Below are 57,671 nucleotides of genomic sequence, written 5' to 3' on the forward strand. Positions count from 1 at the left end.
TGCCGTCTTCACCGGTTACACCGGATTTGAGATTCGCAATGAACTTGTCCTGCCAGTCGCTCCAGCCTGCAACCTGCGTATCGAGCGGTTCAAGATAGCCTGCTGCCGCATCCGATTTAATAATAGAAGTATCTTCTGCCACGATATCCGGTGCTGTATCCGGCGATTTCATCTGCAGTACAATCTTCGAGGTATAGTCCCCCTCGCTGGCGAGTACTGGTGCGATGTTGATTTTAATATCCGGGTTTTCCGACTCAAATTTGTCAATCAGTCCGGATTCAAAGTATTTGGTTAAGGTATCTTCGGAGCCGGATGAACGGAACGTAATGGTAACCTCTTCCTTGCCCTCAGCATTAGCCCCAGAGCCGGAATTGCCGCTTGAACATGCTGTTGTCAAGAGAAGCAGTGAAGCCATAGCTGCAGTCATGGTTACTTTCAATTTGTTTGTCTTCATTTGTGTTTGCCCCTTTTTATTTAATTGCTTTACGCTTTCAAAACAGCTTCGAAAAGCACGGCCAAGCCGTCTTTCCGCTCAAGAAAAGTACAAGAGCTATTTCAATACCCGGAAGCCGCAATAATCCATAATCAGTTCGCTGAACAGCATGTTTGACCAGGAGAACCAAGGACGGGTAAACTCTCTGGAATCGTCTGCGGAGAAGCCTTCATGGGTGAGGCCGGTGTCCGCGTCTGTATCCTGGATTAATTGCAGGAGGCGTGCTTTCTCGCTTTGCTCCGGGGAGGTAAGCCCCTGCATCGATAAAGCGATGTGCCAAATATAACCTTCAGGAGTGTGCGGGCTGCCGATTCCTTCTGCAACCTTCCCTTTATAGTAATAAGGATTATCTTCACTTAAGATGAACTTCCGGGTATTTACATAAATCTCATCCTGCTCATCGGTATAGCCCAGATAAGGCAGTGACAGCAGGCTTGGAACGTTAGCATCATCCATAAGATTATAATTGCCTCTGCCGTCGGTCTCATAGGCGTAGATTCTTCCATATACAGGGTGCTCGTAAATCCCATGCTGCTGAATCCCCTGATTAATCTCATCTGCCAGCTTTAAGGCGGCTTCTGCCAGTTCATGATCACCATAGATCTCATCCGCAATTTCCTTCAGGTAGCGCAGTACCACCACTGCGAACATATTGGACGGAACCAGATAGCCGTATTCACAGTTGTCATCGCTCGGGCGGAACCCGGACCAGGTCATCCCGGTAAAAGCAGTTTCACTGCCCTTGCCTTCTCTTGCCAGCGTATCCGTAAGCGGAGCATCCAGACGCTGGAACAAGTACGGCGAATCCGTCTCATGATGCTGCTCCACTCTCCACAGCTTAATGATCTCCAGGGCAGCCCGGCGGAAGCTCTCATCGAACTGTGTAACACAGCCGCTGTTCTTCCATAGCAGGTAGCTCAGCTGAATCGGATAAGCCAGGGAATCAATTTCATATTTGCGCTCCCAGATCCATGGGCTCATCTCAGTAAGATCTTCCTGGTGGCCCTTGCCGTTCGGCTGTTCGTTGAAGGCATTGGCATAAGGATCAAGCAGGATATAATTCATCTGCCGTCTGACCAGACCGGCAATCATCTCTTCCATTTCCGGATCTTCTGCAGCAAGCAGCAGATAGGGGCGGACCTGAGCAGCCGAATCACGCAGCCACATAGCTGGTATATCACCTGTTATAACAAATGTTGTACCATCCGGTTTGCGGGAAATCGTCGTGCCAATTGTATTTATAATGCAGTCCTCAAACATTTTTTTTAGCTTTGGTGAGTCTTTTAACTCTGTTTTCACCTTTTCAATTAGGCCGTATACCGACTTTGGAATTTCATTTTGCAGTTTCAAGGGTGAAAGTGGCACCTCCAGATCGTATTATAGCAACGTCAAACGCTTTCATCATAGTAAAATATTAAATATAATATGTCAATATAATTATTGGTATATTAATTATAAATAATTCGCAAATGATATATTGTTATATGTATATTTGTGCCAATTGAAATATCAAAACAAAAAAAGCCTTCTCTGCGAAGGCTTTGCTTGTTAGTCCTGAATATACAATGTTCTTATGCTTAATGCGCTTTGACTGTTGATGCTGATCTGCCCTTCACCAGCTCAGCCGGTAAAAGAAGCCGGGTAATCGGCTGCTCATTCCCTTGCATATTGAGTACATTCTCAAACGCCTGCTTACCGATTCCGAACTGATTCTGGCGCATATGCGTGATCCGGCAGCCTTCATAGGCTTCCGGGCTGTCAAAGCAAATGACGGATAAGTCCTCCGGTATGCGCAGCCCCAGCTTGCCCGCTGCCTCTTCTACAAGCAGGGCAATATTGTACTCTGCAGCAAACAGTGCAGTAATTTCGGGATATGCCTGCAAATGCTGCACCAGCTTGCTAACATCATCTACACGGGCCTGCGGATCAAATACATTCGGCATCGTGGACGTAATCGTCTCCAGCCAGAGCTCACGGTTCACGGGCAGATTATGCTCCGCGTGGGCTTCAACAATTCCATCAATCCGTTCCTCAATTGCGGTTGTATTCGCCGGCGGCGGTGCCAGAAATCCGATATGCCGGTGGCCTAATTCGAAGAGATAACGCGTCGCCTCCTTGGCCGCCTGAACATTATCAGTGCTGACGGAGGAGGCTGGAATCCCCTTCAGATACCGGTCAATCATCACAAACGGAAACTTCTGTATCACCAGCTTCAATATCTCGGCACTGAAGTATTCCCCCTGCGCAGGGAAGATAATCAGGCCGTCTACCCCAAGCCCAAGCAGCTGCTGGATGGTCTTCTCCTCGAGTTCAGGAATCCCGAAGGAGCGGCGCACAACCAGGAAGCAGTCATTCTCCCGTGAAGCTTCTTCCATTCCGTATATTAGCTCTGTGCCGTACATATCACTGAAGTTAGTAATCACCAGCCCGATAATTCTTTTCTTGCCGGATCCCCGGGCATTCTGCTGGCTGTCATAAGGCTTCATTGATGCAGAATTGAAATCTGCCACAAAGGAGCCCCTGCCCGGCTGGCGGATAATTAATTGCTCATCAGCCAGCATTTGCAGCGCTTTTTTCGAGGTAATCCGGCTGACCCCAAATTCACTGCAAAGCTCTTTCTCCGACGGGACCCGGTCCCCGATCTTATATTCATTCCTTGTTATCCGCTCCCGAAGCGTCTGAAAAATCATCTCATACATCGGTTGCGAGCCTGAGTCATTGGCCATAATCAAGCACCTCCATTGCAGCTCTCTCTAAAAGACATAACCTAATATACCATGTTATATTAGGAATGTGAAGAATGGTTTGGCTCCATTACGGACTTACGGATAATCAGTGTAGGGCGGATATAATGCCGCAGCATTTCCCTGTTAGCACTTTTAAGGGATAACAGCATTTCGGCTGCCGCTTCACACATTTGTTCTTTTTCCACCCGCATGGTGGTCATGCCCGGCCCGCTATCCTCTTCGTAATGAAGATCATCAAAGCCGACAATCGAGATATCGTCCGGAATTCTCAGCCCGCGCTTCCGCAGCTGTCTGGCCAGCAGATAGGCAATCCGGTCATTCCCGCAAAAAAATGCTGTCGGATAGGTGTCCAGCCCATTCAGATAATCCTCAATCTCCTGCTCCGTATCCTGAAAGCCGGCGGAGTATACCATGATCGTACCTGTATCCAGGGGAAGGGATGACTCCTGCATTGCACTCCAGTATCCCAGCCAGCGCTCCTCATGACTGGTTGTAAGATTGGCCGGACCGATAAACCCGATTCTGCGGTGACCGGAACGGATCAGCAGCTTCACTGCCTCGTAGGCTCCTTCCGTATTTGCGGAAGCAACCACCGGACAGGGCAGCTCCCGGTGATAGGAGTCAAACATCACGAGCGGTGTATCCAGCTCCCAGACAAGCCGGGCATAAGCCTTATCGACAATTCCGAACAAGATGATTCCAGCATATGAGACTTCCTTACATGCCTGCGGCAGCTGAAGCTTTGCTTCCATTTCAGCATCAACAGGTGATATTACGGCAGTAAGCCCTCTCTTGCGGATGCTTTTCTCGAGTCCCCAGATCAGATCATGGAAAAATCTGAAGTGATCATTATCCTGATACCCCATAATCCGCTCCGGCATCAGGATCAGAACATTCCCGCCGGCAGATGTGCGCTCTGCAAACTGGCCATACCCCATTTCCTGAGCCACCTGTAAAATCCGGTAGCGCATCTCCTCACTGACGCCCCTTTTATCCTGGAGAGCAAGTGAAACCGCATTTTTTGAAATATGCAGCCGATCGGCAATATCCTGCATCGACACCTTCTTTTTACGGGCCATTGATCTTTTCAATCCCTTCAATACGTGATAAGCTTAAACAAAATTTACTTTACAAATATCACATTTGTCAAGTTTGTCAAGTAAAATGAATATCAGGAGGACTTTGTTGTGAATTATGCAATGGGTATTGATATCGGGGGCACCAAAACAGCCCTGGGCCTTGTCTCCCCGGAAGGACAGGTATTGTCCAAAACCTCTCTTCCTACAGACCTGTCGGTTACACCGCCAGAAATGGTCGATAAGATTGCTGCCGCAGTAACTCAGCTGCTCTCAGATGCAGGTCTGCAGGAGTCTGACCTGAAAGGAATTGGTATCGGGGCTCCCGGCCCGCTGAATACCAGGCTTGGCCAGATTGCGGAGCCGCCCAATCTCCGCAGCTGGTGGAACTTCCCCGTTGTCGCTGCATTCAAGCGGCACTTTCAGGCACCTATTGTACTGGAGAATGATGCGACAGCTGCGGCTCTGGCCGAGAAATGGGTAGGAGCAGCCGCTTCTGCCGAGCATTTCATTTATATTACCATCAGCACCGGTATTGGGGCGGGAATCTACAGCCATGGCAGACTGATTACCGGAGCCACCGGAAATGCCGGTGATATCGGACATATCGTCATTGATCCAGCCGCAGGGCTGTGCAGCTGCGGACAGCACGGATGCTTTGAATATATCGCCTCCGGAACAGCAATTGCAAGGGAAGGCAGCCGGCTGCTGGGCAGACAGGTAACTTCCAAGGAAGTATTTGAGCTGGCCTTCTCCGGCCGGGATACTGCAATCAAAGCATTGGTTGACCGGGTATTCGGCTATATCGCCACCGGCTGCGTCACACTCATCAATACCTTTGACCCGGAATTGCTCGTTATCGGAGGCGGTGTCTCCCAGGTAGGCGAGCCCTTGTTCGGAGCCGTCCGTAATTATATCCAGCGTCATGCCCTGAATCCTTCCGGCCGCGATACCGCCGTTGTTCCTGCCGCCCTTCAGCAGGATGCCGGCCTGATCGGCGCAGCAGCACTTATTCATATTACTTATTAGAGGAGTGTCAGTGAATGAATCAGCCAATCTTTTTACAGCCTGTATACCAGGAACGTATTTGGGGCGGAACCAAGCTGAGAGACTTGTTCGGTTACCCGATTCCAAGTGATTCTACCGGAGAATGCTGGGCCATCTCAGCACATCAGAACGGCCAGAGTACAGTTAAGGGCGGTCCTTACGAGGGGATGGAGCTGGGGCAATTATGGAGCTCTCATCCGGAGCTGTTCCGTTCGGCTTCCCCGGTGTTCCCTCTGCTTATCAAGCTCCTGGATGCGTCAGATGATTTGTCCGTTCAAGTACATCCGGATGACGAATATGCAGGGAAGCATGAGAACGGTGAGCTGGGCAAGACGGAATGCTGGTATATTGTCGATGCAGAGCCGGGGGCGGTAATTATATACGGCCATGAAGCTGCCACGAGAGAGGAATTAGAACAACGGATCGAACAGGGGGAGTGGGATCAGCTGCTCACCAAGGTTCCTGTGAAGCCGGGAGACTTCTTCTATGTGCCAAGTGGAACGATACATGCCCTTGGTAAAGGGATCGTTGTTCTTGAGACCCAGCAAAGCTCCGATACTACCTACCGTGTCTATGATTATGACCGCCGGGACAAGGATGGCAATCTGCGCGAGCTTCATCTGGCGAAAGCCATTGACGTTACAACGATCCCGCAGGCCTACGAGCCCGCAGCTTATAATACCAGCAAGCTCGATGGCTTAACCGCGACCCGCTTTGTCTCGAATTCCTTCTTCACTGTCGAGAAATGGGAAGTATCCGGGACAGCCCCCGTGCCTGCGAATGAGAATTATGTGCTCATAAGCATCATTGAAGGCGAGGGTTCCCTCCTGCACAGGGAGAACCATTATAAGCTGAACAAGGGTGACCATCTCATCCTGCCGGTTCAGTTCGGACCTTATCAGCTACAGGGCGAGCTTCAGGCTATAATATCGCATGAATAGCAGATAAGCGGCGCTACACAGCTGAATGATCAATATAGACAATGGCGGAGCAGGACCTGTAAGTAAAACCTTGTTCCGCCGTTGTTAATAACTTTTGGTTAATTTCATCTTGTCCAATCGCTTGATCGTGTCTTTCATCGCTTCTCTTCCCCGCAGAGACCACTTTAAATCCTATCATTCACTTTCCATACACCATCTACTTTTACTGCGGAATAAATAGTTGAATCTTCTCCTCCATTATCCCAAGAGTGGTGAACCTCCACTTCATATTCATCCGTATTTATTTTGCTCATTTGCTTAATTTCATAGTCTGTTAGACTTGCCCGCTCCTTACTAATTTCAGCATACTGCTGCTTCATTTCGTCGATAGATTTACTTTCAGAAGTATCTCCGGAACACCACATGTACACTCTCGCAATATATTCATCCGATGCATAAACGCTCCACTTATAGATATCATTGAAATGATTCATGTAGCCCACAACCACATTGTTCAGTTCTGGATCATCACTTAGGTTCTGCTGCTTATTACTATTTGCGCAGGAACACAATAACAGTACACAAGAAATTATGAATAATCGTCCCACAGTCTTACTCTGAACAACATCCGGTCTTAGCGGCTTTAAATCAGATTACTTAACAAAATTACATTAGATGTTTTTATCGTTGTTTGCTTAATGTTCAATAATCAATATAATTATAAAGAAATAAACTATATCACACTTTACAAAACAACTTGCTTTTTTAAATATTCTTCGTTACGCAAACACTCGATAGTTGAATAATTTACCAATGCATCATAAACTCCCCTCTCAGCTAAAAACCGATTAAACTTTTGAAGTTTTTCGATGGTAGATTCGAAATCCCAGCCATACTTGTACATATGTGATCGTATAACATTTAGATTAAACTCCAAAGACTTTATAGCACGATCTTTTGCTATTTCGCTTAAAGTTGATTTTGCATTTAAAAACCCTATTTCATTTAATGTTACCATTTGAAAAATATTGCCGTATCTCTCCATGGTCTTTGGCTTCCTCGCAGCTGAGATTCCTCCAATACCATTCCAGATAGGCAACTTGGAGAACTTTTGTCTATATTCTTCTAAAACCGCTCCCTCAATTATTTTAATTTCTTCATCTTTTTTATAGAAGAAGCTACCTGAACTGTGTATAAAGGGGCTTTGTACAAGGATAGAATATCCCAGCTTTTCTTTTGACTTAAAGTAGTCAGTTATTTCTTTATACTTTGTACCAGCAGACTTTTTTACTTTTAATAAGGAGTTATGCTCACCAAATCTACGTTTTAAGTTATTTGAGATCCCAATATACATTATCTCTTTTGTGTAATAATCCCAAAAGAAATATAAACCAAAGCTATCGAAAGAAATTTCATCTTTATTATTGCATACATTATTTAATAAATTTAAAACAGTTGGTGCTTCATGCTTTTCGTAAGAATTAACAATGATCGTTCCAAATAAATTTGTGCCATTAAATAATTGATCTATACCATTTCTAATCTCACCACTACCATTTATTGGAAATGTCTCATTTATTAAACTTCCAAACTCAGGATCGCTTATGAATTGATTAAAATCCTTAGACATTAATATCACCTATAAAATTATATTATTTTAAATATATTTTACTATATAGATTGAACTAAAAAACTTTAGAAAAGAGAGTCGGTGGGAGGGATATGTAGGGGCACTAGCGACCTCCTGAGTTACAGAATGTTCACCATAAACAGCGGCCGGAAGTCCAAAACTCATCTTTAAGCGGAAAATCATGTAAAATGAGCTGACACGCGCAGGTAAATAAGGTGAGTGTGCCCTCCATTAAGAAAAGCAGCCAGCCACGCAATGGGTGTTCAAGTGACGAGCGTAGCGTTACGGACATGAGAGACGTTAAGCCCGAGGAAAGGTACCTGAGTGCCGGACTTGCGGACATGAGCGCCGTTATTTCACCGGAAAAGTGGAGTTTGCCTATGAAAAGCGGCGGATAAGGGCCGTCATGTCCGTAAACCCGCCCAAATGACCTTTTTTGAGCGAATAAAGGCTGTGGCGTCCGTATGGGTCAGCTTGGGATTGGATTTGAACCAGACAGATGACATTGGCCCTCTATAACCAGCTCCACCCTGAATACAACAGAATGAATTCCGGCAGTTCAGCAAGAAGCTCCTTGGGCATTCTTGTATCCTAAATCAACATATAGCTTCCCAGTTCAAGCATATATACAGTAAAAATAAAAAAATATAAAAAAATGTATAGTAAATAAATAATACTATCCTGACGGTTCTATGAAGTTTTAATCCAATAAAATTACAATAATTTCGATACTTGTAAGTACAGTAAGAGAATATATTATTCCTACTCCATAGATTCGCCCCATAACAAACAAAATCTCAGCTGAATTGTACCGTGATTCCCTTCACTTAAACTCTGGAGTAGGACATTACCTCACAACGGCGATTATATTTTGATATTAAAAACACTAAAAAGCGCAGCTCCGGAAATTCCGGAAGGCTGCGCCGTATAACATTTCTCCCAATTGACTATTCCACTTGATTCTCCAGCAGATTCACAATTAAGGTCACCGCTTCTGCCCGCGTTGCAACCTGGTTAGGGGCAAAACGGTTTTGTCCGATTCCGCTGATTAGAGTTCTCTCTACAGCTGCGGCAACGTACGGTACCGCCCACTTAGGGACATCACCTGCATCTGCAAAGTTCAGCTTAGCCTGTGGATCTACTGTCACTCCCAGAGATCTGACGATCATCACCGTTAACTCTGAACGGGTTAGCTTCTGTTCCGGCCGGAAGCTTCCGTCAGCATAACCGCTGACAATTCCGGCTGATGCAGCCTGAGCCGCGTAAGATCTGGCCCAAGCCGGAATATCATTCATATCTTTAAAAGCTCCGGCTCCAGTGTCCGGAAGCTTAAGTGCACGGGCAAGCATCGTGACGAATTCTGCCCGGTTCACTTCACGGTTCGGACGGAAGGTATTATCCGCATACCCGTTGACGAAGCCGGCTGCAACTGCCTTTTGAATAGCTGCTGCTGCCCAGTGACTGTCTGCATCAGACATTACCAGCCCCGCTGCAGGACTGCTTCCGTTGCCAGCCGGTGCAGCTGATGGTGCAGCAGTGGCTGACGGTGCAGGCGCCGGGGTAACAGCAGGCGTTGGCGTTGGCGCCGGAGTAGCTGCTGCTCCAGTCGATCCTCCAGTTACAGGAGGTAATGTCGGTGCTGCCGTTGGTGCTGGTGTTGGTGTTGATGTTGGTGTTGGCGTTGGCGTCTCCGGATCCGGTGTTTCTCCTCCGGATTCCTTCTTCAGAATACCAAACTGTTCAATAATGTAAGGCTCAGCATTGTCCTTATTCTGGTCAATCTCATAGGACACTGCAGTCAGCTTATCTCCATCGACTGTAATGCCAACGAAATTCTGGATCTGGCCGCGCTTTGGACGCGAGCTGTCGCTTGGATCGGGCCCGTAAGGCGCGGCATGGTTTTCTTCAGCCTTTTCGAAGAGATTGTAATACGCATCCCCGAGGGCTTCCTTCTTGTTCTTATAATAGACCTTCGCTCCAGCCGTAGCCGGTATCAGATAGATGGCCCCATCCGGATTCACAGTATACTCTACTGTTGTCCCGTTCAGGGATTCGGTGATTTTGGTTGCAGCTGCAGCAGTTCCATCTGCCTGGATAGGCTTCGTACGCGCATAGATATGGTCATGTCCCTGCAATACGAAATCGATACCCAGCTCAGCCATAAGCGGGGCAATCTTTGCCCTTACCCCGTTCGCACCCATAATATCCTTATCGGTAGCGTGATTAGAGGTTGTGTAAGGTCCTTTATGAATGTTAACAATAATCCAGCCTGCTCCGGCTTCCTTGGCCGATTTCACATCTGCCTTAAGCCATTCTACCTGGTCTGTACTGAAATTGGCATAGGCTTCAGAATCCTCATTGCTGTTCAATACAACAAAATGGGCATTACTGTAATCATACGAATAATATGCTCCAGTTTCTGTTGCCGAGCCTGGTGCCTCCTGAATATTGAAATGCTCATAGAATGCATTAGCTTCATCTTCATGGTTACCAGCGGATGGAACAATTGTGGTATTAAGCAAACTGTCTTGAGAGTGGCCAAGCAGCCAATCCCATTGGGTCTCCTTCGTTCCGGTATCCACAATATCTCCGTTATGAACTACAAACTGTGCATCCGGCACTGTTGTCAGAGCCTTTGCAAGAGTCTCTGAGGACAGAATGGCTTCATCCTCAGTCTTGGCCTGTGTGTCCGCAAGGTCAATGAAAGTAAATGCACCTGACTCAGGCGCTGTACGGAAGGTACCTGCGGCACTCCAGATCCCCAGGGATTGATCCCCCACACGGAAATAATAAGAGGTGTCAGCCTTGAGTCCGGTGGCTTCCGCTTTGTGCACCAATTCTTCCTTGGCATTAGTGGAAGCTGCTGAGCGCCCGCTAAAAGCAGTGGCTTCCGCAAAGTCCGGCGCTGTTTGCGTCCGCTCTACAACCTGCAAGTCATTATTCTTCGCACTTAGCGGTGTATACCAAGTGAACCCCTTGGCACTGCGCGGATCACCATGATAAGTCACAGTCACTTTGCTCACGGCCGGCTGGCTGGCAATAACACCCTCAGACTGATTCCGGCCGCTTACAGCCTTAATTACAAACTGGTAATCCCGTGAAGGATCCGAGTTATCTACAGTATAGCTGTAAGTTGTTGTTCCTGTTTCCGTTGATATTACAGTGTTCCAGTTAGCTCCAAGCAGATCGTTATTCTCATATACCCGGTATCCGGAGACCGGCAGCTCAGTAGCGGGAGCTTCCCAAGTCAATGTCAGCTTGCCGTCTGCACCTGTAATCATTTGAGCATTCTGAACAGCAGGCACAGTTACATCTGACTTATGGATACTGTATCCATCATAGAGATCTGAAGTTCCTCCGGTTGTTGTTGTATACGCCTTGTAGCTCAAGTCATTATCTGTAACGGTGAACCCCGTAAACATTTCTTTACCCGGCTGCTCGTATTTAGCAGCAAACGGGAAGGGGCCGGAAGCAACGTTATATTTCTTGTTGCCTGCAGCATTCGTAATCAGATAAAGCGTTCCCTCAGGATCGGTGACCGTACCGTCTGAATCCGGAACAATATCTGTCAAAGGCTCGTTATTCAGCATTTGATAACTCCGGGTGTACGTATGATCATGTCCGCCGATGACCATATCGACACCAAGCTCATCGAATACTTTCGTCAATTGCGAACGATAGAACAATACATCCTTATCATCGGTATGACTTGCTACCGAATACGGGGATTTATGCAGCAGCACAATCTTCCACTGTTTATCCGTTTTGGCTACTTCACTGCGCAGCCATTCCACTTGCCTGGAATAGATTTCATTATTTTCAGCGCTGGAGCTTTCTCCGTAATACTCTGTGTTAAGAACCATAAAGTGCGCCGGGCCGTAGTCCATAGAATATACTGAACCATCGGGTTTAGCCCCTGTATTCGAAATGTTCGGAAGATTGAAATGTCCAGTGAAATTGCTGTAGTTCTTGCTCTCATGATTACCAACCAGCGGAACCAGCGGGATGTTCTTCAGAATATCCTTCGGCTTGGCGAAGAACCAGCCCCATTGGTCTTCAATGTCACCATGGTCCACCAAATCTCCAGTATTCAGAATAAACTGTACGTCCGGGAATTTCGCTAGACCTTCCTGGAGGGTGTGATTCCAGATGTCAAAATCCTCTTCAGTGGTTCCTTGGGAATCTGTAGTGTAAAGGAACTGATACGCCGGGTTCACCGCTGCTTCGGTCGTGAACGTTCCAATATCACTCCAGTTGCCGTCTTGCCCATCACCTGCGCGGTAGGCATATTTTGTGCCCGGCTTCAAGTTCTCCGCAATGACTTTGTGGCTGGAGATTACAGAAGTAATCCCGGCTGACTTATCTGCTCTGGACTGGTAGATGTTCGCAGTTAGCGAGGTGCCCTCAAAAGTAAGAATTCCTTCTGCCGGAAACTCATTTCCCTGAAGCGCTGCAGCTTCTACCACTTCAAGTGTAGTCCCCGTTACCGTTTCAGGAGCATACCAGGCAAAACCCATGCGTGTCTGAGGATCTCCGTTAAAGGTCAGTGCAAGGGATTCCGGCTTGCCTTGACCAGGCAGCACCGGCTCAGCCGCCGGATAGGCAATCAATTTCATATCCCAATATAGATCTGAGCTGCTTGCACTGGTTTGATGGACCTCAGCCGCAAGCTCATTGATGCCGTCCTTCAGATTTGCCTTCACAACATCAGCCAAGTTTACCTTGGAGATATTGGGATCACTCTTATTGTAAGTACTCTTGGTCAAATAATTAATCGCTCCGGCAGGCATGCCTTCACGATAGATTTCTGTACCGTTTAAATACAAGACGAAGCCGTCATCGAATCCGAATGTCCCTTCGATCTTATCAAAAGCGCTTAATTGCTCTTTATCCATATTGATATTCGTACGGAAGTACGAAGTGATATACTTATTTGATTTATTACCGCCATAGCTAATCTCAGTATTAAGCGGGCCGAATGTTGTAGTACTTACTCCAGTTCCGTCATGCTTGTAGCCCAGGGGGGCCTGTCCAATTTTCCAGTTGGAGTCATCATAGACTGCCTGCCAAACGGTGCCCTGATCACTTCCGTTATCTACATATCTCCAGTTCGAGTTTCCTTCCAGCAATGTAATCGGCTGCTCTGCTTGACTCTGAAGCGCTCCGCCATCATTAACATTCTCCGCCAGCGCCGTCATTCCATTGGTGCCGATTCCCAATACCATGATTAGGATCAGCATCACGGAAAGTGACTTGTTGATAAAATTCTTCAATTCATTGCCTCCTTATTCGTAAAATTTATTATTTGCATACCGGTTCATTCTAACCAGCCATTGTTTTCACAATGTTCACAAATAGGTAGTTTTACGTAAAGCCCATTTTGTATGGGCAGATGCAATATTGTCTGGCTATTGCTGCAAGCCATCAAATCCACGCAAATCTTCAGGTTTCCAGAACAAAATCACCCTAACGGGTAGATCAAAACTTATCCCCAACTTTATACACACCTTATCCACACCAGACGAAAATCATAATTTCCTAAACCATAAAAAAGCCCACCCGTCTCCAGACGAATGGACTTTGTACCTGCTGCCATATAGGTTGAAATATACCGGGCCCTTACAGAGCTGATTGTTAACTTATGAGCTCTTACTCTGTTTTGCTAAACCGGTTATTCTTGCGGAATATCAAGAGTGCCAGCAGCATGATGCCAATCCCCCCGCCCGTCATGATGCCCCGCACAATATCACTCAACGCTGCTCCGGCAGATTGGGCGATTAGCCCTGCAGCGATGAGCACCCAGCCAAAGAATATCAGTAACGCTAATTTCAGCTTCTCCTTTTCCATCCAAGACACTCCTCATAAGGATAATCGTCCAACAGCCTGCTCTGATCAATATCCGGTCTTAACGGCTTTGCTTTTGATATCTTCCATAGACCAGAAGGCTGACCACCATACCCGCAATCCCTATACCCGTTAACAAACCTTGTGAAAAATCGATCAGATTGCTGCCGTTTGATTCAATAATCCGGCTTGCCGTCAGTGCAAGAAAAGAACCTGCAAATAACATTCCCACATTTTGCTGTTGTATATTTTTCATGATTACCCGCTCCTTATATTTTATAAGCTTTCATAGCTTTTCTGATCTCTTTGATACTAGGACGCTTGCCGTACATCAGTACACCGGTGCGGTAGATCTTGGCGGCGAGCCAGCCGAAGATGAAGGTTGTTACCAGCAGAATCGCCAGTGAGACGATGATCTCCCAGGTGGCTACTTGACCGAGACCAATCCGCAGCAGCAGACTGAGTGACGAAGTGAATGGAACATAGCTTGCTACCTTAACCAGCATGGTGTCAGCGTTTGAGATGCTGAACAGCGGAACGTAGAAGCTGACGAAGCCAATCATCATTACCGGCATAATGGCCTGCCCCAGATCCTCTGTCCGGCTGACAATCGAACCTACAGCAGCATACATAAGGGCATACAGGAAGTAACCGAGAATATACAGAATCAATCCGTAGATCAGAATACTTGCATTCAGCTGTCCCAGATCCAGGTCGAAATCAGTCATTACACTGGAGTTATGCGGCAGCATCAGGTTCAGGGCGATACTGGCTGCTATAATTCCGATCTGCAGCAGGCCGACGAGGAAGATCCCGATTACCTTGCCGAACATTTGCGTCAGCGGCGAAGCGCTGGTAATGAGAATTTCCATGATACGCGAGCTTTTCTCTGAAGTAATCTCCGCAGCAATCATGTTACCGGTCATCATCACGGACATGAAGAACAGCATCAGCAGAACATAGACAACAACATAATTGATGACCGGCTTGCTCTCTGCCTGGTCCGTGCCTTCAGCCGTGTCACCGGCAAGCTGCTCGGTTCCGATGGAGACCGGAGCGAAGATTGCGGCCACCTGGCTCTCAGTCAGCTTATCGCCAACGATCAGCCCGGTATTCACCTGCTGTAATGCACCCTGCAGGTACATCTGTACACTGCTGTCAAGCTCCCCGTCCTTGCTGTGATAAGTAACCGGCGGCACCCCTTCACTGCTCTCTGCAGCAAATGTCAGATAACCCTCAATATCCCCTTTATCCAGCCCCTGCTTCAGCGCAGCATCATCTGCAGAAGTGAAGGCTGTGAAAGTGACCGGGTCGGCTGTTTCAGCCGGCGGTGTGTAGGCTACAAGAAGCTCTGCAGGCCGGTAACCCTGCTCGGCAACAACACCGATCTGTGTGCCGCTCTTAGCATTATCGTCTTCACCTTTGAACACTTTAATCAGGTAAGGGATATTCATCCCGATGCTCAGCAGAAGCACCAGAATCAGGGTTGTAATCATGAATGATTTCGTTCTGACTTTATTCCGGAATGTAAAGTTAATAATCGTCCCCATTTTATTCATTGGATTCACCCACCGCTCTGATAAAGATTTGGTTTAGTGTCGGTTCCTTAATTTCGAAATGCTCTACCTCGCCCTGAGCCATTGCCTGCTGAAGGATCCGCTGTGCGGCTCCGATCTCGCTAATGGACAACAGGTATCCCCGCTCCTGCCGCTCCACCTTAGTCACTCCGGCAATCCCAGCAAGCCCGTTCACTTCTCCAGCCGTCCGCAGGACGACTTCCTCACGCGGATACCCTTTCTTGATCTCCCGGATATCCCCCTGGACTACGGTGTTCGAGCGGTCAAGGATGGTAATATTGCGGCACAGCTCCTCTACATGCTCCATCCGGTGGGTGGAGAACAGAATGCTTGTGCCCTGATCCCGCATCTCTCTGACAGTCTCCTTAAGCAGCTCCACATTTACCGGATCGAGGCCGCTGAAGGCTTCATCCAGAATCAGAATCTTCGGCTTATGAACAACAGCGGCGACGAAGCCCATTTTCTGCTGATTGCCCTTGGACAGCTCTTCAATCTTCTTATTGTAGTATTCCGGAACATCGAACCGGTCCAGCCAGTAGCGCAGGCTCTTGTCCGCATCACTTGCTGACATTCCGCGCAGCCGGGCCAGGTAGATAATCTGGTCGCTCACTTTAACCTTAGGGTACAACCCACGCTCCTCCGGCAGATAACCCATCAGATGCTGCAGCTCCGTGCTGTACGGCTTGCCGTTATAAAGAATCCGGCCTTCATCTGGATAGATCAGCCCCAGTACCATACGCATAGTCGTCGTTTTGCCGGCGCCGTTTGCTCCCAGCAGACCGTAAATTTCGCCTTGTTCCACCTTCAGACTGATTCCGTTGACTGCCGTCTTCTCTCCGTACTGCTTCACTACCTGTTCCAAATGCAAAGCTTCCATTCCTTATTCCCCTCTCTTCTGGTCGATCAGAACCGGACGATGTCCCCGGGTCCATAAGCTTAGAATTTCATCCAGCTCCAGGCTGCGGCTCTTCAGTACCTTTACGCCCAAATCCTGAATGCGTTTCTCATATAGATAGATTTGCTGGGTCATAAAGGATGCCACGCCCGGCGTTTCCAGCTTGAGCTCCACCGCCTGCGGCAGCTCTGCCGCCAGCTCCTTCATTTCCTGCTCCCCCTCCACCTGGACCCACATTTCACTCCAGGAGCCGAACAAACTGTCCTTCTCGGTCATGCCGAGCAGCTGCCCCTGATGCATCAGCACGATATAATCTGCAAGTCTGCGCACCTCTTCAATAATATGGGTAGAGATTATAATCGTAGCCTCATGCTGCTCCATATAGTTCTGCAGGGTCTCAATCATAATTTTCCAGGCAAAAGGGTCAAGGCCAGAGGACGGCTCATCCAGCAGCAGCAGCCGGGGCTTCGCGGCCAGCGCCGCAGCGATCTCGAATTTGCGGCGCTCACCCTTGGACATCTTGCCCAGTCTGGCATGGCGCGGCACCTCGAACCTCAGCATCAGCTCCTCATAATAGCTGTGGTCCCAGGATGGATACCAATGGCGGCGGAATTCCGCAGCTTCATCGGCCGTCCAGAAATTCTCCTCATTCTGCGGGAGCTCCGGTACGTAAGCTATATTCTGGCGGAGTGCAAGCGGCAGTCCGTCCTTATAAGCCTCTCCGAACCAGCGGATCTCGCCCTCTCCGGGGAACGCCAGCTGCAGCAGCATGTGCAGCAGGGTGCTTTTACCTGAGCCGTTCTGGCCTACCAGGGCAGTAATATATCCTTGCGGCAGGCCCAGATTCAGCGGCCCTACCGTCTTGCTGCGCCGCTTCTTGCATACATTCCGCAGTTCTACAGCTTGCTGTACCATGAGATCCCCCGTCCTTTAATTCGGCTTCCCGTATTTGTCTTTCACAATCACCATGAACAGCTGTGTAAGCTCTTCTTCGCTGCACTGTACAGACAGGCCGACATCCACTGCACTCTCCAGCGCCTTGCGGATAGCTTCCTGCTTATAACCCGCCATCGCTCCATCTCCAACATGGGAGACGAAGGTGCCTGTTCCCTGCCTCGTCCTCAGCAATCCTTCATTCTCCAGATCCTGATAGACCCTGCGGACTGTAATCACACTGCATTTCAGATCACCGGCGAATTCGCGGATGGAGGGAAGAAGTGTCCCCTCAGTTATTGTCCCGGAGATAATCAGCGATCTCAGCTGGGTCTCGATCTGATGATACAGCGGCTCTGCACTGTTCTCGTTAATTTGTATTGGTATCCACATCATTCACACCCGCCTTCCGAGGCTCCGGCTTCCCGGATGAACGCCCTGCCCCGTCTCATACGAGATCGCGGCTCTTCAACCGGTGAATCGTCCATCTGGAGAACAGCTGCACCGATAATGTACCCAGCAGCAGCGATCCCCACATCAGCGGTGATAACAGCCCCCATTCCTTTGAGACAGCAACACTGGACAATAGCATATTGCCTCCAGCCAGCCTGATCAGTCCCGCAGCACCTATACCCAGAAACATGACAGCGATCATATTTACGAAGTACATTTTGCCGCTGACCGAGAACTCGATAAAAATGAATAATCCGGCAATGATCAGACCGAAGCCGATCCAGGTGAGGGCAAATGCGAGATATGCGGGTACCGGCAGCTCTCTGCGGATACTTGCGCCAATGGCATAGATTAAACTGAAGTACAACGCACCGTTTACGGTGAAGGCGAACAGTGTATTCAGCTGCCTCCGGCAGAGAATGACCGCAGCCGGGACCGGCAGCGTCCGCATATAAGCCAGCAACCGGGTATAGGTATCATCTGCCAGGTACTTCATGTTTCTCCTGGAGAAGGTGACTCCCATTATGCATATAATCGTAACCAGCAGAACATCGCTGATCAGCTTTCCCTCCCCCAGGCTGACTGCATCATCGAATATCATGCCGCCCATTACGGCCATGTACCCCATGAATAAGACGGCGAACAGCAGCGCCCACAGCAGCTTCAGCCGGTCACCGCGGAAATCACTGCGTACGATGACCCATGCATGCTTTAACGTTGTCATAACCTCTAACCTCGCTTTGTTAGTTCTTGAGCGACAGGGCAGCAGATTCACGATGCTTCAGTGTTCATCTCTCTGTGCTTACTGTATATATCTATATACACAGTATATGTCCTTAATTTACCAATGTCAACTCATATCATTCTTATTTTATTTATTTTTTCTTCACGCTCTTCACGACTTCATTCCCGCCTAGCCGATTCATTGATCAAACGATGCTGCATACGAAAAAACCCCCACGGAGGAGGCAGGTTTTGGAGCCGGTTTATTTGCATACAATTTCTTGGACAGGTTAAACGACTTCGCTTGAAACAGGGGTATGTGGGTTGTTATATAAAAAGGGGCTGGAAATAAAGGTTCTGAGTCAAAATGCGGGATAGAGTGGTAATAGTTTCTAAATATTAATCCGCCTGTCTTCAAGCGCAGGCACGCTTTAACAACAGCTAATTTTACCATATTAGGAATTATTATATTATGTATGTCATGGCGTTTTTTGTCGTACAATATCACTTATGCGACGTTTTTCAGCTAAAAATAAGAGGTACACTGCACACTTGCGCATAATAAGCGGCAATGCGTTCATTATAGGTCATTTCCTTACTTCTGTATAGAAACTTTCCCGTTTAACTATACATCTGCATTTTTTGCAAAATATTGTCTTATTGAATAAACATCCGCAGGCTGTCCTCCACAAAATCCGGGGCAGCCTTTTGAATTTGCTGAACCGTGTGGAGATAACGCTGAGTGGTATTAATGTGGGAATGTCCCAGCGATTCCTGGACTTGTTGAAGCGAGGCACCTTGGAGCAGCGCAAGCGTAGCATTAGTGTGGCGCAGCCAATGCGGAGTAAGTTTTTTCTCAATCGAACTCGCTGCTCCGGCACTCTTGATAATTCGCTCCACCTGTCTTGAGGATAGCGGGAACATCCGTAGTTCAGGAGTGAGCCCCTTCTTCTCCGACAGGTTACCCGATAACCGGGAGTAGAGCTGCCAGAGGGTCGGGGGCACCTTAATCTCTCTGCGCTTGCCGCCTTTGGCATTCTCAATTGTCAGCCAGACAGAGGTTTCCAACAGATCCTTGTGGAAATCCCCCCATTTCATCGCCGTCAGCTCCGATACACGCAGCCCCAATACCACCAGCGTTAGCCCGATAAGATAATTACGAATTCCTTGCCTCTCCAGCTCACCCAGCAATTCCCCTACCTCTCTTTTGGTTAAGAAATTTTTCCGGCTGGTAATTGTTATTTTGGGGATACGCACACTCAAGGTCGGATTCACTGTAAAGATACCGATATGCTGGTTACTTCCCCATTTATAGAATGATTTCAACGGAGCCAGGAATGCGGCGATGCTTGCCGGAGCCAATTGCTTTGGATAGCTGTAGCCTCCCTGTGTCAGAAAAATTTTATACGCCTCTATCTCCCTCCAGGTAACCGCCCTCAAGGATGTACCTGCAATAAACTTGCGGAAATCAGCGATTGCCCGCTTATAATTACGGCCTGTATTCGCGTTAGTGCAGCAGGTAGCCACAAACATCTGAACAATTTGATCATCGCTGATATAACCTTCTGCCGAGTAAACCAAGCTTAACGGGGCATTGCCCGATTCGGTCTGTTTCATTGTCATTTCATCGCTCCTCCACAATAAAAAACGTCGCATAAGTGATATTGTACGACATTTTTGCGGTATTTTGTCGCATTATCACACACTGCATTGCTGAAAGACAGAGCAACGCAAGAGCAGCAGAATCATTGAACTCCAAGCAGAAAAGGAAAGGAGGCCATGCAGAATATCCGCTGCAGCACACGCTATTATTTGAGATAACGGAGGTAAAATATGGATTCTGCCGTACAAAGGCAATATGTTGAATTCGGGGTAGATAATGAGCATTACGCCATCCCTATCTCTGATGTCCATGAAATTATAAGAATGCAGGAAATCACAGATATTCCGAACGGCCGCCACTATGTAAAGGGCATTATCAATTTGAGAGGAAGAATTGTACCGGTGCTCAGCCTGAGGGTTCTGTTAGCTATGGACGAAGTATCCAGTACAAAGCATACTCGCATTCTGGTGGTCCATCATCTGGAGGAAGCGATCGGGGTCATAGTCGACAAGGTGAATAAAGTAACTACCTTTAACGATATCCAGCCCGCGCCTGACAGCATCGCCGGAATAAGCGGTTCCTTCTTCAACGGTGTCGGCTTCTCTTCTTCGGAACTGGTCGGAATTCTGAAGCTGGACGAGATACTGCTGCGCAACTAATCAAAGGTTACACGGAGAGAAGGCGAATGATGGTTGATTTATCGGAATACCGCGGGATCTTTCTTGAAGAACTGGAGGATCAGCTGCAACTGATCGAAGATGAGGTGCTCAGGCTTGAGCAGATCGGGGAAACGGAGGCCGGAATACAGCAGTTCTTCCGGGCGGCGCATACCCTGAAGGGCTCCTCGGCATCTATGGGCTACAACAGGCTGAAGGAAGTCACACATCATCTTGAGCATCTGCTCCACCAGATGAGGAACGGGGAACGGAAAGTTTCAAATGAACTGATTGACCTGTTCTTCCAGGCGCTGGACGGAATGCGCGCGCTGCAAAGTGAGATTGCTGCCGCAGACCAGGAGACGACAGATGTAACCGGCTTGGTTCAAAGGCTCAGTACCTTTGGCGCGGACGGGTTACAGGGGGATGAACAGAACTGGGCTGTACATTCAGGCAAAGCTGAAACTTCTCCCCAACTGTTCTGGCTTCATGTCTGGCTCTCTCCCGGCTGTGAAATGAAGCTGCCGCGCCTCCATCTTATTGACGCCAAGCTGCGGAGCCTCGCCGCAATTCTTCAAATGAAGCCGGAGCTGGGAGAGATCCAGGCCCATGACAGCGGGATCGACGGAGCAACCTGGCTGCTATCCCCCAAAATCAATATCCAGGAGCTCCGCCAGGAGGTCTTCTCCATCATGGATGTTGAGAGTATTTACATAGAAGAAGTGACGGATGATTCCTCTCTCCCGGGTGAAATTATGAGACCTGCCTATCCTGCTAAGGAGGGACAGGATTTCCCGGAACCTCCGGATTCCCTGCCGGCTGCTGCTGACAAGAATAAGCCGCAGACGATCCGCGTTCAGGTGGAGCGTCTTGAGAAACTGATGAACCTGGCAGGCGAACTGGTGATTGATCAAACACGGTTCCATCTCCTGAACCGCAAGTTCCACCAGCAATACGGAACGAGTGAACTGGCAGATGAGCTGGATCAGATTAGCGACCATCTGGCACTAATTACAGGTGAGCTGCAGGAGAGCATGATTAAGGTACGGATGCTGCCTATAGAGCAGCTGTTCAACCGGCTTCCCCGCATGGTCAGAGACTTATCAGGTTCCCTGAATAAGCAGATTGAGCTGGTCATTGAAGGCAAGGAGACAGAGCTGGACCGGACACTGATCGAGGAGCTTGGCGATCCGCTTATTCATCTTCTGCGGAATGCTGTCGATCATGGCATAGAAACCCCGGAAATCCGCCGTGCCGCCGGAAAAAGCGAGATAGGCACTGTAAGGGTCGCCGCATCCCATGAGGACAATCAGGTTATTCTGGTCATAGAGGACGATGGAGCCGGAATTGATTCCGGCGCGATTGCCCAGTCCGCCATCAGGAAGGGCATCATTACTGCCGAAGAAGCCGGTAATATGACTGACGACGAGGCGCTCCGTCTTATTTTCAGACCCGGATTCTCAACGGCCGCGCAAATAAGCGATATTTCCGGCCGCGGGGTAGGGATGGATATCGTCCGCAACGACATTGAACGGATTAACGGAATGATAGATATTGAGACCGCCAAAGGGCAAGGCACCCGCTTCCGTATTCGTCTGCCTTTAACGCTCGCAATCATCCGCGGGCTTCTCGCGAGTGTCGGCGCGTCCACTTTTGTTATTCCTATGAGCAGCGTGGCTGAAATTATCCGCATAGCTCCAGAGCAGATCAATTTCATTCAGGGCCAGCCTGTCATCACTGCCCGCAATCAGCTCGTCCCCGTGGTCTGGCTGCAGGACATTCTGGGAATAACCCCGGCAGCAGGCGAAGGCGCAGCAGTCTCATTTCCGCTGATCATTCTGGGCCGCGGAGAGAAGCGGCTGGCACTGGCAGTAGATGCGCTTGTCGGCAATCAGGACGTCGTAATTAAATCTTTAGGCTCATACATGGGCAAGACAGACAACATATCAGGAGCTACTATCCTGGGAAACGGTAAAATTGCACTCATTATCGACACGGCCAGCCTATTCTTCAATAAGGGAGCTTTCGCTTAACAATTTATTTTTACTGGGGGATACAGGTATGAAATGGTTTTATAATTTAAAAACAAGCGTGAAATTAATTTCGTCCTTTCTGATGGTAGCTGTAATATTAATTTTTGTTGGCGTCTATGGGCTGACCAACCTCGGCTCTATTAATGACAGTCTGGATGATATGTATGTGAACAATCTGATCCCCGTCTCTTCACTCCAAAGCTCACAGAACAGCTTCTCCGTTATGCGCGCCATCGTCAGAGATATCTATATTAAAGAGACGCTGGAGGAACGGCAGCAGCGGGTCGAGGATTATAAGAAAGAGAAACAGAATGTACTCGACAGTATCGCTGCCTTCCGTAAGACCAAGCTGAGCCAGGACTCCGTTCAGGCCATCGCGCCGTTCGAAGCTGCATGGAATGAATATTTGACTACTTATGAGTCGCTTGTCAGCCTGGCACTGTCCGGACAGAACGAGAAGATGCTGGAGATGCTGCGCAGCAGCAGTCTTAATAATCAAGGCGATGCGCTGAAGCAAATCCTCAATAGCCTGATTGATATCAATACCAAAGAAGCGGACCAGGCCAGACAAGACGGCGCTTTACTGTTCAGCACTTCACGGAATATTACACTTGTTATCATTTCCGCTGCCGTAATGCTGTGCATCCTGCTGGGCTATTTCATCTCCCGGATCATCTCAAATCCGCTGGCGAAGGTCGTACAGATTCTCTCCAAGGTTGCGGACGGTGATTTGCGCAGCCAGGCAGAGGTCGACACCAAGGATGAAATCGGTGTGCTGGCAGCCAAAGTAAACGAGATGGTCAGCAATCTCCGCCAGACTGTAGGTTCCATCCTGCTGCATTCCCAAAGCCTGTCCGCCGCCGCAGAGGAGATTTCCGCCAGTACGCAAGAGGTGGCAGGCGGCAGCACTGCCACTGCCAATGATGCCGGAACGATTAGCGAATTATTCAAAGAGCTCTCCAGTGCCATTCATTCTGTAGCCCAGAATACTGAGCAGGCTGCAGTAATCTCTGATCAGACCGTGGCAATTGCCGAGAATGGAAACAGCATCATTCAGGAGTCAATGGAGAGCATGCAGGCGGTTAGCGGACAGATGTCACGGCTGGAGGAGGATTCGCAAAAGGTCGGGGAGATCATCGATGTTATCGAAGATATTGCAGATCAGACCAATCTGCTTGCCTTAAATGCGGCCATCGAGGCGGCAAGAGCCGGGGAACAGGGGCGCGGCTTCGCTGTGGTTGCCGATGAGGTGCGGAAGCTTGCCGAACGCAGCGGCGAAGCCACCAAGCAGATCACAAGCATCATCAAGGGGATGCAGGTGAATACCCGCTATAGTGTGAGCGCCGTTCAGGAAAGTGCTGAATTGTCACAGAAAACCGGTGTATCCTTTCATCAAATCGTTACAATGGTGAATAATGCCGGCCAGAAGATTTCTGAAATCGCCGCAGCCAGTGAAGAACAAGCGGCACAGTCAACCAATGTACTCGCCGCAGTCGAGAATATTTCAGCCACTACCCAGCAATCGGCAGCAAGCAGCGAGGAGACTGCCGCTTCCGCCCAGTCGCTGGCCAGTCTGGCTGAAGAGCTCCAGAGCACGGTCTCCTCCTTCCGCCTGTAGTTTATATTCAACTGGAATACCTGAAGCTCCCGTATGGGGCTTCAGGTATTTTTTTCTTGCGGCAGAATTGTTTTATACCAAAAACGATCTGTTAACTGTACTTCGTACAACTAATTGATCTGATGGTCTACCCATAATCGGTTTAGCTGTATTTGGTACAACTATACTGTTACAAGTAGCTTGTTTTATCGTATTTGGATGAAATTAGTTGTACAGGGTGCAGCTATACGATCGAGCAACAACTTTTCGTTCATTTTAATTGCACACAAGAGTCAATTTCATAATTCAAAACCCTTGCTATATCTGGTTTTGTTGAGCATAGAAAAAGGAGTACCTCCCCACATTCTCGAATTTATAGGCGACGAAACCCACCCGAGAACGAAAAGAGGTAATCCCTATCTATTCAATTCGACAAGAAGAACTGTTTTCCTTTAAGGAATTGTTCCAGATGAACCCCGAAGATAAATACAACCATATTTTTGAGCACTTAGATCTCTCCAAGGTGCTGCACACCCTCCGGAAAAAGAGTAACCGTGGCCGACCCGAAAAACTGAATGTACCTGCGATGATCTATTCATTGCTCATCGCCAAAATGGAGAACATCGAGTTTATTTCTTCTCTGGTCTGGCGTCTTTTGCACAGTGAAGAGTTTCGGGCGCAGTGCCGATTTACCGGCTCCGACAATATCCCGAGTGAAGCCTCGTATTCCCGTTTGATTCATGCGCTAGAGCAAACCGGAATGCTCGAGAACCTGCAGGATTCGTTGGTCCTGTCTGCCCTAGAGGAAGGGTTTGTTAGCGGTACACATCTCGCCGTGGATTCCTCTATTGTGGAGGCTTGGGATTGCCAATTCAGCGAAGCTGCGGCGAAACGCCGCGCCGCTCGCCGTCCACCAAAGCCAAGTGAGGCTTCGGTGGCAGAGCCGCAGCTCCAGTTTGAACTCCCGGAGCCGAAGCCCACCGTAGTGAACGGGCCACCGAAGAAACCTGCCTACGCCAAGCGTGGACGTCCATCGCATGCAGAACGAGAATGCCGACGGGAGGAACAAGAAGCTTATGAACAAAGCCTCGGACCGTTTCAGAAAACCATTGAAGCAATGTTGCCTTACACCTATGACGAACTGTTGGCCGCGCTGCCCCGGCATGCCGCACGTTGTGACAAGAAAAATACGAAGGGGCGACTCACCAGTTATTACGGGTTCAAGGCAAATCTGCTGGTTGATACGGACAGTCAATATATTGTTAGTGGCTTATGGAGTTCAGCGAATCCCAATGACCAGCGTATGGCGGTTGTTCTCCTCAAAGGCCTGCTTCTGAAGTTCCCTTCGCTAAACGTAAAGCATATCTTGGGCGACAAAGGGTATGACAGTTCAGCCATTTACCAGTTGATTCATTCCTTAGGCGCTTTTCCTATTATTAAAATGATTCACCACAAAAAACCGCCCGAGGGGATGAACCAGGATTACACCCCTGTGTGCTCGCAGGGACACGCCTACCGTTACGACAGTTTCGATGCCAAATACGAAACGCTGCGTTACACCAGGCCGAACCAGTGTAAAGACTGTCCATTTTCCGAATCCGGCTGCCAAAAAGTGTTTAAGATCCGAATTCAAACCGATTTGCGAAAGCACGCTTACCCAGCAAGAGGGAGCGAGAGCTTTACGCAACTGTATAACAAACGAACGGCTGTAGAACGTGTTTTTGCCTACCTCAAAGAGTATTTTGGGATGAAACGCACACGTCACCGCGGCGTCCGGGCAAGTGTCGATTTCCAGCTCAGCACATTGGCCTACAATTTGAGTAAGTTTGCGCTAGACAAGTTGAACAAGCAGTTGAGTAACTCCCAGCAAGTGGCCTAACTTTTTTTAAAAAACAAACTCAGCTTTTGGCCCAGTCTTGCTATTCAGCAAACTGAATTATGAAATTGACTCCACAATACAACTATTTCCTGAGCTTCCTTTTTGAAATGAAGATATACATTGTTGAATGAACCCACTCCTTTGGTTCTGACGCTTTACTAGTACCTCCGAAGCAGCAATACTACGTATTGCTTTCAGCTATCCGTTACAGCGTGAAATAGAAGAATACGGTATAGTGAACATCATATTAAGTCTTTTATTATTTACCAGTCGGAGGTGCATTTACTTGGATAATTCTTGGTTTACCATAACAGCTGTCGATGAGACCACCTTTGCCATCAGCGAGTACGGACACTGGGAGCAGGTGCATTCCTTTCTGCTGCTTGGCAAGGATAGGGCGGCTCTGATTGATACAGGGCTCGGCATCGGCAATATCCGCAGCATCACGGATCAGTTGACCACTCTGCCCATTCTGGTCCTGACCACCCATGTGCATACCGACCACATCGGCAGCCACGGACAATTCGAGGCGATTTATGTCCATGAAGCCGACCGGGACTGGCTGGTCCACGGCATCCGGGGCTTGTCCCTGGAGCAGATCCGGCGGGATATCGGACGGGACATCACCATCAAGACTCCTGAAGGATTCAATCCGGCAGCCTACACGCCGTTTCAGGGCGAACCGGCCGGGCTGCTGAGAGATGGCGAACAGCTGGATCTGGGCGGCGGCCGGACTGTGACGGTCTATCATACCCCCGGGCATTCGCCGGGTCATCTGTGCTTCTATGACGAGAGCCGCGGCTTCCTGTTCACAGGTGATCTGCTCTACGATATGACACCCGTCTATGCCTTCTACCCTTCGACCGATCCAGCCGCCTTGACTCGCTCTCTTGCCCGGATCGCAGCGATTGCCGGAGTCCGCAGGGTCTACGGCTCACATAATACGCTGGGGCTTGAGCCGGAAATTCTTCGTGAAGCAGGGCGGGCGGCCGTGTATCTGCGGGAGCGGGGGCTGGATCATTTCGGAACAGGGATACACCGGTTCAAAGGGTTTAGTGTGCAGTTCTGATTACAGGACAGGAGGGAAATATGAGTTTAAGATTTGATTTTGATGCGTCCGCATGGGCAGACTCCAGCTTCCAAACTAAAAAAATGGATGAAGATGATTTAAGCTTATTACAAAAATACAATGTCAAAACATGGGATGATAAAGCTTTTACGGACGAGTCCATATTGAAATGGGGGTATTGGACGATCAATGATAATCGGGATAGGATATTGAAGGCTATAGGGGGAGGGTCATTTGAAATTCCTGAAATGTATACTTTTATCTACAACGAATTAAAAATAAAATTAGAATGCGGCGGCAGCGGAGAACCTGCAAACACCTACAAACGCCATGAAGATCATAGTTACGACCAGCAGATTAATATAAGCAGACTGATTGTCCCCCAAGAACTGAGTGCATCCATCGATGATATTGCCGCAAGCATTGCAGAGGCTTTAGCTGTTGCGAGCTTTAAATCGGCTAATTTGAACAAAATATCAGTTGTATTCCCGAAGCGTTAAAGACAGCATTTATCAATCCGCTGCCCAGGCCAAAAAAGCCCGTACCCCTTCCCCGCATTTGCGGGGCGCAGCAGTACAGGCTTTTTGTGATTTCAGGACAATTCAGACTAGCCGCCCATGATAACCTTCCAGACCGGCAGGGTATGCCCGCCCGGGTAGAATATGTACAGCAGCACATAGACAGCTACACCCGTAATTGCAGTAACAAACCAGATAACAGCGGTGATCCGCCCCCACTTGCGGTGTTTGGCATATTTGGCCTTGAAGCCCAGCGTCAGCGTAGTGATGCCGAATACAGCCGCAACCGTGGCCAGCACAATGTGGAAGATTAAGAAGATATGGTACAGCGTCGACAGTTCATCCGGTCCGCCCCAGGTTGTATTCCCTACGAATACCGTTCTTGAGGAGTAGACGAGAAAAAAGAGAATTGCCGCTACAGCAGCTGCAATCATTGTCTTCTTGTGCGCTTCGCGCTTGCCTTGAATAATTTGTCTCCAGCCGATAGCTACCAGCACCGCACTAATGACGATGAACGATGTACTGATCGTTGGAAACAAGGTGAAAATATCCATGATTATCCCCCTCGGTACTTACCAGCTCTTATAGTTCAGGACCCTCCTCTGCAAGTTCAGAGGCAGGTGCAGACGACTCCGCGTCGTCTTGTCCGTTCTCTTTTTTATACCAATGATAGAACACATAAGCAAGCATGGAGGCAAAAATAAATTCCTGGATGAATTTCATCACGATGCCGCCGACCTGCTGGTCTACCTTGGGAGAGAGGGATCCGAAGAAGCCGGGACCGCCAAAAGCCTGCAGCAGCGCCGCCGGACTCTGCGGTACACAATAGCCCATCGCCATTGCCCAGGTGTTAGGGTCACTATATGTCGCATACAGGGGGGTGCCCGCAAAAATAATCAGCCCGCAGGCCGGTGTCAGCAGGACCATATTCAAAAAGATGAAGCCGACCTGCCCCAGGCCGCCAAGCGCCCGGTATTCCGGCAGCGGATTGATCAGATTCCACCACATCAGCCCGGAGGTCAGGAACAGCACAGCATAATACAACCGGTGGACCGTGAAATGCAGCATGACATAATCATGGATTACCGGGATATGGTAGAGCGAGAAGAGCCCGTTAAAGAGCAGAGCCGCAACTACAGGCTTCGCGAGAAAAGCAAACCCGCGCAGCGGATTCACCCGCAGCAGGGCGCGCCAGCACCACCCCGGAATCCCCAGCATAATCAGCGGGACGGCGACAAGATAAGACAAGGCCATACTGACCATATGAAAGGAGAACAGAATATGCCCGAGCAGACTGATGGGGCCTCCCTGCGCCAGATAGAGGGCTGCCATTCCGCATAAGAACAGCCCCCTCCGCCAGAAGGGGACTGCATAACTGCCTGCAAAACGCGGGGACAGCGGTCCAATCAGTACAAAGTAACCGGCGGTCAGCAGAAGCATCAGCGCCAGAAACAGCGGGCTCCATAATTCATTGAAGCTGAAATATTGTAATCCCGGCATGACCCCCGAGCCTCCCCCGGCAGATTTAGTCCCACCATACCCAGTACAGCGCCATGATAATGCAGGTTCCTGCAATGAAAAACCCGCCGAGCATGAAGATAATCGGCATCATATGCCCTTTGTCCTTCAGATGCATCCAGAAGCCCATCTGCAGAATAACCTGCAGCACGGCCATCACCAGCAGCAGTATAACGGCAAAGGCGGCGTTCACCCCGCCGGCGGCCACTGCGGCGAAGGCGATCAGTGTCAGGACCACGGAGAAGATGAAGACGACAATATGCCGCTGCGGCCCTTCCGGGCGGTGTCTGTGCTTCACCGGACCACCGGCCGCAGCATCAGAGGAATGCTGTTTCGCTGCCATATCTTCATCCCACCTTCCCGAGGAGGTATACAACCGTGAAGATAAAGACCCACACCACATCAATGAAATGCCAGTACATGGCTGATACATAGATTTTCGGTGCTGTTACCACCGTTAGTCCCTTATACATTAATTGTCCGATCAGCACCGAAATCCACAGGATCCCGAAGGCGACATGGGCACCGTGGAAGCCGACGAGCGTATAAAAGGCCGAGCTGAACGCACTCGTAGTCATCCCGAATTCCTCATGCCTGATATACACGCTGAACTCATAGATCTCCAGAATCAGGAAGCTTAAGCCGAGCACCACTGTGATCAGCAGCCAGTTTCTTAGCCGGGTGGCGTTACCCCGGTGCATAGCCTGGATAGCGAACACGCTGGTCAGGCTGCTGGCCAGCAGAAGGAAGGTGGCCGCTGCGACCAGCGGAAGGTGAAACAGTTCATTCGCGGACGGCCCCTCATTCGTCTGATTGCGCAGCGCGAGGAAGGTGGCGAACAGCGTGCCGAAGAGCACGGCCTCCCCGCCAAGGAACAGCCAGAAGGCCAGCACCTTGTTACGTCCTTCAAGCGTTGCCTTCTCCGGCTCATGCGGCAGTGTCCCGTCAACAGATCCGGCATGTGCTGTAGTCATATCCGCTCACCTTCCTTCCAGCTCTTCAGGCTCAATATGCCAGCCGTGATCATCGATTAACGACCGCAGCAGCATCGAACCGAAGGTAATCAAGAGACCCAGTGCCGTAACGATATAGTTGTTGAAAAGAAAGCTCATAATGTCGCTGCCGAACTCGTCACGGCTGAACATGAAGCCCAGTCCCGCAATGAAGATGCCGACTGACATCAGGAAAGGCAGGATGGTCGCCGACGGCATATGAATCGGCCCTACCGGCTCAGAAGGAGTCATCCCCTTGTGGCCGGCCATCTTTTCCTTCCAGAAGGCATCCAGCCCCCGGACCAGCGGTGTCTGCTTGAAGTTATACTCCGGCGGCGGCGAAGGAATTGTCCATTCCAGCGTCCGCCCGTCTTCCCACGGGTCATCAGCCGCGTCTAGAGGCCGGCGTGAAGTGAGGAAGATATTCGCCAGGAAGATGATCATGCCAACACCCATCAGCATCGCACCTACAGTACTGACCAGATTCAGCGTATCGAACTGCTGATTCGGCAGGTACGTGAACACGCGGCGCTGCATGCCCATCAGCCCGAGGAAATGCTGCACGAAGAATGTCAGATGGAAGCCGATAATAAAGGTCCAGAAGGTCCACTTGCCCAGCCGCTCGCTCAGCATCCGCCCGAACATCTTAGGCCACCAGTAATGCAGGCCGGCGAACAGCCCGAGCACCAGGCCGCCGACAATGACGTAGTGGAAATGCGCTACCACGAAATACGTATCATGGAACTGGAAATCGGCAGGTGCGGAAGCCAGCATGACCCCCGTTACACCGCCCATTGTGAAGGTGGGAATGAACCCCGCTGCGAACAGGTTAGGGGTGGTGAAGCGCACCTGTCCGCCCCACATCGTGAACAGCCAGTTGAAAATCTTGATCCCCGTCGGAATTGCAATCAGCATGGTAGAGACCGAGAATAGCGCATTGGCTACCGGTCCGAGGCCCGTAGTGAACATATGATGCGCCCAGACCATGAAGCCGAGGAAGGCGATCAGAATGGTCGCAAAGACCATCGAGCTGTAGCCGAACAATCTTTTGCGTGAAAAGGTTGGAATGACCTCGGAGATAACCCCGAAGGCCGGGAGAATCAGAATATACACCTCGGGATGGCCGAAGATCCAGAAGATATGCTGCCAGAGCACCGGATTACCGCCGCCGGCCACGTCAAAGAATTTAGCTTCCAGAATCCGGTCGAAGGTTAGCAGGACAAGCCCTACAGTAATTGCGGGGAACGCAAACAGAATAATAGCTGAGGTGATAAAAGTAGCCCAGGCAAACATCGGCATCCGCATGAATGACATGCCCGGGGCGCGCATGGTGATGATCGTAGCCAGGAAATTAATCCCGCCAATCAGGGTGCCAAGACCGGCAATCTGCAGCCCGATGGTATAAAAATCTACTCCGTGGGTGGCGCTGTAGCTGGTGCTTGAGAGCGGGGTGTAAGCAGTCCAGCCTGCATCGGGCGCACCGCCCATCACCCAGCTGAGGTTAAGGAGAATGCCGCCGAACAGGAAGGTCCAGAAGCCGAGCGCATTCAGAAAAGGAAAGGCAACATCGCGCGCACCGATCTGCAGCGGAATGACCGCATTCATCAGGGCAAAAATAACCGGCATGACACCAAGAAAGATCATCGTCGTGCCGTGCATCGTGATCAGCTCGTTGAAGGTCTGGGCATCCAGAAAGGTATTCATCGGCTTGATCAGCTGAATCCGGATCAGAATCGCTTCTAAGCCCCCGATGCCGAAGAAGATGCCGCCGGCCCAGAGATACAGTATGGCAATCTTTTTGTGATCGACGGTGGTAATCCAGTCCATAATCCCGGTGTGCCGCTTCACGCTGTGGCCGGACTTCAAGGGCTGGGAGGGATGCAAGGATTGCGCTGCTTGAGCCAAGGTACGTACCCCCTTTTCAAATATGCTGCTTCCGCTTCAGGCTATAGGCTATCCGGCTTCAGTCCAGTGTGTAGCCGGCCAGATACTCGGCAATACCGTCGATTTCTTCATCGGTCAGCCCCAGATCCTTGGGATTCGGCATGGTATTGCCGGGCTTGACGCTTTGCGGATCATGCAGCCAGGTCTTCAGATTCTCCTCTACAGGCGCACCGTCCACACGGGTATCATCATTGAGCAGAATACCGGCAACGGATTCACGGGAGCCAATCCCCGTCAGATTGGGAGCAACCGAGGAGGCAGGCATGCTGCCCACCGCATGGCAGGTCAGACACTGCGATTTGAACTTCTCGGCAAGCACCGGGTCCTCCGGCAGCACCGACTCTGGAGCCTTCATCGAAGCGAGCCAGTCTTCAAAGGCAGCTTCACTGACGGACTTCACCTTGAACTCCATGAACCCGTGGGACGGCCCGCACAGCTCTGCGCATTTGCCGCGGTAAACGCCTTCATTCGGCGCGCTGAAGCTGAAGCGGTTCACTGTCCCGTCAGGGTTGGTATCCATTTTGCCGGAGAGGGAGGGTACCCAGAAGGAATGCAGCACATCCTTGGTGCTCAGCTCAAAGGCTATATCCTTGCCTGCCGGAATCACCAGATCCTGCGCGGTTGTCACCCCGTAATCGGTATATTCAAACTCCCACCAGTACTGATGGCCGGTTACCTTAACTTGAATGGCATCCTTGTCATCTGAATGGTCATTCCCTGCAGCAAAGACCGCCTTCACTGTGGGAACCGCCAGTATAATTACGAGAATAAGCGGGATAACCGTCCACAGCACCTCCAGCTTGAAGCTGCCTTCCACCTGCTTCGGAATCTCCTGCTGGCCCGGCTTGCGGCGGAAGCGTATCCACACATACGCCGAAATGGAGAAAACGATGAGGAGCACCACGATCATGATTGTGATCGACAGCTTCATCAGAGCAAACGAGCTTTCCGCTGCGGGCCCCTGCGGTCTGAGTACCGACAAGTCCTCCCGCCCGCATCCGGCAAGAATGAGTCCAAGCGCTGCTGTCATGAGAAGAAGCCGCCTTCCAGCCTGCCACGTTTTCATCATTGATCTACCCCGCTTTTCCCGAATTCGTAGATTAGAGTATTTTCCTGTCAATTATAACAATCACTATTAATATAAGTTCGCTCCATCATTTTGTCAATCGTTCACAACAATTTCACAAAATCATTTTGAAAACAGAAAAAGCTTGTCAATACTGATTTTAAAAGCGCTTTCAAATTTTACTTAAGTTGTGTTAAAATCAATTAAAGCGCATTCAATTTAATTTGTGTCCAAAAGTTCATTTGACTGAATTGCCCTCTTTGGAAACACTAATCGGGCCCTGACATACAAAATAACCCCACAAAGTGGAGCTTTGGCTTCGAGGTCAACTCAGGTACTTTGCGGGGACCCCGGAATATATAACAAAAAAAACCGCTTCCTGCAGCAGTAGGCTGCCCGGGCACGGTTTATGAGAATCCTCATGGATGTTATTGCACAAAATGTGTTGTCACCAGAAAGTAAAAGCCGAACAATCCTATCTGTCGTTTAGGAAACGGATGAATTCATTCTTACCAGCTCATGCTCCACAACCATGGTTAGCTCTTCTTCATAGCCTCCCGTGATCCGATACTTCCGGACGTACTCCTTCACAAATTTCTTGGGATCTTTGGGCCGGAAAATGCGTGTCATTTCCCGTAGACTTTCCTTGACTTCGTTATGACCTTTACTTGCCATGATCAGTTCCCTCCCAAAACATTGAAAATGAATGCTCCGTTGTAGAGAATGCATGATGAAAAGTCCGCCGTAACTTCGAAATGCAAGTTAAGAAACCATTACACATACGTGGCTTGCATTATCCGCCTTGACTGCCCTCCGGTATTACTAGAAAGCACTCCTGATGGTGAAGCAGGTTCGTCGTGATTTGGGCTGAGAGTAAGGTTGTCTCAGAGTATAGACACCTTGACACTTTAGTTACCCGAAGAGCCACTTGCTGAATCACTCCTTTCGGGCCTTATCGCTTTATTGTATCATATTCCAGTCCAAGTTCCACCTTTCCATGTAAAATATGCGAATGGAAATTTTTTATACACCCTTAATCCTTTGGCTAAATTATAGCGTATGCTTTCTGTCAGCCCGAAGAACCTGTTATTAGTCTACCCAGTGCTGCAGAGATTACCCTGAGCGGACCCTGCCGAAGCTCATACTTTGCCGGTCAGCTTCATAGGCTCATAGTGAAGAAGGCAGATGAGCCATGCCTTTCTTCTCCAATCCAAGGAGAGTGAGCCTATTGTCCCCATTCCGATCATCCACCGGACTGCCTGATCATTTTGCCGCCGCCCTATGCTATATCTTCCCGTTTATTGGTGCCATCCTATTCCTCGCGCTGGAGAAACGGAGCCGCTTCGTGCTCTTCCATTCCCTGCAGTCCCTTATCACCTTCGGGGCACTGATGATTATCCATGTATTAAGCGGATTCATTCCGCTGCTCGGTCCGCTGCTGGGAGCTGTAGTCTCTCTGTGCAGCTTCGCAGTCTGGCTACTCATGATCTACCATGCGCTGGGCGGAAGATGGTTCAAGCTGCCCTGGGCGGGTTCCATTGCCGAAAGCCAGCTCCGGCAGCTGTAGCCCGGCGAAAAAGATTCCCTTTTGCCTGTCCTCTCCGTACAATGGAATCAGGACATACAGGAATCTACAGGCTGGAGGAACATCCATGTATTTATTGATCATAAACTCCCGTTCCGGCGGGGGAGCGGGTCTGCGGACCTGGCACACCGTGGAAGTCCTGCTGCAGGCACGGGGCGTTCCCTATGAGCCCTTGTTCACGCAAAGCGCAGACAGCGCCGAGAGCCAGGTGCTCCACGCCCTGGCCCGCCGCGAGGACTGGCGCGCCGCCATCGTGATCGGCGGGGACGGCACGATCCACAGCGTGCTCGGTGCGCTGCGGCGCCGGGGGGTACCGCTGGCGGTGATTCCCGCCGGCTCCGGCAATGACACCGCGCGGGGCTTCAGCATCCCGCTGACACCTGAGGCCGCTCTGGACAATGCGCTGCAGGACCGCTGCCTCGAAGCCGATCTGCTCTCGAATGCAGGCGGACTCACCCTGACCGCCGTAGCCAGCGGCTTCGACGCCCAGGTGGCCGTCAACGTGAATACCAGCCGGTATAAGCGGCTGTGTAATGCCGTCGGCGCCGGCCGGCTGGCTTATATCATCGGCATTCTGCATACGCTAATCACCTTCAAGCCCTGCCGCGTAAGCGTAACCTGCGACGGCAAGGAGCAGGCCTTCGACCGGGCGTGGCTGGTCTCGGTCTGCAACCTGCCGAGCTACGGCGGCGGACTGCTGATCTGCCCGCAGGCGGAATCAGGCGACGGCCTGCTTGACGTCTGCGTGGTCCACGGGGTAAGCCGCGGGCAATTGCTGCGGCTGTTCCCGACGGTGGTGAAGGGCAAGCATGTGGCGCTGCCCTATGTCACCATGCTGCGCGGACGCAGCGTAGCCGTCCACTTCGCGCAGCCGCGCCATGCCATCGGCGACGGCGAGGCCCTCGGCACCGCGCCGCTGGCCGTGCGCTGCGAGCCGGGGGCGCTGCGCGTGCTGTCGCCGCTGGCGGCTGCAGCGGGCGCTGCTGGCGCAGCCGGCGGGTCCTGCCACGCCAGCGGCTAGGAAGGGCCTGGCGGCATGCCGGGCGCCCGCGGGCTAGGCGCGGCCAGGCCTTGAGAGGCCAGGCCTGCGCCGGAGCCGCACCAGCGGCTTTCCGGCATTCCAGCCACGGGTGTGCCCCCTTGCGGACTGAGAGGACCTTATCCTCCCCGGCAAGGGGGTTTTTGATGTGCTTGCGGACTGAGGTTCCGTTATCTTCCGCAAACCGGCTAATTTGATGCCCTAATTTGACAAATAGGCGCACTGGAGTCCGCTTCGCAGGCTAAGCACGCATAATCTGCAAAATAAGCACATTTCAGTCCGCGTGATACATCCTGCATATTCTCCCTCTCCTAACACCGTGACTGCAACCGTAACTGCCACCGCCGCAGCATACTACTCAATATTTACTGCCGCAGCTCTTCCTCACATCACAACCTCAGTATTCCCGCATTCCAGCCTCTTACCCGCTTACCCCGGTGCACCCCTGGTTACTCACAAGCTAAAGCTAAACAGCGCAATCCCCCAGCATCAGCACAACATCTGTGCCCGCCAGTTCCATTTCCGCACCGCCTATCCCATGCCCCTTCCCTAACTTCATCGCCCTGCTTCCTATCCGCCTGCCCGCCTGCTCAGTTCGCCCCGGTTACCTGCAGACCGGCTTGCACACCCTCCCCTTGCTCCATAAACAGAAGACCCCCGGATCATTCTCCGGGGGCCTCCTGTTCACTCTATGTCCGGCCTGCAATACGGCCCATACGCCTGTTATGTGTTCGTTCCTGCAGCTTCCTAGTCTTCAGCGAAAGTTACAATCCCATTCTCGAGCGAAGCGATCCGCACCAGCGACTCCACACGGTATCCGGCTTCCTTCAGGAGCCGGCCTCCAGGCTGGAACGCTTTTTCGATCACAATGCCGATACCGGCCACACTGCCGCCTGCCTGCTCAACAATCCGGGCCAGCCCGAAGGCCGCTTCGCCGTTCGCCAGGAAGTCATCAATGATCAGCACCCGCTCGCCGGGAGCAATGAACTTTCTGGCGACGGTAATCTCGTTGGTCTCTTTCTTCGTGAAGGAATAGACCTTCTCCACATAAATATCCTCCGTCAGCGTCAGCGACTTCTGCTTGCGGGCAAAAATCAGCGGAACCTCAAGCGCAAGCGCCGTCATGATGCCGGGGGCAATCCCGGAGGATTCGATGGTCAGCACCTTGGTGACCGCCTCCCCGGCAAAACGGCGGGTGAACTCGTGGCCCACCTCCCGCATCAGAAACGGGTCCATCTGGTGATTCAGAAAGGAATCGACCTTGAGCACACCGGGGCCGAGAACAATCCCTTCGTTCATAACCTTTTGTCTCAATAACTCCATCCGCGCTCCTCCTCTTCCTTCAAATGGTCCCTACCCGCCTCAAAGCTACAGGCCGGCAGGCTTCTGCGGCAGCAGATTGCCTACGATCGACTTCAGCTCGTTATCCTGCTTGCTGTTCTTCTTCCCGCCGTCGAAGCTGGTAATGCGGATCTCCGAATACTTTTCCCCGGGTGCCAGCGGCTTAAAGATCAGTTTCTCCCGGTCCTCAAGCCGTACATTAAACTTCATGTCCTTGAACATATCCACCAGCTCCTGCTCTCCAGGGGTCTGGCCTTCTTCCAGAAACAGCAGCCCGCGCAGGGACTTAACGCCCTCCGTATGCTGTACATCAAAATGAACAATACACTCCATGCTTGTCACCTCCCTAGCTTAGTATCAGCTGTAGCTCCGGGAGCTAATCCGCCCCCTCTTCTCCTGCCTCTTCCGGCTCCTGCCATACATATTTGCTGTGAATCCGGCTATAGCGCTCCCCGTACCGCTTCTGCAGCTCAGGACCCATATCCTCTTCAAGCTCGAACAAGACCATTTCCTGTGTGAAATGGTTCAGCAGCAGCTCTACAAGCACAGGATGCTCCGTAACCACCGCCTGTGCGTTGCCGTCCTCATAACGCATGCCGAGCATGCACCATGAACGGTCGATGACAAAAGAGAACTTCCGTCCTCCGCTGCGCGGCGGCTTGCCCGGAAGCGGGGGCCAGACCGGATAAGCGGCCGGAGCGGCATTGCCGCCGTCAAACGCCCAGAGAAGCTTCACTCCGCGCAGCTCAGCCTGTTCCAGCTCGCTGCGCAGCAGCGAGGCCTCCTCCCGCCATACATCAACTACAATCTCTTGGGCGGCGAGATTCAGCTGGCGGGTCAGCTCCCCGATCACGTTGCGTTCACCCTCCACATTGTAGAACGAAGGGCTGATCGGGCCGCCGCGCGGCATTTCACTTTCCATATAGGCCAGCGAAGCTTGCACCTTGCCGGAGATCATCGTCGCCAGCTCTTCAGGGTCCAGTACGCTATAACGTGCAGGCTCGCCTTCCCCGCAGCGGACATACCCCTGCTGGGTCAGGCGCTGCAGCGCCGCATACACATTCGATCTTGATACGCCTAGCTGCTTCGCCACTTCGTAGCCCGAGGCCTGGCCTTTACTGGCCAGCTCAACCATAATTTTGGCTTCCATCTCTGTGAAACCCAAATTGCGCAGATGCAGCAGCAACTGTTTCATTTATTGTGTCCTCCTATGCTGACTGTACAACACTGTCTATATTTGCTCTGAACCGCAGCGCGGGCACCACATTGAGCCTTTCGGCAGATCCGTGCCGCAAATTTGGCATTTCACTATATCGCGTGCACCCGTTTCCCCGGCCGTCACCTGGACTGCTGGCTCGCTGGCCTTCCAGTCCCGGATGCGCCGGTCCAGCTCCAGCTGGCGCTCACGCTCCCGTTCCAGTTCATCCGCCTCACGGCGGCTCCGTTCTGTATCAGGCACAGCCTGAACGTATCCGTCAGGCTCCGCGTCATCTTCATTTACCGGAATGATCTCGGCATATGCGGTGCGGGGATCATGTCTCTTGGCAAGCTCCCGCTCTGCTTCGGTCAGCTCTTCCTCGCCGTAGAACTGATCTTCCTCATCTTCAAACTCATGTACGGTATGTACCGTCACAGCAGGTGCTTGTGCCTGTGCCGGAGCAGCTGCCGGCTCCTTGTGCAGTGAAATGGCCTCAAGCTTCCGCCCGCAGTGCGGACAGAAGTTCGCATCCAGTGCCACGATCTGGCCGCATGCGCAGAGGCGTTCATTTTTGAGCTCGGCAATTCTTCCCCGCACGCCCTCGATCTGCTCCTGCAGCCTGCTGCAGCCGCGCGCCAGCTCAATCATCTGGCCTTCGGCCACCGACATATCCCGAGTACGGAATCCTTCATAGAAAAGCTTTCCCATTTTCAAAAATTCAATTTGCATCTCATGTTCAATGTCCGCAATTTGCCCGTTCAGCTTGCTGACTTCCACCGAGCTTTGTGCTTTTTCACTCACCCGGCTGGCCCCGTCTTTAATGCGTTGCAGAAAATTCATTGCAGTTCCTCCTTCTCCAGAGTGAGAATCAGCTGATTACAGCTGTAAAACAACCCAACATTTCCACGTCACTTCATGCAGCAGCGTAAAACGTGACTCTATCATACCAAAAGTCCCCGCTAGATTCATTATTTGTCGCTGTGTGTAAAATACCAAGGAGGTTCGTGTCTGATAAACAGCCGCCGCCGCGAATATAATCGAAGAATGGAGGGTTCACATTGCCTGTCGATAAACATAAACGATATTTCGTGTCTGTGAATCATGGTCTTGTTCAAGATATGCCGTCCGGTGAACATGAATTCGAGGTTTTGCTCTCGGGTGAAGAGCTCAACGTGCTTCAGGATTTGCTGAAGGAGCTGGCCAGCAGCGATGATTTTGCCTTCAGGCGTGCTTTTATCCCCTATAAATCAGCGGATCACGATTCAGCAGCCGGGCAGTTTGACGATGCCACCCTCCGGATCTTCCAGTACCTGCACGGCCATGGGACAGATGAAACCAGGCAGCTGATTGAAGCGCTTGGCGTTCTGCCAAAGCTCGGGAATACCGGTTATCAGGATGAGGGCTACGGTCCCGGCGGCTCTGTTCCAAAGGATTCCGGTGACTGATACCGGCCTGCCTGCTCTTCATGTCTATAGTGTGCTATACGCGGCTTCAGGCAGAATGTTTCTCTTTACTGCGCTGAGGCATTATTTTGCTTCCGGGCCTGTACATCGGTTAAAATAGAATTGCATCACCTGTCAGCGGCTTTACCTTTTATGTGAGCAACGCAGTCATCCGTTCATTGCCTGCAGTCACAAATAACGAATACCGGGAGAGTTTCAGTGGAAGAATATGATAGTACACAGGTTACACTGCACAAGCTGCAAGTTCATGTGAAGGATATGCAGAAATGGCAGATCCACGAGGATTTTGCCCAGCAGATAGAGAATTTCAAGGCTTTACCGGTGCTTTACCGTCATGCACTGAATGAGCTTGAGAATAAAATTGATATCATCCGGACCGAGTGGCAGGTGCGCGACGGCTATAGTCCGATCGAGCATGTGAAATCACGGATCAAGGAACCGAAGAGCATTGTGCAAAAAATGGAGCGCAAGGGCCATGAGTTCACCCTGGACAATATGGAGCAGCATATTCATGATATCGCCGGGATGCGGATCGTTTGTGCGTTTGTGAAGGATATTTACCGGCTCGTCGATCACCTCTGCGGACGTGAGGATATCCGGGTGCTGGAGATTAAAGACTATATCGCCCATCCGAAACCAAACGGCTATCAGAGCCTGCATCTGATTGTTGCCATTCCGCTGGTGCTGCTGGAAGGAACCCGCTGGGTCAAGGCCGAAATTCAGCTGCGGACACTCGCAATGGATTTCTGGGCCAGCATGGAGCATATTCTCTACTATAAGTTCGACAAGCAGCTGCCGCCGCATGTCGCGGAGGAGCTGAAGGAGGCGGCGCGTGCCGCAGACGAGCTGGATCAGAAGATGCTCCGTCTGCGCCGGGAGATTCTGGAGCTGTCCGAAGGCGGCGGCAACAGCGGGCCTTTAGCATAAAATGCAGATAAACTGAAACGGCGGCCGTCCTTCAAGGGGCGGCCGCCGTTTCAGTTTATTTGTGATAAAAAAATGCCATAATCATGGCTAAGCCATTCAAATCAATCCAATTCTGCCCCTTATGGACTCCACAGCCTATATTCGGTGAAATAACGGCGCTGGTGTCCGCAAGTCCGGCAATCCGGTGCCTTTCCCAGGCTTAACGTCTCTCCTGTCCGTAACGTGTAGCTAGTCACTTGTACAACCTTTACGTGACTGGCTACATTCTTAACAGGGGGCCCCTACGTTATTCAAATGGTACAGTTCAAGCAGTCCTGCAGGCTTACAGTTTATTCAAGCCTGCTGCCCGTCCCGCAGCTGCTTCCGATACCCGGCGCAGCAGCAGAGCCAGCCCGGCCGGGGCCTTGGGGGTCTGCTGCAGCAGCAGGCCCCACTCCTCCTGCGGCTCAATAACATCAGGGATAGCCGGGAAGGGCCGGGCGGATATTTCATGGAACAGCGGGCCGGGCTGGTGAAGCGAGCCTTCCGCCGCCGCCTCGGCGAGCCATTCGCTGGAGGATACAGCCGGTCCCTTGCGTTCGAGCCGGGCCAGCTCCGATGCCAGTGTTCCAGGGGCCGGTGAGGTCCCGCCTGTTTCCCCGCTCCGTTCATTGCCCTGCCCTGCCCAGAGGGCAAATACTCCGGACAGCAGCTCCTCCTTAGGGAGACCGCGCAGGGCAAAGGCAAGCAGCGGCTCATCGGCCAGCTGCCGCTTGACCCGGGCCAGCAGTTCCTCTGCCGGCAGCGCCCCGGTCTCCTGACCGCTCACGGCCTGCTGCAGCTCACTGTCAGTCGGCAGCAGCTCAAGCTGCGCAGGGCCGCCATTCAGGCTGCCCTGCAGCACATCATACAGCTCCCCCGGATGGCCCGAGAGCCGTCCGATTACTTCACGCTTCCGCTCAGCGGACCATACCGGAATATTCAAGGTGAGACTCACCCGCTTCAGCTGCTCCTCTGCACCTGTACGCTTGCTGCCCGGCTGGCCGGCTCTGCCGCCTGCAGCACTTCCCAGACTCCCGGCAGCCTTGATTATGCCGGGCAGCACCTCCAGCCTCAGCTCCAGCAGTTCGCCCATTGATGATCCCTCTCTTTCTTAAGTACAAGTTCCGCCTGACACCGCCGGACTACATCCAGTCCTGGCCCTGCAGCTCAATAAGCTCCTTCAGCTCATGGTTGGACATTTCGGTTAACCAGTTCTCACCGGAGCCGACTACCTGCTCGGACAAGCTTTTTTTACGTTCGATCAGCTCATCAATCCGCTCCTCCAGCGTTCCCTGGCAGATCAGCTTATGCACCTGGACATTTTTGTGCTGTCCGATCCGGAAGGCCCGGTCTGTTGCCTGATTCTCTACTGCGGGATTCCACCAGCGGTCATAATGCAGCACATGATTGGCTCTGGTCAGATTGAGGCCTACGCCTCCGGCTTTGAGGGACAGGACGAAGAATGCAGGGCCCTCCCCTTCCTGGAAAGCACGCACCATCTCGTCACGCTCCCGCTTAGGGATGCCGCCGTGCAGGAAAAGCGGCGTCTGCCCGTACCGTCTGGCCAGGCGGCTGACCAGCAGCTCGCCCATCGCCACATATTGTGTGAAGATTAACGCGGCTTCCCCCAGCTCGGAGATGCTGTCCAGCACCTCGAACATGACATCCATCTTGCCGGACGGCTCACTGCGCGGAATGCGGCCTTCATCCTTGCGGAACAGCTGGGGATGATCGCAGATCTGCTTCAGCTTGGTCAGGGAGGACAGCACCAGCCCGCGGCGGGCCATACCCGACCGCTCTCCGATGACACCCAGCATCTCATCCACAACGCCCTTATACAACGCCGCCTGCGTCTCCGTAAGCGGACAATAAGACTTGAGCTCCAGCTTCTCGGGCAGATCCTTGGAGATATCCGGATCGCTCTTCAGGCGGCGCAGCAGGAAGGGTGAGACCAGACGGTGCAGCTCACGCAGCCGTTCCCCGCCTTCCCCGGATACATAACGCTGGCGGAACGAATGATACGTCCCCAGATAACCCGGATTCAGGAAATGAAAAATCGACCACAGCTCGCCCAGCCGGTTCTCGACCGGTGTACCCGTCATCGCAATCCGGTGCGGTGCCGTCAGCTTCATTACGCTCTGCGCCTGCTTCGTGCGGTGATTCTTAATATACTGCGCTTCATCCAGCACAACTGTTGACCAGTGCACTCCTGCCAGATCCTCGCTATCCCGGCCGGCCAGGTGATAAGTGGTCAGCACAATCTCGTGGCTGGCTGCAAGCGCGGTGAAGCCTTCCCCGCGCACCCGACGGCCGCCGTGATGGATATGCACGCTAAGCGAAGGAGCAAACCGCTGCAGCTCCCGCTGCCAGTTGCCGAGCAGCGAGGTCGGGCAGAGAATGAGTACAGGCTCCTGCTTCACTCCGGGCGCTGCTTCCTGGGCCCGGTCGAGCAGGCAGGTGATGACCTGTACCGTTTTACCGAGGCCCATATCGTCGGCCAGGCAGACACCGAAGCCCAGGCCGCTGAGTGCTGTCAGCCACTGATACCCCCGCTCCTGGTAAGGACGCAGGGTTCCGTTCAGATCCTGCGGCACCGGCCGCAGCGGCATTCCGCGCAGCACATCGCCGTGCATCAGGGACGCGAGCAGCCCGGAGGTCTCCATGCCCGTAACCGACATGCCCTTCCACAGCCGCTCCTCGCCGTCCTCTGCCGTAAGGCGCATCCAGTCGGCCGCCGTCATCTCTCCGCTCTCATTGCGCTTCATGTATCTCAGTACCTGCCGGACCTCTTTCGGGTCCACTTCGATCCATTCCCCGCGGAACTGCACAAACGGCACTCCGGCTTCTACCAGAACATTCAGTTCCTCCTCGGTTATATCCGAATCCCCGAGGGAGGCCTCAATGCGGAAAGATATAAGCTCCTCCATGCCCAGGGAGGCTTGTGCAGGACCGTCGATAGTGCCGGCTGGCGGCTGCATTCTCATCCGCATGCCGATTTTCCGCCGGCCCTCCCGGCTCCAGCGTGAAGGCATCTGCACCGTAATCCCCCGCTCGCGCAGCTCCTGAACGCTCTCCTTCAGGAAGAAATAGAGCCGCTCCGGAGGCAGCTCCACCCCGCAAGGCGCCGGCCCTGTAAGCGAGCGCTGAATATCGGGCGCCAGCTTCGCTGCCCGGCCCAGTGCGGCCAGCAGCTGCTGCTGAATGTTGCGGTAGCGCTTGCCCCACAGGGTGAATTCCCGTTCCTTGCTGCTCCAGACCGCCTCTGCCGGAATCCAGAATTCCCCTTCCTCCCGGCTCTCCGCCCAGTATGTCAGCTTCCACAGCTCATGCTCGCCCTCAGGCGGCTCCAGGCGCAGGCCCAGGCTGAGCTGTCCGCTGCTTGCTTCCTCAGTCTCGAAATGCGGCACCTCATTGCCTGCCGTCTCGCTGACCATTGCCAGCAGCTCGCTCACTTCTACAGGAGTACCCTGCACAGGAATATCCCGGCTGCCGGTGAGCAGACTGTTCCACCACAGCTCAGTCAGAGGCGAGTAGCCGCGGCGGTAGTTAGCCTTATAGGGGGACAGTGCACTCTCATTTGCGGCGGTCACATTCTTGATCTCTGCAGTCAGAATAGCCTGCAGGAAGGAATAGAGCACATACCCGCCGGCCTCCTCGCGCGAGGACAGATCCCCTTCTTCGGCCACATGCGTGCCAAGCGCCAGTACCGGCATGGAGGCGGCCATCTGCAGGAAGAAGTCCTTATCCGCTTCTTCCCTGAAGGCAGGCGACCAGCACACGGCAGCCGCCTGTTCCCCGCCGCGGCGGCGTGCTCCGACCGTACGCTGCGGCTGTGCACCCGGCACTACTCCGCCCTTGCCCATCAGCTCCAGCGCGAACCGGGCAGCGGCCGACCAGTACCGCAGCTCCCCGCCGGGTTCAATTCCCTGGGCGCGGCTTGCCTGTTCGTCCCAGGCGAGAAGCAGCTCGAACGCGTCCTTAGGTGAGAGGGCCAGCCCTTCAAGCGTGCGCCCGGGCAGGCTGCGGCGGGCCGTCCGGCCTTCAGCGGCGGCGGCAACCGGGTACTTCACTTCCGCCAGCCGCAGCGCTGCTCCGGCAAAGGGACGCCAGCCGCCCCGGAGCTCCAGCCGTTTGATTACACGTGTCCACGCGTCCACCTTCGGCTCAGAAGTCTCGCCCGAGAAGCAAAAAAACACATCCCCCAGCCATATTGCATACAGATGCTTAATCATTGATGATCTCCATTCCTTTAAGCAAACAGAAGGTGCAGGTCCATCCCAGCCGGAGGGCCGCATCCTTCTCCGCGAGTAAATATAGTGAAGCCGTACCAGCAGCATTAGCTGTACCGCTATCCGCTTATGTTCGTCGGTGTAACTTTTTTCTTCATCCCTTCATCTTATACGAAAATGCCTATATTTAAAAACCTTTCTGTACTTTTTTGAAGAATTTCCGCAGATTTTTCTGCTAATACGGGCCGTTTGCCGGCTCGCAGGTGTTCCTGAGACACCAAAGAGCCCGCCAAAGGCGGGCCAGTCTTAAGAAGTACAAGTCATTCATGAGCCAGAATGAGCAGTTCCCCGCCCTCAGCAGCATCGTTTATCTGCACAATAATTGCACCCTTCTTGCCGTTATACGCCCAGCCGGTCCGGCCGGCCTTCAGCTGCTCCAGGCTGATCTCCGCAAGCCCCTCTACCCCGGCTATGCTGAAGTTAGGATAGCACAGGGCGAACTGCAGCAGCTCCCGGCGCGGCCGGTAATCCTGTACAGTATAAGCCCACTTCAGTACCAGCGCCCCCTCTGTACCCTCAGCCTGTACCTTAAGCTCTGAATACTGTCCTCTGCGGTAGCCGAAGCTGTGCCCGTCATCCTCATACAGGCTGTAACCCGCCGAGAAGCCGCTGCCCACCTCCGCCCCGAAGAGATGGAAGATAACCGTCTCCGCCTTATCCTCCAGCGCATATTGCTTCAGCGGTCCTTCGGCCGTGAACGTCCCCGCCTGCACATACATCGGCATAATATGCAGCGGCGCAGCAGCGAGAATATGGCACCCGCCTGCATGAATCTCCCCGTCCCAGTAGTCAATCCAGTGCCCCTCCGGCAAATAGACTGACCGGTGATCCGTATCCGGGCGGTAAACCGGGGCAATCAGCACATTGTCACCCAGCAGGAACTGGTCGCACAGGTTCGTCACATGCGGGTCACGCGGATATTCCAGCACCAGCGGCCGGATCACCGGCAGACCGCATATCTCCGCCTCATGGAACAGGTTATATAAATGCGGCATCCAGCGGTACCGCAGCCCGATGAATTCGCGGAGAATCCCCTCGACCTCCTCCCCGAAGGACCACGGCTCCTGGCGCAGCGTACCGATCGAGGAATGATTACGGCAGTACGGGAAAAAGACCCCCATCTGCGTCCAGCGCACCAGCAGCTGGGCAGAGGTATGGTGGGCAAAGCCGCCGATATCCGGACCGGCAAAGGCCAGGCCGGACAGGCCCATATTGAGCACCATCGGCATCGCCATCGCCATATGCTCCCAGAAGCTGCGGTTATCCCCGGTCCATACAGCCGCATACCGCTGAATGCCTGCGTACCCGGCCCGGGTCAGCACAAAAGGCCGCTCGCCGCCCATATGCCCAGCCAGCCCCTCATAGGTAGCCTTGGACATCATCATCCCGTACAAATTATGATACTCCTCATGGGTAACCGCACGCCCGTTATTGAAATGCATCACATCGAGATCCATCGTCTTGCTCTCATTGAATACCGCCGGCTCGTTCATATCATTCCAGATGCCCTGGATACCGAGGTCCGTATAAAATTTATGCAGATCGCCCCACCACTCCGCAGTCCGGCTGTCGCTGAAATCCGGGAAGGCGCTGATGCCCGGCCACACCTCGCCGAAGAAGATATCCCCTTCCAGCCGGCGGCAGAAATGCTTCTCCAGCACACCTTCCTTATACACCTCGAATTTGGGGTCTTTTTTCACACCGGGATCGACAATCGGCACAATCCGCACACCCAGCTCCCCGAGCTCCGAGATCATTCTCTGCGGATCAGGAAAGTTAACGGGGTCAAAGGTGAAGACACGGTACTCGTCCATATAATGAATATCCAGATAGATGACATCACAGGGGATATTTTTCTCACGGAAGGTCCGGGCGAGCTGCAGCACCTCCTGCTGATTCATGTAGCTGTAGCGGGACTGGTGGTAGCCGATAGCCCATTTAGGCGGGAGCGCAATCCGTCCGGTGAGCGTAGTGTATCTTTTGACGACATCCTTCATCTCAGGCCCGTTAATGAAATAGATGTCGTATGACCCCGTAGAGCAGCCAATGGTAAACGCAATCCCATGCGAACGCATGTCGAAATCGCTCCGGCCGGTATTGTCGAGGAACAAGCCGTAGGTGAGGTCACCGTGCATATGAATAATCAGCGGTATTGATTCGTAGAGCGCCTCAATTTCCGGCAGATGCGGAGCGAAGACATCGGTGTTCCAGTTCGTATAACGCTCCCCGCGTTTATCCAGGAAGCTTGATTTCTCACCCAGCCCGTAAAAATGCGACTTCGGCTGCATATCATACTCTGCATGGCTCGCACCGCGCGGGTTCCAGCTGGCCAGATTCTGCTGCATGATGGTCTTGCCGGCCGTATTCTCTACGCGGAGCAGAAATGATGATTTCTCGATAATCAGCCTGATGTCACTAGTTGTGAAGATCAGTTGCCCGTCCGTCTCCTCTACCGGGAACAGATGCGGGACACAGTTCTCATTCATCACCGCCGCCGATGTAGTGAGGTCAGGCACTTGGCCGTGAAAGAGCTTCATCCGGAACATATCATCACTCAAAAAGATAAAGACCATTCCGGCGCATTCCCCGCGTACAATGTAGACATTCTCCGCCAGCTCCCAGGACACCACACTGCCCGGGGTATTCCAGGTCTCCTTCATCACCAGCGGCCCCATTTTCTCGGGGCGTATCGCCTCGCTGCTCTCCATGCATTTTAGCCCCCTTTGGTTGTAGCCTGTTCTATCCCGGTTCTTCCCGTAAAAGCACTTCTTGACTACATATTACCCCGGGCTCGCGGAAGACTATCCGCGATTTTTATGACCTGTTGGTCATTTTTTTGCCGGGAACCGTCATAATTGCCGTTAAAGCGGGTATATTCTATGTAGGCCAAGGTCGAACCAACTAAATAACCAATCTTAGGAGTGATATAATGAGCAGATCCAATCCTTATAAGTGGTGGAACCTCCTGCTGTATCTCGGCGTGATCGCCGTCAACACCCTCTCGGTGACCCTGCCGCTCGGCGGGAACAGCACCGGTGAAATTTCGGACAGGTTTTCTACCTATATCACACCGGCGGGCTATGCCTTCTCCATCTGGTCCCTGATCTATATACTGCTGGCCGGGTTCGTCATTTACCAGTTCCGCAACGCTGCCGGAGGCAGGGATTCCATACAGCGGATAGGCATCTGGTTCATACTGAGCTGTCTCTTTAATATGGGCTGGCTGTTCCTCTGGCATTATCTGTACATTGAGCTGTCAGTAGCCGCCATGGCACTGCTGCTCCTTTCACTGATTGTGATCTACCGCCGGACACGCAGCATTGCAGATCCGACTACAGGCGAGAAATGGCTGGTTAAGCTGCCCTTCAGCATTTATCTCGGCTGGATATCGGTAGCCACCATCGTGAATGTAAGCATTGTGCTGGACAAAAATAACTGGGACGGCTTCGGACTCAGCGGACCAGCCTGGGCTGTCATTATGCTCTGTGTAGGCGCAGTATTGGCTGTACTTGTCAGTTTCCCTCACCGGGACAGCATTTATCCGCTTGTCTTCGTCTGGGCGTATATCGCTATTGCTATGGAGCATAAGGGTACTGACGGGATTTTCTTCACCGGTGTAATTATCGCAGGACTTCTGCTGCTCTACAGCATCTGGCTGCTGCTTACCCCGCGCCGTGCCGGGAGCAGATACTGACCCTTTCCTGTCCAGAGCCAAAAAATCCCCCGCACCTTTAGATAAGGTTACGGGGGATTGCCGCTCATTCCATGTTATCCTGCATATACCGGACATCTGTTATTTCTTGCGTGCTACCGCTTCAATCTCTACGAGACCGTCCTTAGGCAGACGCGCTACCTCAACGGCACTGCGGGCCGGATAAGGCTCGGAGAAGAAGGAACTGTACACTTCATTGACTGCCGCGAAATCATTCATGTCCTTAAGGTACACGGTAGTCTTCACCACATGATCCAGGGATGCGCCTGCTTCCTCCAGGATCGCCTTCACATTGCTCAGCGACTGGCGGGCCTGCTCCTGCACATTATCTGCCAGTGTACCCGTCTGCGGATCCAGCCCAAGCTGGCCTGATGTATAGACCCAGTTCCCGGCGATAATTGCCTGGCTGTAAGGGCCGATGGCTCCCGGCGCTTTGTTTGTTGCCACCTGTTTTTTACTCATGATCTGCTCCTCCTGCTTGCTGTACGCGGCCTGCCGGCCGCTATGTACAAGTAATGGTTTGTCTTATTGTACGTCCTCCGCTCGGCATATTGCAAACCTTGGCAGCCCTAATGCTTGCCGATAACCTGAATTACATCGCTGGAGTAGATATGCACGCCGCCGGTGTCCGCAAGGGCAATATTCATCATCGCCCGCGCTACTCTGGCTGCAGGCACAGCGCGGTACTTCGCCGCTTGTCCGATCATAGCGAAGTCCAGACCCTTCATCAGCACGGCAGCTGCACGCTCGCCGAGCCGGAATTCCTCCCGCTCGCCCAGCAGCAGGGAGGGCCGGAAGAGATGCAGGCCGTGGAAGCCGGCCGCAATCAGGCCGTCCTCCGCCCGTCCCTTGGTGCGGCTGTAGAAGTTGCGCGACCTGGCGCTTGCCCCTATCGAGGATACGGCCAGAAACTGCTTCACTCCGCAGTCTTTGGCAAGGGCCGCTGCAGCGAGCGGATACTCCAGATCAACCCGCTCGAATTGCTTCTGTGAGCCGGCCTTCTTAATAGTCGTTCCCAGACAGCAGAACACGGCGTGGACGCCTATGAACTGCTCTTTATACTGCTCCAGCTGCTCCCAGTCGATTACAGCCTGCTTCAGCCGTTCATGCTGCAGCTGCAGCGGCAGCGGCCGGCGGACCAGCACGCGGACCTCATCCCAGGCTCCGTTCAGCAGATCCTCTGTCAGCGCCCTGCCTACCAGCCCTGTTGCTCCCAGCACTACTGCAATTCTCGTCACCCGGATCGCCTCCTTGTTATCAGACCTTTATATTATTGATCCCGCAGAATACGGCGGCCCAGCAGCAATGCCAAGATAATCATCAGCGTCCCTACAACAAGCTGCATGCCATACACCTGCATCCCTTCAGGCCAGGCCTTAATCCATTCATAGATCCGCCCCCCGATCAGCGGGCCGAAGAAAGCGGCAAGCCCCGTAAGCGCCGCATACATAGCCATGTACATCGGCCGCTCTTTCTTAGGTGTATCCCCGATAATAAAGTTGAAGGCCAGCTGGTTGAAGCCGCCTACACCTACCCCAAACACAATATGGGCAGCAAACAGAACAGGCAACATCGGCAGTACAGACAACAACCCCCACATGAGTGAGGAGACGGCGATAATCGGCAGCGTCCAGAGCAGCAGCCGCTTGTTGCTGTATCTGGCATTCAGATTGCCCCATACATAGAAGCTGGCCATCATGAAGACGGTCTGTGCTACATTCAGCAGCGACAGCTTCTCATAATTGATATGCAGCAGCTGCAGCATGACATAGGAATACAGCGGTACTGTCAGGTTCTGCAGCAGCAGCCAGGCTGACAGGAACAGCGTAGACTTCATGAACAGCTTATCATGAAGCGGTTTCTTAAACATCGGCAGAAAATTCTTCTCTTCCGATCTCTCAAACGGCGCATCAGGATAAAAGATGAATACTACTACGTCCATGAATGCAAATATCCAAACGATAATGTACAGAATCAGGAACCCGTGCCCGCCCGGATAACGGTCCAAAATCAATCCGCCCCCGTACATGACCAGGCTTCCCAGTGCATTCAGAAATGTATTGCGTATGCCGAAATACCGGCCTCTTACCCGGGCAGGCACAAGGTCACTGATCACAGAGTTCCACAGCATACCGCCAGCAGTACTGGCTATGAAAGCAATTGTATACAAAACTATGAAAGCGGTCACCCAATGCGCCTGGGGAAAGATAAACGGTACAAGACCGGTAGATCCCCATAACAGTCTATGCAGGCCGATAAAAGTAACCATCGCCCACTTGCGGCTCGGCAGCTTCTGGATCAGGTAGGCCACTCCGATTTGTGCTACGTTTACGAGGGTGGTAAGCGCCAGGACGAATCCGATCTGGCTGGAGCCCGCCCCCAGATATAACAGAAAGCCGGTCAGGAACTGCCCTTGCAGCAGCACCTGAAATATCGTGGCCGGTATCCCTTCAAAGGTGGCAATCTGCAGATTCTTACGGTGTATCGAGGCTTTGCGTACTTCCTTAGAGCGGTTCCGCAGCGGCCGGTTTCTCATGATGTTCATGGGGTGATAACACTCCTTTGATGCGGCTTTTGCTTCATTCTACTCCGCAGCAAGTTCCTGTCAATGCACCGAAATCACAAATAAACTTGGAGCCTCAGCTGCTCAGATTCTCCTGGACTTCAAGGGGCAGGTAAAGCGAGAACAGACTCCCCTGGCCTTCCCGGCTGTGCAGGGTGATGAACCCCCCGAGCAGCCTTGCCAGGTCATTACTGATGGATAAGCCGAGCCCCGTACCGCCATACTTGCGGCTGACATTCGTATCTGCCTGTTCAAAGGCTTCAAAGATCAGATCATGCTTCTCTGGCGGAATGCCGATCCCGCTGTCCTGCACCTCGAACGCAACCCATTTCCGCAAAGCCGGCCCCTCCTGGCGCTCGACTACGGTGATATTCAGCGAGACACCGCCTGTCATAGTGAATTTGAAGGCATTGGAGAGCAGGTTGCGGAGGATCTGCTGTACCCGCTGGGGATCCGTGAAGATCACCCCCGGCACCTCAGTGCCCAGGGAAACCAGGAAATCCAGCTGCTTCTGCTTAGCCACAACACTAAACTGCTGCAGGAGCAGATCAGGAATTTCGCTGATATTCAAATCTTCATTAACAATGTCCAGCTTGCCCGCTTCCACCTTGGACAGGTCAAGGATATCATTGATCAGTGACAGCAGATCCTCGCCCGACCGGTGGATAATCCCGCCGTATTCCGCAAGCTCGTCCACACTTAGCGCATTATCGCCTTCTTCAATAATCTGGGACAGGTTAATGATGCTGTTCAGCGGTGTTCTCAGCTCATGGGACATATTGGCCAGGAATTCCGACTTGAACTGTGAAGCGAGCATCAGCTGCTTGGCTCTCTCCTCCAGCACGATTTTATTCTTATGGAGTTCCTCTGTCTGTTCCGATAACAGTTCATTTGCCCGTACAATCTGTCCGGTACGCATCAGATCCAGCTGGAAATCGCGGATAATCAGAGCGAACAGCACACTCAGCACCAGTCCCGCAGGGAAGGTAACCGGCATGATTTCCGTTATGTACTCCTGCGCCGGTATCACCCCGAACAGGGCAATATTCAGCGTATTCACAACGTTGACCACCAGCAGAACTGCCAGTCCTTTCGCGATAACAGAGGCTGCAGAACGCCGTACCCAGAAGCTGAGTCCGGCACAGACGACGCCCAGAATGGATAAATTCAGCACCCCCACCATAGCTGCTTCATTAATGCCGAAGGTCAGCCGTGTAAGCCCGGTGCCTACACCTATAATAATCAGAATAAGCGGCTGGGGGTAAGCCAGTGTTGAAATGATAAGCGGCACCATCCGCAGATCAAATATCACATTCTCATCCAGCCTGTACCCGAACACTGTGCTGATCCACCCGGCAAAGATGGCGAGCAGCACCCAACTCACTCTCTTAACCGGCTCAGATGCGTAGGAAACCGTATGCTTGTATATTAAATTTGCCAGATAGGATAGCGTAATTAATAAAGCTGTATTCACAAAAAATATTTTTACAAATTCCATAGCCTCACTCCTGCAGCAAAAATGAGATAGGTGGTACAATTGGTGGAAAAAAGAAGATTATCATTAATACTATCATAATAAAAGAATGAAATCATGAAGCCACAGTGCTATTGCATATGTATAAGAGGCACGTTATCTTTCACGGTCTTCTTTTGGCATGCTTGCAGAAGAAGAGCGCAAATCAGATGCGATTTGCGCTCTTCTTCTGCGGCGAGAACCAGGGACTCATAATCTGCCATCGCCTTTTGGGGACAGAAGCCTTCCTTTTATCATTAAGCTGTACATCCGGTTCCTCTTTCAGATCATATCCGGCTAGAATCCATGGCTCTGCGTCCGGCAGCTTATAGTACCGGGGATGATATGTGCTGATAACATCCCCTTGCTGGGTAAGCACCCGATCCGCATGTATCTCAATAATCCTGCCTGCAACGACGCAAGGTTTATCCATAGATATTCACCTCTTCCTGCATATGTCATAATCTGAGCGGAGGGCTGATCCTTATATCAGCTGCGGATCGACTGTTCCCAATTGCGGTATTCCGCCTCGGCATCATCCTTGGAGTGGCCGTAACGCTCCTGCAGCTTCCCAACAAGCTTATCCTTCTCACCGTCTATAATATCCAGGTCGTCATCCGTCAGCTGGCCCCACTGTTTCTTGGCCTCACCTTTGATCTGCAGCCACTTTCCTTTGAGTACATTGCTGTCCACTGTAAGCTCATCTCCTTAGGTGTCGAATTGTGTCTGATAGATTAAATCATACTTAGGGAATTATTACCCCCGGTTTATTGAAATGAATCGAATATACCGGCTCCAGGCTTCCGGCGCAGGGTAAGGGAACTTGCTTCAAAGAAAGTCAAACTTTGTCACATAATAGTCTTTAAAATTACTGTTCATATATTTTAAACTTTGATATACTTCAGAAGTAAATTTATTTATCTTTTAAGTGATTATTTTCACATGACTATCGCTCAGCTTGTGCTAGAATGCCATCGAACAAGAAACGAGATGATTAAATTTTTTCTTATTGTCTGCCGATATATGTCATGTGACCGCTACAAAAAGGGTCTTAGGACCGATTCAAAAGTGACAAATGTCATTTATAAAGTGATTTTTATCACTTCCAATTGCTATTAAAATGTTTTACATTTTAATATATATATTTTAAACTATTTTCTTGGAGGTCATATCAAAATGAAAAAAGCTTCTGTAATCTTGTCGAGCGCCCTGGTACTTGGCACTTTACTCGCGGGTTGTGGCAATAACAACACTGCGGACAATGCTGCTGCAACTAATGCACCTGCTGCTGCGACAACTGCTCCTGCTGCTGAAGCAACTACTGCTGCTAATGCCGGAACAGAAACAGGCAAGTACCAAGACGGAACCTACTACGGAACAGTTGATGCCGATGCTGAAACTGGCTGGCAGACTTTCGCATTGCTTACTGTAGAAGGCGGCAAAATCACCAAAGCTGACTGGAATGCCTTCAATGTTAAAAACGCTGGCGATCTGAAGAAAAAAGTATCCGAGGACGGCAACTACGGTTTGGTAAAAATCGGCGGTGCCCAATCCGAATGGCATGAACAAGCTGCTCTTGCAGAAGCATATTTGATTGAGAAACAAGATCCTGCTGCACTCACTGTTGATGCTGAAGGTAAAACAGATGCAGTATCCGGCGTATCCGTACACGTTAGCGACTTCGTAGGCGCTGCCCAGGCTGCAATTGCTGCTGGTCCGGTTGCTGCAGGTCCTTACAAAGACGGCGGTTACAAAGCTGAAGGCGAAATGGATGCTACATCCGGCTGGAAGTCCACTGTAGCTGTATCCGTTGCTAACGGTAACATCGTTGCTGTTAATTTCAGCGGCGTGAATGCTGCAGGCGATGATAAGAAACAATATTCCGTAGACGGTAAATACGGCATGAAAGCCGGCGGTGCTGCTGCTGAATGGCACGAAGAAATCGCACTTGCCGAGAAATACTTCCTTGAGAACCAAGGCACAGCTCCTACCCTGGATGCTGAAGGCAAAACCGATGCAATTTCCGGCGTGTCTATCCACGTTGGTGAATATTTCACACTTGCACAAAAAGCACTTGAAGGCGCGAAATAATAATTCGCTACCTTTTGCAGCTTAATCAGACGAATGAGGTGAGTTTCTCTTGAAGAAAATAGTCATTTTGGGCGGCGGCTACGGCGGCGTACTCACGGCTAAGAAACTAGCAAAGAAATTTAAGAACGACAAAGATGTAGAAATAAAACTGATCGACCGAAATCCATACCACACTCTCTTGACTGAGCTGCATGAGGTTTCTGCGAATCGCGCACCTGAGGATTCGATCAAAATTGATCTCAAAAAAATCTTTGCCGGCCTGAAAGTAGACGTTGTTCTTGACGAGATCAGCAACATTGATTTCAAGAACAAGAAGCTGAAATCCGACAAAGCCACCTATGCTTATGATTACCTGGTAATCGGCACAGGAAGCAAGCCAACCTTCTTCGGTATTCCTGGAGCAGAAGAGAACACCTTCTCCTTCTGGTCTTATGATGATGCAGTTGCCCTGAAGCGTCAGATCCGCGACATGTACACCAAAGCAGCGAAGGAAAAAAACCCGGCAGTACGCCGTGCTATGCTGACCTTCGTAATTATCGGTGCCGGCTTCACTGGTGTCGAGCTTGTCGGTGAAATGGCCGAGCAGCGCGAAGAGCTGTGCAAAGAATTCTTCATTGACCCGTCCGAAGTCAGATTGATTGTAGCTGATATGGCTCCGAAGATTCTACCTATCCTTCCGGATAAGCTGATTCAGAAGGCTGAAGCCCACCTGCGCAAGCTGAAGGTAGAGATCGTTACAGGCGCTAAGATCACCGAAGTTGGCGATGGTTCTGTTGCCCTCGGCGAGAAGAACATCGTGGATGCACAGACTATTGTCTGGACAGCCGGTGTTGAAGGCTCCGAAATCGTTGGCACCCTTGATGTTCAACAACAAGGACGCAAACGTATTGTTACGAACGAACACCTTGAAAGTGTTGACCATAAGAACGTATACGTTGTAGGGGATAACATTTTCTACATCCCTGAAGGCGAAGAACGTCCAGTTCCACAAATGGTTGAAAATGCTGAACAGGCCGCACCTGTTATTGCCGGCAACATTATTGCTGACATTAAAGGTACGCCGAAAAAAGCATACAAACCAGGATTCCATGGTACCATGGTTTCGATCGGCAGCCGCTATGGCGTAGCAAACGTTGGTCTGCCAGGCAAGTTCTTCATGCTGACCGGCTTCATGGCTATGTTGTCCAAACATTTCATCAATATGTTCTACCTGTCCCAGGTTGTAGGCTTCAACAAGGTCTGGACTTATATGATGCACGAGTTCTTCCATGTTGAGAACCGCAAGAGCTTCGTGGGCGGATACTTCTCCAAGCGCTCACCGAACTTCTGGCTCGTTCCGCTCCGTATGCTTCTGGGTGGCATGTGGCTATATGAAGGTATTGAGAAAATCAGAAAAATCTGGGTTGACCCGGATAAGATCTTCCTGATTCCTGCTGCTCCTTATGCAGATGCTACTTCTGCAGCCAGCGTCGCTGTAGATGCCGTTAAGACAACTGTAGATGCCCAATCCGCAGCTTCCGCAGTATCCACTGCCAAAGAAGCGGTATCAGCTCTGCCTGTTCCAGGCTTCATCTATGATATTTCCAACTGGTTCATGGATCTTATGTTCTACAACCCGGACGGTTCTTACACCTTCCTGGCTAAATGGTTCCAAATCGGTATGGTTTGTGCCGAAATCCTCTTCGGTGTAATGCTCATCGTCGGTTTGTTCACAGCTATTTCTTCCCTGGCCACCATTGGTATGGCAGTGATGATCTGGACCACGAAGATGGCAGCAACAGAAATGCTCTGGTATGTTGGGGCAGCTATTGCCTGCATCGGCGGTTCCGGCAGCGTGTTCGGTCTGGATTACTATGTTCTTCCTTGGCTCAAGAAGCAGTGGAAGAAGATTCCGCTCGTCCGGCGCTGGTATCTGTTTACCGACTGATTATACGGGTAACTTCTTAATAAGATCACTAATAAATGACAGCAGCGGCGTATGCACATGCTGCGCTGCTGCAAGCTGAATATGATGTTCTTAAGAGTAATGTGTCCCTAGGACACATTACTCTCCTTGTTTAACAAGGTGAAAGCACATCCGCGCAAATTAGTACAGAATGGTTTTGTAGGGATAATCAGGGCTGTGGTTGCTTCCGGCAAAACCGACAAGAAGGAGAGAATCTTGTGAACAAAAAACTCATTGAAGATACGTTCCGGTTGCTTCAGGCTGAAATGTCCCCGGTCACCGGAATCCAGTTGTCTCTCTCTCCGGCAGAATGTGAGCAGCTGCTCTCGGTATTGGAACGCCATGATCTGGAATATGACCGCAAAGTCCATTTGCTTGGTATTTATATCATTCTTACTGTGGCCGCAGAGCGCCATATGGAATGTGTCCCACATCATCCTGACCTAACCCGCAACATTTTGGATGGAGATTACCTCTATAGCTTCTACCTGCAGTTCGCAGTGAAATGCCGTGAGCTGGATCTGGTAGCTTATTTGGCTCCCTCGATCAAAAAAATGCAGATCAGACGCTCAAATGGAGAGTTTACAGAACAAAATCCGGCCCGGGAGTTTGATGAGTTCCTCCTTCAGGAGCGCAGACAGCGAAGCCGTACAAGCAAAGCCATTTGACAGGTGGGAACACAATAGATGAAGCTGCATGAGGCCTTGAATATTGATCTGAATGAAATTAACCGGGAAATTAAGAATCTGGTGACCCGCGATAAGGATGTGC

General features: G+C 51.5%; 52 protein-coding genes (2 of these 52 running past the window's edge). 17 read left to right on the forward strand and 35 right to left on the reverse strand.

What is annotated here, in order from left to right; all coding sequences use genetic code 11:
* The 4 genes from LOS79_RS22195 to LOS79_RS22210 form a co-directional block, all read right to left on the reverse strand.
* Positions 1-454, reverse strand: partial view of an extracellular solute-binding protein gene (locus LOS79_RS22195; RefSeq protein ID WP_315412385.1) — the 5' portion only. Its footprint begins 926 nt before the window's first position; 454 of the gene's 1,380 nt are visible here — the first part of the coding sequence; its start codon is at positions 452-454; its stop codon lies beyond the left edge, outside the window.
* A 96-nt stretch (positions 455-550) separates the two neighbouring features.
* Positions 551-1,837 (reverse strand): glycoside hydrolase family 125 protein, encoded by a 1,287-nt coding sequence (locus LOS79_RS22200; RefSeq protein WP_397386808.1) that lies wholly within the window; start codon positions 1,835-1,837, stop codon positions 551-553.
* A 233-nt stretch (positions 1,838-2,070) separates the two neighbouring features.
* Entirely contained in the window at positions 2,071-3,219 is a 1,149-nt protein-coding gene (locus LOS79_RS22205) for a GntR family transcriptional regulator (RefSeq protein ID WP_315412387.1), read from the reverse strand.
* 59 nt (positions 3,220-3,278) lie between these two features.
* Positions 3,279-4,319, reverse strand: a complete 1,041-nt coding sequence (locus tag LOS79_RS22210; protein ID WP_315412389.1) for a LacI family DNA-binding transcriptional regulator — start codon at positions 4,317-4,319, stop codon at positions 3,279-3,281.
* 108 nt (positions 4,320-4,427) lie between these two features.
* Between LOS79_RS22210 and LOS79_RS22215 the strand changes: the two genes are divergently transcribed.
* Positions 4,428-5,345 (forward strand): ROK family protein, encoded by a 918-nt coding sequence (locus LOS79_RS22215; RefSeq protein WP_315412390.1) that lies wholly within the window; start codon positions 4,428-4,430, stop codon positions 5,343-5,345.
* A gap of 14 nt (positions 5,346-5,359) precedes the next feature.
* The gene (manA, locus tag LOS79_RS22220) at positions 5,360-6,304 is read left to right on the forward strand and encodes a mannose-6-phosphate isomerase, class I (protein ID WP_315412391.1); all 945 of its coding nucleotides are present in this window, start codon (positions 5,360-5,362) and stop codon (positions 6,302-6,304) included.
* 164 nt (positions 6,305-6,468) lie between these two features.
* Here manA and LOS79_RS22225 read toward each other — a convergent pair whose 3' ends face one another.
* From LOS79_RS22225 to LOS79_RS22275, 11 genes are all read right to left on the reverse strand, one after another.
* Positions 6,469-6,777, reverse strand: a complete 309-nt coding sequence (locus LOS79_RS22225) for a DUF4878 domain-containing protein (protein WP_315412392.1) — start codon at positions 6,775-6,777, stop codon at positions 6,469-6,471.
* Positions 6,778-7,028: 251 nt separating this feature from the next.
* Positions 7,029-7,913 (reverse strand): GIY-YIG nuclease family protein, encoded by an 885-nt coding sequence (locus LOS79_RS22230; RefSeq protein WP_315412393.1) that lies wholly within the window; start codon positions 7,911-7,913, stop codon positions 7,029-7,031.
* A 947-nt stretch (positions 7,914-8,860) separates the two neighbouring features.
* On the reverse strand, positions 8,861-13,186 hold the full coding sequence (locus LOS79_RS22235) for an S-layer homology domain-containing protein (RefSeq protein WP_315412395.1): 4,326 nt from the start codon (positions 13,184-13,186) through the stop codon (positions 8,861-8,863).
* Between the two features lie 376 nt (positions 13,187-13,562).
* Positions 13,563-13,760 carry a hypothetical protein gene (locus LOS79_RS22240; RefSeq protein ID WP_315412396.1) on the reverse strand — a complete coding sequence of 66 codons (198 nt, stop codon included), beginning with the start codon at positions 13,758-13,760 and terminating at the stop codon, positions 13,563-13,565.
* A gap of 58 nt (positions 13,761-13,818) precedes the next feature.
* Positions 13,819-14,013 (reverse strand): hypothetical protein, encoded by a 195-nt coding sequence (locus LOS79_RS22245; RefSeq protein ID WP_315412397.1) that lies wholly within the window; start codon positions 14,011-14,013, stop codon positions 13,819-13,821.
* Positions 14,014-14,026: 13 nt separating this feature from the next.
* A complete protein-coding gene (locus LOS79_RS22250; protein ID WP_315412398.1) occupies positions 14,027-15,316 on the reverse strand; it encodes an ABC transporter permease in 1,290 nt (429 codons plus the stop codon).
* Entirely contained in the window at positions 15,309-16,211 is a 903-nt protein-coding gene (locus LOS79_RS22255; RefSeq protein WP_315412399.1) for an ABC transporter ATP-binding protein, read from the reverse strand. The genes LOS79_RS22250 and LOS79_RS22255 overlap by 8 nt, the downstream gene beginning before the upstream one ends.
* 3 nt (positions 16,212-16,214) lie before the next feature.
* The gene (locus tag LOS79_RS22260) at positions 16,215-17,144 is read right to left on the reverse strand and encodes an ATP-binding cassette domain-containing protein (RefSeq protein WP_315412400.1); all 930 of its coding nucleotides are present in this window, start codon (positions 17,142-17,144) and stop codon (positions 16,215-16,217) included.
* 15 nt (positions 17,145-17,159) lie between these two features.
* Positions 17,160-17,555 (reverse strand): GntR family transcriptional regulator, encoded by a 396-nt coding sequence (locus LOS79_RS22265; protein ID WP_315422383.1) that lies wholly within the window; start codon positions 17,553-17,555, stop codon positions 17,160-17,162.
* Between the two features lie 55 nt (positions 17,556-17,610).
* Positions 17,611-18,339, reverse strand: coding sequence for a hypothetical protein (locus LOS79_RS22270; protein ID WP_315412401.1), 729 nt, complete (start codon positions 18,337-18,339; stop codon positions 17,611-17,613).
* A gap of 656 nt (positions 18,340-18,995) precedes the next feature.
* Positions 18,996-19,961 (reverse strand): tyrosine-type recombinase/integrase, encoded by a 966-nt coding sequence (locus tag LOS79_RS22275; protein ID WP_315412402.1) that lies wholly within the window; start codon positions 19,959-19,961, stop codon positions 18,996-18,998.
* Positions 19,962-20,171: 210 nt separating this feature from the next.
* On the opposite strand from LOS79_RS22275, the gene LOS79_RS22280 reads away from it, so the two are divergent.
* From LOS79_RS22280 to LOS79_RS22305, 6 genes are all read left to right on the forward strand, one after another.
* A complete protein-coding gene (locus tag LOS79_RS22280; protein WP_315412403.1) occupies positions 20,172-20,600 on the forward strand; it encodes a chemotaxis protein CheW in 429 nt (142 codons plus the stop codon).
* A 26-nt stretch (positions 20,601-20,626) separates the two neighbouring features.
* Complete coding sequence (locus LOS79_RS22285; RefSeq protein ID WP_315412404.1) at positions 20,627-22,630, forward strand: chemotaxis protein CheA; 2,004 nt, start codon at positions 20,627-20,629, stop codon at positions 22,628-22,630.
* Between the two features lie 28 nt (positions 22,631-22,658).
* Entirely contained in the window at positions 22,659-24,248 is a 1,590-nt protein-coding gene (locus tag LOS79_RS22290) for a methyl-accepting chemotaxis protein (protein WP_315412405.1), read from the forward strand.
* A gap of 448 nt (positions 24,249-24,696) precedes the next feature.
* Positions 24,697-26,106 carry a transposase gene (locus LOS79_RS22295; RefSeq protein ID WP_315411930.1) on the forward strand — a complete coding sequence of 470 codons (1,410 nt, stop codon included), beginning with the start codon at positions 24,697-24,699 and terminating at the stop codon, positions 26,104-26,106.
* A gap of 286 nt (positions 26,107-26,392) precedes the next feature.
* Entirely contained in the window at positions 26,393-27,175 is a 783-nt protein-coding gene (locus LOS79_RS22300; protein ID WP_315412406.1) for an MBL fold metallo-hydrolase, read from the forward strand.
* Between the two features lie 20 nt (positions 27,176-27,195).
* Positions 27,196-27,675 carry a hypothetical protein gene (locus LOS79_RS22305; RefSeq protein WP_315412407.1) on the forward strand — a complete coding sequence of 160 codons (480 nt, stop codon included), beginning with the start codon at positions 27,196-27,198 and terminating at the stop codon, positions 27,673-27,675.
* Between the two features lie 107 nt (positions 27,676-27,782).
* On the opposite strand, the gene LOS79_RS22310 is transcribed toward LOS79_RS22305, so the two are convergent.
* The 7 genes from LOS79_RS22310 to LOS79_RS22340 all read right to left on the reverse strand — a co-directional run bounded on the left by LOS79_RS22310 (position 27,783) and on the right by LOS79_RS22340 (position 33,888).
* The gene (locus LOS79_RS22310) at positions 27,783-28,247 is read right to left on the reverse strand and encodes a DUF420 domain-containing protein (RefSeq protein WP_315412408.1); all 465 of its coding nucleotides are present in this window, start codon (positions 28,245-28,247) and stop codon (positions 27,783-27,785) included.
* A 28-nt stretch (positions 28,248-28,275) separates the two neighbouring features.
* Positions 28,276-29,193, reverse strand: coding sequence for a cytochrome c oxidase assembly factor CtaG (ctaG, locus tag LOS79_RS22315; RefSeq protein ID WP_315412409.1), 918 nt, complete (start codon positions 29,191-29,193; stop codon positions 28,276-28,278).
* A 25-nt stretch (positions 29,194-29,218) separates the two neighbouring features.
* Positions 29,219-29,554, reverse strand: coding sequence for a cytochrome C oxidase subunit IV family protein (locus LOS79_RS22320; protein WP_315412410.1), 336 nt, complete (start codon positions 29,552-29,554; stop codon positions 29,219-29,221).
* 4 nt (positions 29,555-29,558) lie between these two features.
* Positions 29,559-30,185 (reverse strand): cytochrome (ubi)quinol oxidase subunit III, encoded by a 627-nt coding sequence (locus LOS79_RS22325; RefSeq protein ID WP_315412411.1) that lies wholly within the window; start codon positions 30,183-30,185, stop codon positions 29,559-29,561.
* A 6-nt stretch (positions 30,186-30,191) separates the two neighbouring features.
* Positions 30,192-32,030, reverse strand: coding sequence for a cytochrome c oxidase subunit I (gene ctaD / locus LOS79_RS22330; RefSeq protein WP_315422385.1), 1,839 nt, complete (start codon positions 32,028-32,030; stop codon positions 30,192-30,194).
* 136 nt (positions 32,031-32,166) lie between these two features.
* Positions 32,167-33,216, reverse strand: a complete 1,050-nt coding sequence (gene coxB, locus LOS79_RS22335) for a cytochrome c oxidase subunit II (RefSeq protein ID WP_315412412.1) — start codon at positions 33,214-33,216, stop codon at positions 32,167-32,169.
* Positions 33,217-33,699: 483 nt separating this feature from the next.
* On the reverse strand, positions 33,700-33,888 hold the full coding sequence (locus LOS79_RS22340; protein WP_019913840.1) for a hypothetical protein: 189 nt from the start codon (positions 33,886-33,888) through the stop codon (positions 33,700-33,702).
* A 553-nt stretch (positions 33,889-34,441) separates the two neighbouring features.
* Here LOS79_RS22340 and LOS79_RS22345 point away from each other — a divergent pair.
* Positions 34,442-34,780 carry a DUF4870 domain-containing protein gene (locus LOS79_RS22345; RefSeq protein ID WP_315412434.1) on the forward strand — a complete coding sequence of 113 codons (339 nt, stop codon included), beginning with the start codon at positions 34,442-34,444 and terminating at the stop codon, positions 34,778-34,780.
* 85 nt (positions 34,781-34,865) lie between these two features.
* Positions 34,866-35,819, forward strand: a complete 954-nt coding sequence (locus LOS79_RS22350) for a diacylglycerol/lipid kinase family protein (RefSeq protein WP_315412436.1) — start codon at positions 34,866-34,868, stop codon at positions 35,817-35,819.
* A 765-nt stretch (positions 35,820-36,584) separates the two neighbouring features.
* On the opposite strand, the gene LOS79_RS22355 is transcribed toward LOS79_RS22350, so the two are convergent.
* Genes LOS79_RS22355 through LOS79_RS22370 form a run of 4 tightly spaced genes read right to left on the reverse strand, consistent with a single transcriptional unit; the run spans position 36,585 to position 39,216 of the window.
* Positions 36,585-37,160, reverse strand: a complete 576-nt coding sequence (locus LOS79_RS22355; protein ID WP_315412438.1) for a xanthine phosphoribosyltransferase — start codon at positions 37,158-37,160, stop codon at positions 36,585-36,587.
* A gap of 45 nt (positions 37,161-37,205) precedes the next feature.
* Positions 37,206-37,511 carry a hypothetical protein gene (locus tag LOS79_RS22360; RefSeq protein ID WP_315412440.1) on the reverse strand — a complete coding sequence of 102 codons (306 nt, stop codon included), beginning with the start codon at positions 37,509-37,511 and terminating at the stop codon, positions 37,206-37,208.
* Positions 37,512-37,554: 43 nt separating this feature from the next.
* A complete protein-coding gene (locus LOS79_RS22365) occupies positions 37,555-38,373 on the reverse strand; it encodes a TrmB family transcriptional regulator (protein WP_315412442.1) in 819 nt (272 codons plus the stop codon).
* A 36-nt stretch (positions 38,374-38,409) separates the two neighbouring features.
* The gene (locus LOS79_RS22370) at positions 38,410-39,216 is read right to left on the reverse strand and encodes a zinc ribbon domain-containing protein (RefSeq protein WP_315412444.1); all 807 of its coding nucleotides are present in this window, start codon (positions 39,214-39,216) and stop codon (positions 38,410-38,412) included.
* A gap of 218 nt (positions 39,217-39,434) precedes the next feature.
* Between LOS79_RS22370 and LOS79_RS22375 the strand changes: the two genes are divergently transcribed.
* Complete coding sequence (locus tag LOS79_RS22375) at positions 39,435-39,821, forward strand: hypothetical protein (protein WP_315412446.1); 387 nt, start codon at positions 39,435-39,437, stop codon at positions 39,819-39,821.
* Positions 39,822-40,097: 276 nt separating this feature from the next.
* Positions 40,098-40,766, forward strand: a complete 669-nt coding sequence (locus tag LOS79_RS22380) for a GTP pyrophosphokinase (protein WP_315422387.1) — start codon at positions 40,098-40,100, stop codon at positions 40,764-40,766.
* Positions 40,767-41,088: 322 nt separating this feature from the next.
* On the opposite strand, the gene LOS79_RS22385 is transcribed toward LOS79_RS22380, so the two are convergent.
* From LOS79_RS22385 to LOS79_RS22395, 3 genes are all read right to left on the reverse strand, one after another.
* Positions 41,089-41,880: a hypothetical protein gene (locus LOS79_RS22385; RefSeq protein ID WP_315412448.1), complete on the reverse strand. Its 792-nt coding sequence runs from the start codon at positions 41,878-41,880 to the stop codon at positions 41,089-41,091.
* Positions 41,881-41,929: 49 nt separating this feature from the next.
* On the reverse strand, positions 41,930-45,019 hold the full coding sequence (locus LOS79_RS22390; protein ID WP_315412450.1) for a DEAD/DEAH box helicase: 3,090 nt from the start codon (positions 45,017-45,019) through the stop codon (positions 41,930-41,932).
* Between the two features lie 317 nt (positions 45,020-45,336).
* Complete coding sequence (locus tag LOS79_RS22395) at positions 45,337-47,784, reverse strand: glycoside hydrolase family 31 protein (RefSeq protein ID WP_315412452.1); 2,448 nt, start codon at positions 47,782-47,784, stop codon at positions 45,337-45,339.
* A gap of 221 nt (positions 47,785-48,005) precedes the next feature.
* On the opposite strand from LOS79_RS22395, the gene LOS79_RS22400 reads away from it, so the two are divergent.
* A complete protein-coding gene (locus LOS79_RS22400; protein ID WP_315412454.1) occupies positions 48,006-48,770 on the forward strand; it encodes a tryptophan-rich sensory protein in 765 nt (254 codons plus the stop codon).
* A gap of 99 nt (positions 48,771-48,869) precedes the next feature.
* Here LOS79_RS22400 and LOS79_RS22405 read toward each other — a convergent pair whose 3' ends face one another.
* The 6 genes from LOS79_RS22405 to LOS79_RS22430 form a co-directional block, all read right to left on the reverse strand.
* Entirely contained in the window at positions 48,870-49,250 is a 381-nt protein-coding gene (locus LOS79_RS22405; RefSeq protein WP_315412456.1) for a RidA family protein, read from the reverse strand.
* A 107-nt stretch (positions 49,251-49,357) separates the two neighbouring features.
* Positions 49,358-50,026 (reverse strand): NAD(P)H-binding protein, encoded by a 669-nt coding sequence (locus LOS79_RS22410; protein WP_315412458.1) that lies wholly within the window; start codon positions 50,024-50,026, stop codon positions 49,358-49,360.
* 32 nt (positions 50,027-50,058) lie between these two features.
* Complete coding sequence (locus LOS79_RS22415; protein ID WP_397386678.1) at positions 50,059-51,333, reverse strand: MFS transporter; 1,275 nt, start codon at positions 51,331-51,333, stop codon at positions 50,059-50,061.
* Between the two features lie 94 nt (positions 51,334-51,427).
* Positions 51,428-52,849 carry a sensor histidine kinase gene (locus LOS79_RS22420; protein ID WP_315412460.1) on the reverse strand — a complete coding sequence of 474 codons (1,422 nt, stop codon included), beginning with the start codon at positions 52,847-52,849 and terminating at the stop codon, positions 51,428-51,430.
* Between the two features lie 181 nt (positions 52,850-53,030).
* Positions 53,031-53,297 (reverse strand): hypothetical protein, encoded by a 267-nt coding sequence (locus tag LOS79_RS22425; RefSeq protein ID WP_315412462.1) that lies wholly within the window; start codon positions 53,295-53,297, stop codon positions 53,031-53,033.
* Between the two features lie 56 nt (positions 53,298-53,353).
* Entirely contained in the window at positions 53,354-53,557 is a 204-nt protein-coding gene (locus tag LOS79_RS22430) for a CsbD family protein (protein ID WP_315412465.1), read from the reverse strand.
* Positions 53,558-54,040: 483 nt separating this feature from the next.
* Here LOS79_RS22430 and LOS79_RS22435 point away from each other — a divergent pair, with 483 nt between their 5' ends.
* From LOS79_RS22435 to LOS79_RS22450, 4 genes are all read left to right on the forward strand, one after another.
* Entirely contained in the window at positions 54,041-54,955 is a 915-nt protein-coding gene (locus LOS79_RS22435; RefSeq protein WP_315412467.1) for an FMN-binding protein, read from the forward strand.
* A gap of 49 nt (positions 54,956-55,004) precedes the next feature.
* Positions 55,005-56,882 carry an FAD-dependent oxidoreductase gene (locus LOS79_RS22440; RefSeq protein ID WP_315412468.1) on the forward strand — a complete coding sequence of 626 codons (1,878 nt, stop codon included), beginning with the start codon at positions 55,005-55,007 and terminating at the stop codon, positions 56,880-56,882.
* Between the two features lie 236 nt (positions 56,883-57,118).
* A complete protein-coding gene (locus LOS79_RS22445) occupies positions 57,119-57,568 on the forward strand; it encodes a hypothetical protein (RefSeq protein WP_315412469.1) in 450 nt (149 codons plus the stop codon).
* An 18-nt stretch (positions 57,569-57,586) separates the two neighbouring features.
* A protein-coding gene (locus LOS79_RS22450) for a polyprenyl synthetase family protein (protein ID WP_315412470.1) crosses the window boundary here: on the forward strand, positions 57,587-57,671 show its beginning. It continues 896 nt past the right edge of the window; the window shows 85 of its 981 coding nt (coding positions 1-85); it begins with the start codon at positions 57,587-57,589; the stop codon falls past the right edge of the window.

Source organism: Paenibacillus sp. MMS20-IR301 (genome assembly GCF_032302195.1).
GTDB lineage: Bacteria > Bacillota > Bacilli > Paenibacillales > Paenibacillaceae > Paenibacillus_AQ.

Excerpts from the sequence above, each read along its gene's own strand:
- manA (WP_315412391.1), top strand. The coding sequence starts at position 5,360 with ATGAATCAGCCAATCTTTTTACAGCCTGTATACCAGGAACGTATTTGG.
- LOS79_RS22385 (WP_315412448.1), bottom strand. The coding sequence starts at position 41,880 with ATGGGCGAACTGCTGGAGCTGAGGCTGGAGGTGCTGCCCGGCATAATC.
- LOS79_RS22380 (WP_315422387.1), top strand. The coding sequence starts at position 40,098 with ATGCAGAAATGGCAGATCCACGAGGATTTTGCCCAGCAGATAGAGAAT.
- LOS79_RS22325 (WP_315412411.1), bottom strand. The coding sequence starts at position 30,185 with ATGACTACAGCACATGCCGGATCTGTTGACGGGACACTGCCGCATGAG.
- LOS79_RS22260 (WP_315412400.1), bottom strand. The coding sequence starts at position 17,144 with ATGGTACAGCAAGCTGTAGAACTGCGGAATGTATGCAAGAAGCGGCGC.
- LOS79_RS22225 (WP_315412392.1), bottom strand. The coding sequence starts at position 6,777 with ATGAATCATTTCAATGATATCTATAAGTGGAGCGTTTATGCATCGGAT.
- LOS79_RS22350 (WP_315412436.1), top strand. The coding sequence starts at position 34,866 with ATGTATTTATTGATCATAAACTCCCGTTCCGGCGGGGGAGCGGGTCTG.
- LOS79_RS22305 (WP_315412407.1), top strand. The coding sequence starts at position 27,196 with ATGAGTTTAAGATTTGATTTTGATGCGTCCGCATGGGCAGACTCCAGC.
- LOS79_RS22285 (WP_315412404.1), top strand. The coding sequence starts at position 20,627 with ATGATGGTTGATTTATCGGAATACCGCGGGATCTTTCTTGAAGAACTG.
- coxB (WP_315412412.1), bottom strand. The coding sequence starts at position 33,216 with ATGATGAAAACGTGGCAGGCTGGAAGGCGGCTTCTTCTCATGACAGCA.
- LOS79_RS22405 (WP_315412456.1), bottom strand. The coding sequence starts at position 49,250 with ATGAGTAAAAAACAGGTGGCAACAAACAAAGCGCCGGGAGCCATCGGC.
- LOS79_RS22205 (WP_315412387.1), bottom strand. The coding sequence starts at position 3,219 with ATGGCCAATGACTCAGGCTCGCAACCGATGTATGAGATGATTTTTCAG.
- LOS79_RS22210 (WP_315412389.1), bottom strand. The coding sequence starts at position 4,319 with ATGGCCCGTAAAAAGAAGGTGTCGATGCAGGATATTGCCGATCGGCTG.
- LOS79_RS22245 (WP_315412397.1), bottom strand. The coding sequence starts at position 14,013 with ATGAAAAATATACAACAGCAAAATGTGGGAATGTTATTTGCAGGTTCT.
- LOS79_RS22250 (WP_315412398.1), bottom strand. The coding sequence starts at position 15,316 with ATGAATAAAATGGGGACGATTATTAACTTTACATTCCGGAATAAAGTC.
- LOS79_RS22270 (WP_315412401.1), bottom strand. The coding sequence starts at position 18,339 with ATGACAACGTTAAAGCATGCATGGGTCATCGTACGCAGTGATTTCCGC.
- LOS79_RS22295 (WP_315411930.1), top strand. The coding sequence starts at position 24,697 with ATGAACCCCGAAGATAAATACAACCATATTTTTGAGCACTTAGATCTC.
- LOS79_RS22435 (WP_315412467.1), top strand. The coding sequence starts at position 54,041 with ATGAAAAAAGCTTCTGTAATCTTGTCGAGCGCCCTGGTACTTGGCACT.
- LOS79_RS22340 (WP_019913840.1), bottom strand. The coding sequence starts at position 33,888 with ATGGCAAGTAAAGGTCATAACGAAGTCAAGGAAAGTCTACGGGAAATG.
- LOS79_RS22390 (WP_315412450.1), bottom strand. The coding sequence starts at position 45,019 with ATGATTAAGCATCTGTATGCAATATGGCTGGGGGATGTGTTTTTTTGC.
- LOS79_RS22420 (WP_315412460.1), bottom strand. The coding sequence starts at position 52,849 with ATGGAATTTGTAAAAATATTTTTTGTGAATACAGCTTTATTAATTACG.
- LOS79_RS22370 (WP_315412444.1), bottom strand. The coding sequence starts at position 39,216 with ATGAATTTTCTGCAACGCATTAAAGACGGGGCCAGCCGGGTGAGTGAA.
- LOS79_RS22230 (WP_315412393.1), bottom strand. The coding sequence starts at position 7,913 with ATGTCTAAGGATTTTAATCAATTCATAAGCGATCCTGAGTTTGGAAGT.
- ctaD (WP_315422385.1), bottom strand. The coding sequence starts at position 32,030 with ATGGACTGGATTACCACCGTCGATCACAAAAAGATTGCCATACTGTAT.
- LOS79_RS22290 (WP_315412405.1), top strand. The coding sequence starts at position 22,659 with ATGAAATGGTTTTATAATTTAAAAACAAGCGTGAAATTAATTTCGTCC.
- LOS79_RS22415 (WP_397386678.1), bottom strand. The coding sequence starts at position 51,333 with ATGAACATCATGAGAAACCGGCCGCTGCGGAACCGCTCTAAGGAAGTA.
- LOS79_RS22255 (WP_315412399.1), bottom strand. The coding sequence starts at position 16,211 with ATGGAAGCTTTGCATTTGGAACAGGTAGTGAAGCAGTACGGAGAGAAG.
- LOS79_RS22320 (WP_315412410.1), bottom strand. The coding sequence starts at position 29,554 with ATGGCAGCGAAACAGCATTCCTCTGATGCTGCGGCCGGTGGTCCGGTG.
- LOS79_RS22280 (WP_315412403.1), top strand. The coding sequence starts at position 20,172 with ATGGATTCTGCCGTACAAAGGCAATATGTTGAATTCGGGGTAGATAAT.
- LOS79_RS22240 (WP_315412396.1), bottom strand. The coding sequence starts at position 13,760 with ATGGAAAAGGAGAAGCTGAAATTAGCGTTACTGATATTCTTTGGCTGG.
- LOS79_RS22400 (WP_315412454.1), top strand. The coding sequence starts at position 48,006 with ATGAGCAGATCCAATCCTTATAAGTGGTGGAACCTCCTGCTGTATCTC.
- LOS79_RS22395 (WP_315412452.1), bottom strand. The coding sequence starts at position 47,784 with ATGGAGAGCAGCGAGGCGATACGCCCCGAGAAAATGGGGCCGCTGGTG.
- LOS79_RS22355 (WP_315412438.1), bottom strand. The coding sequence starts at position 37,160 with ATGGAGTTATTGAGACAAAAGGTTATGAACGAAGGGATTGTTCTCGGC.
- LOS79_RS22425 (WP_315412462.1), bottom strand. The coding sequence starts at position 53,297 with ATGGATAAACCTTGCGTCGTTGCAGGCAGGATTATTGAGATACATGCG.
- LOS79_RS22360 (WP_315412440.1), bottom strand. The coding sequence starts at position 37,511 with ATGGAGTGTATTGTTCATTTTGATGTACAGCATACGGAGGGCGTTAAG.
- LOS79_RS22275 (WP_315412402.1), bottom strand. The coding sequence starts at position 19,961 with ATGACAATGAAACAGACCGAATCGGGCAATGCCCCGTTAAGCTTGGTT.
- LOS79_RS22365 (WP_315412442.1), bottom strand. The coding sequence starts at position 38,373 with ATGAAACAGTTGCTGCTGCATCTGCGCAATTTGGGTTTCACAGAGATG.
- ctaG (WP_315412409.1), bottom strand. The coding sequence starts at position 29,193 with ATGCCGGGATTACAATATTTCAGCTTCAATGAATTATGGAGCCCGCTG.
- LOS79_RS22310 (WP_315412408.1), bottom strand. The coding sequence starts at position 28,247 with ATGGATATTTTCACCTTGTTTCCAACGATCAGTACATCGTTCATCGTC.
- LOS79_RS22265 (WP_315422383.1), bottom strand. The coding sequence starts at position 17,555 with ATGTGGATACCAATACAAATTAACGAGAACAGTGCAGAGCCGCTGTAT.